General features: G+C 68.0%; 53 protein-coding genes and 1 riboswitch (2 of these 54 only partly in view). Of the genes, 18 read left to right on the forward strand and 35 right to left on the reverse strand.

Annotated elements, in window-relative coordinates:
• Window positions 1–1552 carry the 3' portion of a DUF4132 domain-containing protein gene (locus AC0IYU_RS03680; protein WP_472113161.1) on the forward strand. It extends 1367 nt beyond the left edge of the window, so the window shows 1552 of its 2919 coding nt (coding positions 1368–2919); its start codon lies beyond the left edge, outside the window; its stop codon occupies window positions 1550–1552.
• A 52-nt stretch (window positions 1553–1604) separates the two neighbouring features.
• On the opposite strand, the gene AC0IYU_RS03685 is transcribed toward AC0IYU_RS03680, so the two are convergent.
• Window positions 1605–2459 carry an alpha/beta hydrolase gene (locus AC0IYU_RS03685; RefSeq protein WP_472113164.1) on the reverse strand — a complete coding sequence of 285 codons (855 nt, stop codon included), beginning with the start codon at window positions 2457–2459 and terminating at the stop codon, window positions 1605–1607.
• Window positions 2456–3967 (reverse strand): M20 family metallopeptidase, encoded by a 1512-nt coding sequence (locus tag AC0IYU_RS03690; protein WP_472113167.1) that lies wholly within the window; start codon window positions 3965–3967, stop codon window positions 2456–2458. Before AC0IYU_RS03690 ends, AC0IYU_RS03685 begins: the two co-directional genes overlap by 4 nt.
• Before the next feature lie 90 nt (window positions 3968–4057).
• Here AC0IYU_RS03690 and AC0IYU_RS03695 point away from each other — a divergent pair, with 90 nt between their 5' ends.
• Complete coding sequence (locus tag AC0IYU_RS03695) at window positions 4058–4828, forward strand: DUF72 domain-containing protein (RefSeq protein WP_472113170.1); 771 nt, start codon at window positions 4058–4060, stop codon at window positions 4826–4828.
• A gap of 24 nt (window positions 4829–4852) precedes the next feature.
• Here AC0IYU_RS03695 and AC0IYU_RS03700 read toward each other — a convergent pair whose 3' ends face one another.
• Window positions 4853–5362, reverse strand: a complete 510-nt coding sequence (locus AC0IYU_RS03700; protein ID WP_435439790.1) for a bactofilin family protein — start codon at window positions 5360–5362, stop codon at window positions 4853–4855.
• 138 nt (window positions 5363–5500) lie between these two features.
• Between AC0IYU_RS03700 and AC0IYU_RS03705 the strand changes: the two genes are divergently transcribed.
• Entirely contained in the window at window positions 5501–6439 is a 939-nt protein-coding gene (locus AC0IYU_RS03705; protein WP_472113173.1) for an ion transporter, read from the forward strand.
• Here AC0IYU_RS03705 and AC0IYU_RS03710 read toward each other — a convergent pair.
• From AC0IYU_RS03710 to AC0IYU_RS03725, 4 genes are all read right to left on the reverse strand, one after another.
• Window positions 6384–6971: an IMPACT family protein gene (locus AC0IYU_RS03710; protein WP_472113176.1), complete on the reverse strand. Its 588-nt coding sequence runs from the start codon at window positions 6969–6971 to the stop codon at window positions 6384–6386. The two genes, AC0IYU_RS03705 and AC0IYU_RS03710, sit on opposite strands and share 56 nt — an antisense overlap.
• A 19-nt stretch (window positions 6972–6990) precedes the next feature.
• Window positions 6991–7581 carry a methionine biosynthesis protein MetW gene (gene metW / locus AC0IYU_RS03715; RefSeq protein WP_472113179.1) on the reverse strand — a complete coding sequence of 197 codons (591 nt, stop codon included), beginning with the start codon at window positions 7579–7581 and terminating at the stop codon, window positions 6991–6993.
• Complete coding sequence (gene metX, locus AC0IYU_RS03720) at window positions 7578–8750, reverse strand: homoserine O-succinyltransferase MetX (RefSeq protein WP_472113182.1); 1173 nt, start codon at window positions 8748–8750, stop codon at window positions 7578–7580. The genes metW and metX overlap by 4 nt, the downstream gene beginning before the upstream one ends.
• Before the next feature lie 220 nt (window positions 8751–8970).
• Window positions 8971–9534 (reverse strand): TMEM165/GDT1 family protein, encoded by a 564-nt coding sequence (locus AC0IYU_RS03725; RefSeq protein ID WP_435439795.1) that lies wholly within the window; start codon window positions 9532–9534, stop codon window positions 8971–8973.
• 11 nt (window positions 9535–9545) lie between these two features.
• Window positions 9546–9734, reverse strand: a riboswitch (yybP-ykoY riboswitch).
• 263 nt (window positions 9735–9997) lie between these two features.
• Between AC0IYU_RS03725 and AC0IYU_RS03730 the strand changes: the two genes are divergently transcribed.
• Window positions 9998–10567, forward strand: coding sequence for an RNA recognition motif domain-containing protein (locus tag AC0IYU_RS03730; RefSeq protein WP_472113184.1), 570 nt, complete (start codon window positions 9998–10000; stop codon window positions 10565–10567).
• Window positions 10568–10661: 94 nt separating this feature from the next.
• Here AC0IYU_RS03730 and AC0IYU_RS03735 read toward each other — a convergent pair whose 3' ends face one another.
• Genes AC0IYU_RS03735 through AC0IYU_RS03750 form a run of 4 tightly spaced genes read right to left on the reverse strand, consistent with a single transcriptional unit; the run spans window position 10662 to window position 13683 of the window.
• Window positions 10662–11444 carry an SDR family oxidoreductase gene (locus tag AC0IYU_RS03735; protein WP_472113187.1) on the reverse strand — a complete coding sequence of 261 codons (783 nt, stop codon included), beginning with the start codon at window positions 11442–11444 and terminating at the stop codon, window positions 10662–10664.
• Window positions 11445–11462: 18 nt separating this feature from the next.
• On the reverse strand, window positions 11463–12125 hold the full coding sequence (lptC, locus tag AC0IYU_RS03740; RefSeq protein ID WP_472113190.1) for an LPS export ABC transporter periplasmic protein LptC: 663 nt from the start codon (window positions 12123–12125) through the stop codon (window positions 11463–11465).
• Entirely contained in the window at window positions 12122–12682 is a 561-nt protein-coding gene (locus AC0IYU_RS03745; RefSeq protein WP_472113193.1) for a KdsC family phosphatase, read from the reverse strand. Before AC0IYU_RS03745 ends, lptC begins: the two co-directional genes overlap by 4 nt.
• A complete protein-coding gene (locus AC0IYU_RS03750; RefSeq protein ID WP_472113196.1) occupies window positions 12682–13683 on the reverse strand; it encodes a KpsF/GutQ family sugar-phosphate isomerase in 1002 nt (333 codons plus the stop codon). Before AC0IYU_RS03750 ends, AC0IYU_RS03745 begins: the two co-directional genes overlap by 1 nt.
• A 96-nt stretch (window positions 13684–13779) precedes the next feature.
• Here AC0IYU_RS03750 and AC0IYU_RS03755 point away from each other — a divergent pair, with 96 nt between their 5' ends.
• The gene (locus tag AC0IYU_RS03755; protein WP_472113199.1) at window positions 13780–15765 is read left to right on the forward strand and encodes a monovalent cation:proton antiporter family protein; all 1986 of its coding nucleotides are present in this window, start codon (window positions 13780–13782) and stop codon (window positions 15763–15765) included.
• A 47-nt stretch (window positions 15766–15812) separates the two neighbouring features.
• Here AC0IYU_RS03755 and AC0IYU_RS03760 read toward each other — a convergent pair whose 3' ends face one another.
• The 7 genes from AC0IYU_RS03760 to rpmH all read right to left on the reverse strand — a co-directional run bounded on the left by AC0IYU_RS03760 (window position 15813) and on the right by rpmH (window position 21574).
• A complete protein-coding gene (locus AC0IYU_RS03760; RefSeq protein WP_472113202.1) occupies window positions 15813–16721 on the reverse strand; it encodes a zinc ribbon domain-containing protein in 909 nt (302 codons plus the stop codon).
• 166 nt (window positions 16722–16887) lie between these two features.
• On the reverse strand, window positions 16888–17349 hold the full coding sequence (locus AC0IYU_RS03765) for a Crp/Fnr family transcriptional regulator (protein ID WP_435439803.1): 462 nt from the start codon (window positions 17347–17349) through the stop codon (window positions 16888–16890).
• A gap of 90 nt (window positions 17350–17439) precedes the next feature.
• A complete protein-coding gene (gene mnmE / locus AC0IYU_RS03770) occupies window positions 17440–18846 on the reverse strand; it encodes a tRNA uridine-5-carboxymethylaminomethyl(34) synthesis GTPase MnmE (RefSeq protein WP_472113205.1) in 1407 nt (468 codons plus the stop codon).
• A gap of 73 nt (window positions 18847–18919) precedes the next feature.
• Window positions 18920–20614, reverse strand: coding sequence for a membrane protein insertase YidC (yidC, locus tag AC0IYU_RS03775; RefSeq protein WP_472113208.1), 1695 nt, complete (start codon window positions 20612–20614; stop codon window positions 18920–18922).
• Complete coding sequence (gene yidD, locus AC0IYU_RS03780) at window positions 20611–20898, reverse strand: membrane protein insertion efficiency factor YidD (protein WP_472113211.1); 288 nt, start codon at window positions 20896–20898, stop codon at window positions 20611–20613. Before yidD ends, yidC begins: the two co-directional genes overlap by 4 nt.
• Window positions 20895–21338, reverse strand: coding sequence for a ribonuclease P protein component (locus AC0IYU_RS03785; protein WP_472113213.1), 444 nt, complete (start codon window positions 21336–21338; stop codon window positions 20895–20897). Before AC0IYU_RS03785 ends, yidD begins: the two co-directional genes overlap by 4 nt.
• A 101-nt stretch (window positions 21339–21439) precedes the next feature.
• A complete protein-coding gene (gene rpmH, locus AC0IYU_RS03790) occupies window positions 21440–21574 on the reverse strand; it encodes a 50S ribosomal protein L34 (protein WP_007834827.1) in 135 nt (44 codons plus the stop codon).
• Window positions 21575–21893: 319 nt separating this feature from the next.
• On the opposite strand from rpmH, the gene dnaA reads away from it, so the two are divergent.
• From dnaA to gyrB, 3 genes are all read left to right on the forward strand, one after another.
• Window positions 21894–23273, forward strand: coding sequence for a chromosomal replication initiator protein DnaA (dnaA, locus tag AC0IYU_RS03795; RefSeq protein ID WP_435439808.1), 1380 nt, complete (start codon window positions 21894–21896; stop codon window positions 23271–23273).
• Window positions 23274–23363: 90 nt separating this feature from the next.
• On the forward strand, window positions 23364–24470 hold the full coding sequence (gene dnaN / locus AC0IYU_RS03800) for a DNA polymerase III subunit beta (RefSeq protein WP_093054972.1): 1107 nt from the start codon (window positions 23364–23366) through the stop codon (window positions 24468–24470).
• Between the two features lie 135 nt (window positions 24471–24605).
• Complete coding sequence (gyrB, locus tag AC0IYU_RS03805) at window positions 24606–27227, forward strand: DNA topoisomerase (ATP-hydrolyzing) subunit B (RefSeq protein ID WP_472113217.1); 2622 nt, start codon at window positions 24606–24608, stop codon at window positions 27225–27227.
• Window positions 27228–27297: 70 nt separating this feature from the next.
• On the opposite strand, the gene AC0IYU_RS03810 is transcribed toward gyrB, so the two are convergent.
• On the reverse strand, window positions 27298–27744 hold the full coding sequence (locus AC0IYU_RS03810) for a hypothetical protein (protein ID WP_472113220.1): 447 nt from the start codon (window positions 27742–27744) through the stop codon (window positions 27298–27300).
• Window positions 27729–27986, reverse strand: a complete 258-nt coding sequence (locus AC0IYU_RS03815) for a hypothetical protein (protein ID WP_435439811.1) — start codon at window positions 27984–27986, stop codon at window positions 27729–27731. The genes AC0IYU_RS03810 and AC0IYU_RS03815 overlap by 16 nt, the downstream gene beginning before the upstream one ends.
• Before the next feature lie 321 nt (window positions 27987–28307).
• Here AC0IYU_RS03815 and AC0IYU_RS03820 point away from each other — a divergent pair, with 321 nt between their 5' ends.
• The 3 genes from AC0IYU_RS03820 to AC0IYU_RS03830 all read left to right on the forward strand — a co-directional run bounded on the left by AC0IYU_RS03820 (window position 28308) and on the right by AC0IYU_RS03830 (window position 30872).
• The gene (locus AC0IYU_RS03820) at window positions 28308–28838 is read left to right on the forward strand and encodes a hypothetical protein (RefSeq protein ID WP_472113223.1); all 531 of its coding nucleotides are present in this window, start codon (window positions 28308–28310) and stop codon (window positions 28836–28838) included.
• Between the two features lie 157 nt (window positions 28839–28995).
• Window positions 28996–29481, forward strand: coding sequence for a hypothetical protein (locus AC0IYU_RS03825; protein ID WP_472113225.1), 486 nt, complete (start codon window positions 28996–28998; stop codon window positions 29479–29481).
• Window positions 29482–29624: 143 nt separating this feature from the next.
• Window positions 29625–30872: a metallophosphoesterase gene (locus AC0IYU_RS03830; RefSeq protein WP_472113227.1), complete on the forward strand. Its 1248-nt coding sequence runs from the start codon at window positions 29625–29627 to the stop codon at window positions 30870–30872.
• A 9-nt stretch (window positions 30873–30881) separates the two neighbouring features.
• Here AC0IYU_RS03830 and AC0IYU_RS03835 read toward each other — a convergent pair whose 3' ends face one another.
• Window positions 30882–31379, reverse strand: a complete 498-nt coding sequence (locus tag AC0IYU_RS03835; protein ID WP_472113231.1) for a polyhydroxyalkanoate granule-associated phasin — start codon at window positions 31377–31379, stop codon at window positions 30882–30884.
• A 203-nt stretch (window positions 31380–31582) separates the two neighbouring features.
• On the opposite strand from AC0IYU_RS03835, the gene AC0IYU_RS03840 reads away from it, so the two are divergent.
• Window positions 31583–32158, forward strand: a complete 576-nt coding sequence (locus AC0IYU_RS03840; RefSeq protein WP_472113234.1) for an acyloxyacyl hydrolase — start codon at window positions 31583–31585, stop codon at window positions 32156–32158.
• On the opposite strand, the gene AC0IYU_RS03845 is transcribed toward AC0IYU_RS03840, so the two are convergent.
• Genes AC0IYU_RS03845 through AC0IYU_RS03855 form a run of 3 tightly spaced genes read right to left on the reverse strand, consistent with a single transcriptional unit; the run spans window position 32149 to window position 35224 of the window.
• Window positions 32149–33120, reverse strand: coding sequence for a lysylphosphatidylglycerol synthase domain-containing protein (locus AC0IYU_RS03845; RefSeq protein WP_472113237.1), 972 nt, complete (start codon window positions 33118–33120; stop codon window positions 32149–32151). The two genes, AC0IYU_RS03840 and AC0IYU_RS03845, sit on opposite strands and share 10 nt — an antisense overlap.
• Window positions 33121–33142: 22 nt before the next feature.
• Entirely contained in the window at window positions 33143–34408 is a 1266-nt protein-coding gene (clsB, locus tag AC0IYU_RS03850) for a cardiolipin synthase ClsB (protein WP_472113240.1), read from the reverse strand.
• A gap of 27 nt (window positions 34409–34435) precedes the next feature.
• A complete protein-coding gene (locus AC0IYU_RS03855; protein ID WP_435439818.1) occupies window positions 34436–35224 on the reverse strand; it encodes an endonuclease/exonuclease/phosphatase family protein in 789 nt (262 codons plus the stop codon).
• Window positions 35225–35448: 224 nt separating this feature from the next.
• On the opposite strand from AC0IYU_RS03855, the gene AC0IYU_RS03860 reads away from it, so the two are divergent.
• The gene (locus AC0IYU_RS03860; RefSeq protein WP_472113242.1) at window positions 35449–35877 is read left to right on the forward strand and encodes a serine/threonine protein kinase; all 429 of its coding nucleotides are present in this window, start codon (window positions 35449–35451) and stop codon (window positions 35875–35877) included.
• 68 nt (window positions 35878–35945) lie between these two features.
• Here the strand turns inward: AC0IYU_RS03860 and AC0IYU_RS03865 are convergent, their stop codons facing one another.
• The 8 genes from AC0IYU_RS03865 to AC0IYU_RS03900 form a co-directional block, all read right to left on the reverse strand.
• The gene (locus AC0IYU_RS03865; RefSeq protein ID WP_472113244.1) at window positions 35946–36524 is read right to left on the reverse strand and encodes a Spy/CpxP family protein refolding chaperone; all 579 of its coding nucleotides are present in this window, start codon (window positions 36522–36524) and stop codon (window positions 35946–35948) included.
• 147 nt (window positions 36525–36671) lie between these two features.
• Window positions 36672–37751, reverse strand: a complete 1080-nt coding sequence (locus AC0IYU_RS03870) for a flavodoxin family protein (RefSeq protein WP_472113247.1) — start codon at window positions 37749–37751, stop codon at window positions 36672–36674.
• A gap of 74 nt (window positions 37752–37825) precedes the next feature.
• Window positions 37826–38722, reverse strand: coding sequence for a pirin family protein (locus tag AC0IYU_RS03875; RefSeq protein WP_472113249.1), 897 nt, complete (start codon window positions 38720–38722; stop codon window positions 37826–37828).
• 59 nt (window positions 38723–38781) lie between these two features.
• A complete protein-coding gene (locus tag AC0IYU_RS03880) occupies window positions 38782–39540 on the reverse strand; it encodes a GNAT family N-acetyltransferase (RefSeq protein WP_472113251.1) in 759 nt (252 codons plus the stop codon).
• Window positions 39537–40730 (reverse strand): biosynthetic peptidoglycan transglycosylase, encoded by a 1194-nt coding sequence (locus AC0IYU_RS03885; protein WP_472113253.1) that lies wholly within the window; start codon window positions 40728–40730, stop codon window positions 39537–39539. Before AC0IYU_RS03885 ends, AC0IYU_RS03880 begins: the two co-directional genes overlap by 4 nt.
• Before the next feature lie 95 nt (window positions 40731–40825).
• On the reverse strand, window positions 40826–41395 hold the full coding sequence (locus AC0IYU_RS03890) for a hypothetical protein (RefSeq protein WP_472113254.1): 570 nt from the start codon (window positions 41393–41395) through the stop codon (window positions 40826–40828).
• Window positions 41376–42314 (reverse strand): exosortase Q, encoded by a 939-nt coding sequence (gene xrtQ / locus AC0IYU_RS03895; protein WP_472113256.1) that lies wholly within the window; start codon window positions 42312–42314, stop codon window positions 41376–41378. Before xrtQ ends, AC0IYU_RS03890 begins: the two co-directional genes overlap by 20 nt.
• Before the next feature lie 26 nt (window positions 42315–42340).
• Complete coding sequence (locus AC0IYU_RS03900) at window positions 42341–44410, reverse strand: VIT and vWA domain-containing protein (RefSeq protein WP_472113258.1); 2070 nt, start codon at window positions 44408–44410, stop codon at window positions 42341–42343.
• A 204-nt stretch (window positions 44411–44614) separates the two neighbouring features.
• Between AC0IYU_RS03900 and creD the strand changes: the two genes are divergently transcribed.
• From creD to AC0IYU_RS03920, 4 genes are all read left to right on the forward strand, one after another.
• On the forward strand, window positions 44615–46087 hold the full coding sequence (gene creD / locus AC0IYU_RS03905; protein WP_472113259.1) for a cell envelope integrity protein CreD: 1473 nt from the start codon (window positions 44615–44617) through the stop codon (window positions 46085–46087).
• A complete protein-coding gene (locus AC0IYU_RS03910) occupies window positions 46084–47388 on the forward strand; it encodes a glycoside hydrolase family 3 N-terminal domain-containing protein (protein WP_472113261.1) in 1305 nt (434 codons plus the stop codon). The genes creD and AC0IYU_RS03910 overlap by 4 nt, the downstream gene beginning before the upstream one ends.
• 13 nt (window positions 47389–47401) lie before the next feature.
• The gene (locus AC0IYU_RS03915; protein WP_472113264.1) at window positions 47402–49810 is read left to right on the forward strand and encodes a penicillin-binding protein 1A; all 2409 of its coding nucleotides are present in this window, start codon (window positions 47402–47404) and stop codon (window positions 49808–49810) included.
• 97 nt (window positions 49811–49907) lie between these two features.
• A complete protein-coding gene (locus AC0IYU_RS03920; protein WP_472113266.1) occupies window positions 49908–50513 on the forward strand; it encodes a hypothetical protein in 606 nt (201 codons plus the stop codon).
• Window positions 50514–50518: 5 nt separating this feature from the next.
• On the opposite strand, the gene creC is transcribed toward AC0IYU_RS03920, so the two are convergent.
• Both creC and creB read right to left on the reverse strand, forming a co-directional pair.
• Window positions 50519–51970 carry a two-component system sensor histidine kinase CreC gene (creC, locus tag AC0IYU_RS03925; protein ID WP_472113267.1) on the reverse strand — a complete coding sequence of 484 codons (1452 nt, stop codon included), beginning with the start codon at window positions 51968–51970 and terminating at the stop codon, window positions 50519–50521.
• Complete coding sequence (gene creB, locus AC0IYU_RS03930) at window positions 51967–52761, reverse strand: two-component system response regulator CreB (RefSeq protein WP_472113269.1); 795 nt, start codon at window positions 52759–52761, stop codon at window positions 51967–51969. Before creB ends, creC begins: the two co-directional genes overlap by 4 nt.
• Window positions 52762–53327: 566 nt before the next feature.
• Between creB and AC0IYU_RS03935 the strand changes: the two genes are divergently transcribed.
• Window positions 53328–54287 carry a YcjF family protein gene (locus tag AC0IYU_RS03935; RefSeq protein WP_472113271.1) on the forward strand — a complete coding sequence of 320 codons (960 nt, stop codon included), beginning with the start codon at window positions 53328–53330 and terminating at the stop codon, window positions 54285–54287.
• A 105-nt stretch (window positions 54288–54392) separates the two neighbouring features.
• Here the strand turns inward: AC0IYU_RS03935 and cueR are convergent, their stop codons facing one another.
• A protein-coding gene (gene cueR, locus AC0IYU_RS03940; protein ID WP_472113273.1) for a Cu(I)-responsive transcriptional regulator crosses the window boundary here: on the reverse strand, window positions 54393–54619 show its 3' portion. Its footprint extends 172 nt past the window's final position; only the last 227 of its 399 coding nucleotides appear in the window; the start codon falls outside the window, past its right edge; it ends in the stop codon at window positions 54393–54395.

Raw genomic sequence — 54619 nt, forward strand, 5'->3', positions numbered from 1 at the left:
CGCGGCCGGCCATGCCGACGCCGTGCGCCGCCAGGCCGCTGCCTACGGCGCCGAGGCCGCCGACGCGGTGGCGACGCTGCTGGCCATCGCACCCGAAGACCTGCTGCCCGACGAGTTGCCCGTGCTGCCCAAGACCCTGCCGCTCGCGGCGCTGCCCCGGCTGATCCTGAAGGGCAGCGGCCACGCGCTGCCGCAGGCCTGCGTGCCGGACGTGCTGATGGCCATGATGCTCGGCCGCCCCGACGCCCCCTACCCGGGGCTGCCAGCGCTGCTGGACACGCTGGCGCCCGACGCCCTTGCACGCTTCGGCCGTGCGCTGCTGGCCTGGTGGATCGGCAACGGCCGCCCCAGCAAGGAGCGCTGGATGTTCGCGCTGCAGGGCCGCCTGGGCGACGATGAAACGGCCCGCCAGCTCTACGGCCTGCTGCGCCAGTGGCGCGCCGCGCTCGACCGCGTGCGCGCCTACGACGCCATGGCCATGCTCGGCGACATCGGCAGCGACGCCGCCCTGATGCACCTGGCCGAGCTCGCGCGCCAGACCCGCTACGACGACCTGCGCACCCGTGCCGACCGCATGCTGGGCGAGGTCGCCGAGCAGCGCGGCCTGAGCCTCGACCAGCTGGCCGACCGCACCGTGCCCGACCTGGGCCTGGACGCGCGCGCGCGGCTCACGCTCGACTTCGGCCCGCGCACGTTCGAAGTGCGCATGGACGACCACTTCCAGCCCGTGGTGCACGACGCCCGAGGCAAGGTGCTCAAGACGCTGCCCAAGCCCGGCGCGAACGACGAGCCCGGCAAGGCCGCCACCGCGAGCACGCAGCTGAAAGACCTGCGCAAGCTGGCCAAGACCGTCGCCACCACGCAGGTCAAGCGGCTCGAAGCCGCCATGTGCGCGCAGCGCCGTTGGGGCGCCGACGAGTTTTTGCCCTTCTTCGCGAACCACCCGGTGTTGCGCGTGTTCTGCCGGCCGCTGGTGTGGGGCCTGTTCGATGCGTCGAACCGGCTCGAAGGCAGCTTCCGCGTGAGCGCCGAAGGCGAGCTGACCGACCTGCAGGACGACCCGGTTGCGCTGCCGGACACCGCACGCATCGGCCTGCCGCACCCGCTGGAGATGGCCGCGCTCGACACGGCGCTGGCCCCCGCCTGGGCCGCGGTGCTGGCCGACTACGAAATCATGCAGCCCTTCGAGCAGCTGACGCGCCAGACCTTCGTGCGCGACGACGCGCTGCGCACGCGCCGCGATCTCCCGCACTGGGCCGGCCGGCAGGTGTCGAACGCCGGCCTGATGGGGCTGGAGGCGCGCGGATGGCTGCGCGAGGTGGGCGAGGGCGGCATGGTCGACAGCTTCAACAAGGCACTGCCCGGCGGGCGGCGCCTCTGCGTGCAGCTGGAAGAAGGCTGGTTCGTGCAGGACACCCCCGACGGCAAGGCGCTGCAGACGGTGCGCGCGGTGGCGCTGGACGGCACGCAAGGCTCGCTGGGCGACCTGTCGCCGATCGCCTTCAGCGAGATCGAGCGCGACCTGCAGCGCGTGATGCGGGACGCCCCATGAACCGCGACCCCCGGCTGCCCGGCGTCGGCCCGGGGGTTGCTGAAGGGCGCGTTCAGGCGGGCGGAAGGCGCGCGTCGAGCCAGTGCTGCAGGGCCGCGAAGACCGGCTCGGCGTCGAGCTCGTTGAAGATCTCGTGGTACAGCGCATCGAAGCCGTGCGCCTCGACCATGCCGCTGGGCGCGGCCGCAGCCGCAAAGGCGCGGCTTGCGCCGGGCCGCACGAGGTGGTCGTCGCCCGCGTAGAGCAGCAGCGTCGGCACGGGCCAGGTCGCAGCGCGCTGCTGCACCGCCCGGCCTTCGGTCGCAAGGAAGCGCGCCAGGCGGCTGCCGATGCGGTCGTGCGTGAGCGGATCGTCGCGGTAGGCCTGCACCACGGCCGCATCGTGCGAGAGGTAGTTGTCGTCCAGGCCGTTGCCCACGCGCAGGTTCGGCGCAATGCGCGGCAGCACCGCCAGCAGCGCCTTCTGCATGCCGCTCAGGCCCGGGTCGAGCCCCGGCGAAGACAGCACCAGGCCGTCGACCGGCCGCACGTCGCGTGCCACGAGGCTCGCCGCGACCAGCCCGCCCAGGCTGTGCCCCAGCAACACCAGCGGCACGCCGGGGTTCAGGCGGCGCGCGTCGTCGACCACCAGCGCCAGGTCGTCGACCAGGCGCAGTTCGCTCGGCAGGCCGCCGCGCGCACCGGTCGATTCGCCGTGCCCGTGGTGGTCGTGCGCCCATACGGCAAAGCCCCATTCGTGCAGGCATTCCGCCACCGCGTGGTAGCGGCCCGCGTGCTCGCCAAGCCCATGGACCACCACGATGACGGCACGCGCCGGGCCGGGTGCCGGCAACCGGCGCAGCGCCAGCGTGTCGCCGTCCGGGGCGGACAGCGACACGCGTTGCGGCAAGGGCAGCGGCTCGCTCAAGCGGCGACGGGCTCCGACGCGGCGGCGCGGTGCGCCACCGGCAGGGCCGCGATCACCTCGGCCACGGCGGCCGTCAGCTTCTTGGCATAGGGCACGTGCAGGAACTCGTTCGGGCCGTGCGCATTGCTCTTGGGACCGAGCACGCCGCAGACCATCATCTGCGCCTTCGGGAACCCGGCGCTGAGCATGTTCATGAGCGGGATCGTGCCGCCCTGGCCGATGTAGCCGCAAGAGGCGCCGAAGTGCGCCTGCGAGGCCTTGTTGAGCGCCTGCTCGAACCACGGCGTGATGGTCGGGGCATTCCAGCCGGTGGCGCCGCCGCCGCTTTCGAAGGTGACGCGGGCCTGGTAGGGCGCGTTGTCTTCCAGCAGCGCCTTGAGCTTTTGCACCGTCTCGGCCGCGTCGACCAGCGGGGGCAGGCGCAGCGACAGCTTGAAGGCGGTGTACGGGCGCAGCACGTTGCCCGCGTCCTTCAGCGCCGGAAAGCCTTCGGCGCCGGTCACCGACAGCGTGGGCTTCCAGGTGCGGTTGAGCAGCGCCTCCACCGGGTCGGTGGTGGTGGGCAGCGCGAACATGGTCGAGCCGCCGCAGTCGTAGTGCGCCCACGGAAAGCGCTTGTAGACCTCTTCGCCGAGGATGGCCGCGGTGGCCTTGGCCTGCGCCAGGCGGTCCGCGGGCACCTCGCAGTGGAAGCTCGCGGGCAGCAGGCGGCCGGTGGCGCTGTCTTCGAGGCGGTCGAGCACCTGTCGCATGATGCGAAAGCTCGAGGGCACCAGGCCCGAGGCGTCGCCCGAGTGAATGCCTTCGGTCAGCACCTCCACCTTCAGCGTGCCGCTGGCCATGCCGCGCAGCGAGGTGGTGAGCCACAGCTGGTCGTAGTTGCCGGCGCCCGAGTCGAGGCAGATCACCAGCTCGACGTTGCCCAGGCGCGCGCGCAGCGCATCCACGTAAGGCAGCAGGTCGTAGGAGCCGCTTTCCTCGCAGGTCTCGATGATGCCGACGATGCGCGGATGCGCCGCGCCCTGTGCCTTCAGTGCCTGCAGCGCGGCCACGCTGGCGTACACCGCATAGCCGTCGTCGGCGCCGCCGCGGCCGTAGAGCAGGCCGTTTTCGTACTTGGGCGTCCAGGGGCCGAGGTCGTTGCGCCAGCCGGTGAACTCGGGTTGCTTGTCGAGGTGGCCGTACATCAGCACGGTCTCGCCCATGTCGGTGCCGGTGGCCGGCACTTCGAAGAACAGCACCGGGGTGCGGCCGTCGAGGCGCACGATTTCCAGCTTCAGGCCTTCGACCTTCTGCGCCTCGACCCAGGCCGCGGCGTTGCGCAGCACGGTCTCCAGGTAGCCGTTGGCCGACCAGTCCTTGTCGAAGCCGGGCGACTTGGCCGGAATGGCGATGTAGTCGGTGAGTTGCTTGACGATGTCGCCGTCCCATTGGGCGGTGACGTCAGACAGGGCGCGCGCGGCGTCGAGCGTGCCGGCGGGCATTTCGCGGTGCAGGGGAGCGTTCATCGGGGTTCTCCGCGGGAGGGGAAAAATTTGCATTTTGCGCCTTGAAGCGACCGCGCGTAGAGTGCGGGCGATCTCAACGCTGGAGGCGACGTGAGCAAGCCAAACATCAAGGTGGGCATCGGCGGCTGGACCTACGAGCCGTGGCGCGACAACTTCTACCCCAAGGGGCTCGCGCAATCGAAGGAACTGAACTACGCGAGCCGCCAGCTCAGCGCCATCGAGGTCAACGGCACCTACTACAGCACCTTCAAGCCCGAGACTTTCCGCAAGTGGCACGACGACACGCCGGCCGACTTCATGTTCTCGCTCAAGGCCTCGCGTTTCGCGACCAACCGCAAGCTGCTGTCGGGTGCGGGGGAGTCGATCAAGCGCTTCATCGACAGCGGCGTGACCGAGCTGGGCGACAAGCTGGGGCCGATCGTGTGGCAGTTCATGCCGACCAAGCCCTTCGAGGCGGAAGACTTCGAGGCGTTTCTGTCCATGCTGCCGAAGAAGGAAGGCAGCCGCACGCTGCGCCACGTGATGGACGTGCGGCACGAGAGCTTCATCGTGCCCGCCTACAAGGCGCTCGCGAAGAAGCACAAGGTGTCGACGGTGTTCACCGACGCCGACAAGTTTCCGTCCTTCGAGGAGCCCGAAGGCGACGTGGCCTATGCACGGCTCATGATGGCCGACGCCAAGCTCAAGACGGGCTACGGGCCGAAGGCGCTCGACACCTGGGCCGAGCGTGCACAGGGCTGGGCCGCATCGCCAAAAAAGCGCGACGTGTTCGTCTACTTCATCAACGGCGCCAAAGAAAAAGCACCGGCCGCGGCCGGTGCCTTGCTGGAGCGCCTGGGGTGGACGCCGCCGGGAGCCTGATGAGGCCCCCGCGGCGCACGGACACTACGCCTTGGTGCCGAAGCTGATTTCGCCGGACAGCTGGCCGCCTTCTTCGATGACGATCTTGCCGTAGCGGATCTTGCCGGTGACCTTGCCGGTCGAATGGATCACGAGCTTTTCGCGCACGGTGAGGTTGCCGTCGAACACACCGCGGATCTCGGCGATGTCGATTTCGGCGGAGCCCTTGAATTCGCCCTGTTCGGCGATCTGCATCAGGCGCGAGTCCATCGTGGCTTCGACCAGGCCTTCGACCACGAGCGTGTCGCAATCGGTGATCTCCACGCCCTTGAGCTTGATGTTCGGGCCGACGGTGAGCTTGCTGCCGCCTTCCTTGGCGACGGGTGCAGCAGCTGCCGATGCTGCGTTCAGGCCGCCTTGCTGTGCGGTGAGCGACGAGGGATTGACGGGGGTACCCGAGAGATTGGTGCCTGCGCCGACCAGCGGTGCGGGGCGGGAAGTCAACGAGTCGGTGTCTCGGTCACGCTTGCCGAAGAAGGGGGACTGTGTAGCCAATGGGGAGCTCCTCTAGGAAAAGGACTATCGTAAGAACGCACTTGCGGCCTGCCGTACTTCATTGCGCAAGAGGCGTAACCGAGTAAGACGGTACACCCCGCCGACAATGGCTTTCCAGTAGACCCTAAACCACGGCAGATGACGACCCTTTCGAGCAGCACCGCCACCACCACCTCTTCGGATTCGGCCGCAGGCGACGAGCGTTTCGGCAAGCCCGAGCAGGGTTGGCGCCGCACGTTGTTCTCGGTGATCTTCGAGTCGGAGTCGCGGCTGGGCCGGCTGTTCGACCTGATCCTGATCGCGGTGATCGTGACCAGCGTGGGCGTGGTGATTCTCGACAGCGTGCAGGCCATCCATTTGCGCTTCGGCCACGTGTTCGGCGTGCTCGAATGGGTGTTCACCGCGCTCTTCACGCTCGAATACCTCGGGCGGCTGGCCTGCGTGAATCGGCCCGCGCGCTATGCGGGAAGCTTCTACGGCGTGATCGACCTGCTCGCGTTGCTGCCGACCTTCCTGGCCGTGCTCACGCCGGGCCTGGCCTACCTGATCGACGTGCGCATCCTGCGGCTGCTGCGCGTGTTCCGCATCTTCAAGCTGTCGCGCTACTCCGAGGAGTACCGCGCGCTGGTGTCGGCGGTGCATGCGAGCCGGCGAAAGATCACGGTGTTCGTCGGCTTCGTGATGCTGGTGGTGCTGGTGATGGGCACGCTGATGTACGTGGTCGAAGGACCGGTGCACGGCTTCACCAGCATTCCGGTGGCGATCTACTGGGCCATCTCGACGATGGCCACGGTGGGCTTCGGCGACCTCGTGCCCAAGACCGACCTGGGCCGCGCGATCGCCTCGGTGATGATGCTGCTGGGCTGGGGCGTGCTGGCCGTGCCCACCGGCATCGTGACCGCAGAGATGGCGCGGCGCGGACCCGGCGACGAGGCGGTGCCGCTGGCGCCGCGCGGCATTCTGGCGATGACGGCGCCGGTGTCCACGGCACCCGCGGCATCTGCGGTGCCGGCGAAGCGCGTCACGCCTTCGGCCAGACGGCGCGCCCTTGCGCAGCATCGCCGAGGCGGGCGATGAACGCATCGGCGTCGGGCTCGGGCAGCGAGAAGGCGAAGGCCACGTCGTCGCCGTGCGCCACACCGTCGAGCACCGCTCCGGCCGCGGCGAGCTCGCGACGCACCAAGCCTTCGAGCGCGTAGGGCACCGTGCAGCGCAGGCTGCGCTGGCGCACCAGCGGCACGAGCGCGGCGCCGAGCAGGGCCTGCGCGACCGCATCGGTGTAGGCCCGCACGAGGCCGCCCGCGCCCAGCTTCACACCGCCGAAATAGCGCACCACGGTGGCGAGCGCTCCTTCGATCTGCTGGTGGCGCAGCACCTCGAGCATCGGCCGGCCGGCGGTGCCGCCGGGCTCGCCGTCGTCGTTCGCGGCCGACTGTCCGCCGGCCATCAGGGCCCAGCACACATGCGCGGCAGCGGGGTGTTCTGCGCGCAGCGAAGCCACCACCGCCAACGCAGCCGCGCGGTCGGCGACCGGCTGCACGCAGCCGATGAAGCGGCTCTTCCTGATCAGCAACTCGCTGTGGACCGGCTCGGCAAGCGTGAAGCTCATCGTGCGCTGCGGGCGGGCTTCAGCTGCCGCCGCGCTCGAACTTGAAGACCGCCGTGCCGGCGCGCGCATTGGGCAGCCAGCGCACGTCGCGGCCGTCCTGCAGGCCGAAGGCATCGAGCACGCGCAGGTTGTTCTTGCCGGCCAGCACCTCGAAGTCCTTGAAGGTGCCCACGCGGATGTTGGGCGTGTCGTACCACTGGTAGGGCAGGCGGCGCGTCACGGGCATGCGGCCGCGCGCGATGCTCAGGCGGTTGGGCCAGTGCGCGAAGTTGGGAAAGGCGACGATGCCGGTGCGCCCCACGCGCGCGGTCTCGCGCAGCATCACCTCGGCGTTGCGCAGGTGCTGCAGCGTGTCGATCTGCAGCACCACGTCGAACGAGGCGTCGTCGAACATCGCCAGGCCTTCGTCGAGGTTGAGCTGGATCACGTCGACCCCGCGGCGAATGCACTGCAGCACGTTGCCGTCGGCAATCTCCACGCCGTAGCCGGTGCAGCCGCGCTCGCGCTGCAGCAGGTCGAGCAGGGCGCCGTCGCCGCAGCCGAGGTCGAGCACGCGCGATCCCTGCGGCACGAGCTGCGCAATCAGGCGTTGATGGTCGAGGTCGCTCATTGGATCTCCTTGGCAACGCGCTCGAAGTAGGAGCGCACCACACCCATGTAGCGCACGTCGTCGAGCAGGAAGGCGTCGTGGCCGTGCGGCGCGTCGATCTCGGCGTAGCTCACGTTGCGGCGGTTCTCCAGCAGCGCCTTCACCAGCTCGCGGCTGCGCGCGGGCGAGAAGCGCCAGTCGGTCTTGAAGCTCACGAGCAGGAACTTGGCCGTGGCAGTGGCGAACGCGGTGCTGAGCTTGCCGCCGTGGCTGCGCGCGGGGTCGAAGTAGTCGAGCGCGCGGGTGATCAGCAGGTAGGTGTTGGCGTCGAAGTACTCGCTGAACTTGTCGCCCTGGTAGCGCAGGTAGCTTTCGATCTGGAACTCGACGTCCTGCGTGGAATATCGGTAGTCGAGCGCCGCAGGCCCGGCGTTGCCCTCACCTTCCACGGCACTGCGCAGGATGCGGCCGAACTTCGCGTTCATCACGTCGTCGCTGAGGTACGTGATGTGGCCGATCATTCGCGCGATGCGCAGGCCGCGTTTCGGAACGACGCCGTGTTCGTAGAAATGGCCGCCGTGGAAGTCGGGGTCGGTCACGATGGCGCGTCGCGCCACCTCGTTGAAGGCGATGTTCTCGGCCGTGAGGTTGGGCGCGCTGGCCACCACCACGGCGTGGCGCACGCGCGCGGGGTACTGCAGCGTCCAGGACAGCGCCTGCATGCCGCCGAGGCTGCCGCCCATCACTGCCGCGAGCGTGTCGATGCCGAGCGCGTCGAGCAGCGCGGCCTGGGCGTCGACCCAGTCCTCGACCGTGACCACCGGGAAGTCGGCGCCGTAGACGCGGCCGGTGGCGGGGTTGACGTGCATCGGGCCGGTCGAGCCGAAGCAGGAGCCGAGGTTGTTCACGCCGATCACGAAGAAGCGGTCGGTGTCGACCGGCTTGCCGGGGCCCACCATGTTGTCCCACCAGCCCTCGGAGCGGGCCTGGCCCTGGTAGACGCCGGCGACGTGATGCGAGGCGTTCAGGGCATGGCACACCAGCACCGCATTGCTGCGCTCGGCGTTCAGGGTGCCGTAGGTTTCGTAGGCGAGCGTGTAGTCGCTGATCGACGCGCCGCTGCGCAAGGCCAGCGGCCCTGCGAACTGCATCGATTGCGAGGTGACGACCAAAGGAGGTGACGACGACATGAATGAAAAAACCCGGCCTCGCCAAAAACGAGCCGGGTCTGCCGCGCCTGTCTTTAGCTGAATTTATAAAGCGCCCGCAAGCTGTAGCAAATCGGCGCAGGGCAAGTATATCCCCCAGGCTTCGCGCACTGCGTGTCGCTTCTCCACCCCCTCTACGGGGGCAACACCGGCGGCCCGGCGAAGCCGGTTCCGCGGTGTTCCCGGAAGCAACCCGCCCTTCTTACCAGCCGACGATCATGACGATGCCGAGCACCAGGAAGATCGCGGCGGAGATGCCGTGCACGAGCTTGATCGGCACACGCCGCACGATCTTGTCGCCCAGCCACACCACCGGCGCGTTGGCCAGCATCATGCCCAGCGTGGTGCCGGCGACCACCCAGAAGTAGTCGTGCGTGAAGCGCGCGGCGAGCATGACGGTGGCGATCTGGGTCTTGTCGCCCATCTCGGCCAGGAAGAAGGCGATGACGGTGGTGCCGAACACGCCGAACTTCGACACGCCTGGGGCGTCGTCGTCGTCGAGCTTGTCGGGAATCAGCATCCAGACCGCCATGGCGATGAACGAGCCGCCAAGGATCCAGCGCAACACCTCGGGCCCGAGCCAGCGCGTGATGTAGTTGCCGACGGCGCCCGCCAGCGCGTGATTGACGATGGTGGCGACGAAGATGCCGAGCACGATCGGCCAGGGTTTCCTGAAACGGGCCGCAAGCAAAAGGGCCAGGAGTTGGGTCTTGTCGCCCATTTCCGCGAGCGCAACGACGCCGGTTGCAACGAGAAAAGCTTCCATGATGAACGTGGGGTTCCTTGGGCCGAAGGACGCAATTGACCATGCAACACCTTCGGCCATATTTCCCGAAGTTGCATGGTCAAAGGTCTCGCCAGGTGTGGGCTCACTGCACGCGCCATGTCCCGTGTGGGGCAGGACAAGTCTGTTGACGCGGGCCCTTCTCGCAAATCGGAAGGCGGCTACTCCCCAATGACGGGGCGAATTCTAACCACCGCTCGCGCCGGAATAGCCCGCCAACAGTAAGCGTGCACTGGCTTTCCGATGGTTTTGACAGGGGCTACCTCAAGACGCAAATTCCCGCTTGCTTTTTAAATATTTCCCCCATAATGCACGAGCCTCCCTCTTCATTTTGGCCGGGAGACAGCTCGGTGATCGGTCAGTTTCGCGCGACTCGACGGCTCTCGTTTGAGTGATGCTTTCGGGACTCCATCGCTTTTCTTGATGTGTTTATAGGAGTCCCTCGATGGGCAACAAACTGTACGTCGGCAACCTGCCTTACTCGGTGCGCGACCAGGATCTCGAACAGGCTTTCGGCCAGTTCGGTGCAGTGACCAGCGCCAAGGTCATGATGGAACGCGACACCGGCCGCTCGAAGGGCTTCGGCTTCGTCGAGATGGGCAGTGACGCGGAAGCTCAAGCAGCCATCACCGGCATGAACGGCCAGCCCCTGGGCGGCCGCAGCGTCGTCGTCAACGAAGCACGTCCGATGGAAGCACGTCCCCCGCGCAGCGGTGGTGGCGGCGGCTACGGCGGCGGCGGTGGTGGTTATGGCGGCGGTGGTGGCGGTGGCTACGGCGGCGGCGGTGGTGGCTACGGTGGCGGTGGCGGCGATCGCAGCGGTGGCGGCGGTGGTCGCTCCGGCGGTGGCGGCTACGGCGGCGGTGGCGGTGGCCGCAGCGGCGGCGGCGGTGGCGGTGGAGACGGCGGTTTCCGCAGCCCCTACGGCGCCGGCCCGCGTGGCGGCGGCGGTGGTGGCCGCAGCGGCGGTGGTGGTGGCGGCGGCTACGGCGGTGGTGGCGGCAACAGCTACTGAGCCCTGCACCTCGGCACACAGAAAGACGAAAGGCTCCCTCCGGAGCCTTTTTTCGTGGTCGGCCGCGCAAGACCGCGCGCTGGCGTGATCGCGCTCAGGTTTCCCCGCTGCGCTTCTTGCGCCCCCGCCCCTGCACGGCCCGGTCAAGCAGGGAATTGGGCAGCATGCGCATGACCTTCGCAATCACGCCCATCTGCCACGGAATCACGCGGTAGCTGGTGCCCGACTCGATGGCGCGCAGCGCCTGGGCGGCGAAGTCCTCCGCCTTCATGAGAAACGGCATGCCATAGCGGTTGCCCTGCGTGAGCGGCGTGTCGATGTAGCCCGGGCAAAGGGTGACCACCTTGACGCCGCTGTTGTGCAGCTCGCCGCGAAGGCTTTCGCAGTACGCCACCACGCCGGCCTTGCTGGCGCAGTAGGCACCGTGCCCCGGCAGCCCCCGAATGGATGCCACGCTGCCGATGCCCACCAGCCGCCCGCTGCCGCGCCGCACCATGGCCCGCACGAACGGATGGAAGGTGGCGGCCAGGCCGACGTTGTTGGTGGCGAAGGTCTGCGCCAGCACGTCGAGGTCGGTGCGCTCCGCCGTGTCGATGCCCACGCTGATGCCGGCATTGGCGATCACCACGTCGGGCAACCCCTGGCGCGCGATGCAGGCGTTGCCCGCAGCCACGATGCTGTCGGTCTGCGCCACGTCCGCACTATAAATTTGATAGCGTTCCGTGCTTAATTGGCGGGCGTTTGCCCACGATTCGATCTCTGCCGTGCGGCGCGCGACGAGCGCCAGCCGGTAGCCCGCGTCGCAGAAGCTCGCAGCCAGGGCCTGGCCGATGCCGCTCGATGCACCGGTGATGAAGACTAGCGGGGACGTGGTCATGCGGAGGTTTGTTCTTCTTCAGCGCTTCTTGGCGGGAGCAGGGGCGGCAGCCGCCGCCGACGGAATCAGCACCCCGCGCACCCGGCCGTTCAGGTTGGCCACGCCGCTCAGGTTGTCGTAGTCGAGCGTGTCGCCCACGAACTTGTCGGTGCCGCGGATGAGCGTGACCGGCTTGTTCGAGGTGACGCGCTCGGTGTCGACGTAGGCATGCAGGAAGTCGCCGCGAAACTCGAGCTGCGGCGTGGCCTTGCCGCCCGGGCCCACCGTCGGCTCGCGGATGACGATCGCATTGCCGAACAGCTGAATCTCGCTGCCGTCGGAATTCGACAGGCCCCGGTCGGCCGTTGCGCGGGTTACCAGCCCTTCGGGCGACACGGAGCGCATGCGCACCTTGTCTACTTCCATGGTGTCGGTGTCGGGGAAGTGCCGGCCCTCGGTGCCGTGCAGCTCGCTGCGCAGGTCGCCGTTGGGCAGGAAGTTCTTGATGACGAAATCGCGCATGAAGTAGTCGGGCTCGTGCGTGGGCGCCACCTTGGCCACGGGCTCCAGCAGCTTGGGCGCGTTGCGCACCAGCCAGTAGGTGCCCAGCGCGACGCACGCCGTCAGGATGATCGGCAGGTAGATCGTGGCGCGGTCGAGGACGTCGCGCGCCAGGCCCCACACGCGTTTCACATTGCTCATGGCTTCGGTTCCCGGTTCGGGCCCAGCGCCGCGTCGAGCAGCGCGCGGTATTGGCCGCAAGCGGTGAGCAGCAGGTCGCAGAACTCGCGCGCCGCGCCTTCGCCGCCGCGCGCCAGGGTCACATAGTTTGCGACGCCGCGCACCTCGGCATGCGCATTGGCCGGCGCCGCCGCGAAGCCCACGCGCGTGAGCACGGGCAGGTCGGGCCAGTCGTCGCCGATGGCCGCGGCCTGCGCCCAGCCGAAGCCCAGTTGGTCGAGCATGGCCTGCGCGGCGGGCAGCTTGTCTTCGGTGCCGTAGCGCACGTGCTCGATGCCGAGCGCCTCGAGCCGCACGCGCAGCGGCTTGGAGTCGCGCCCGGTGATCACGGCCGGCACGATGCCGGCCTTGCGCAAGAGCTTCAGACCGTAGCCGTCGAGGATGCTGAAGCGCTTGAGCGTCTCGCCGTGCTCGGTGAAGTACACGCCGCCGTCGGTCAGCACGCCGTCGATGTCGAAGAAGACGATGCGCACGTCCTGCGCGGCGAGCAAGGTCTCGGCCTGGAACTCGAGCGGCATCAGATGACCTTCGCCCGCATCAGGTCGTTGGTGTTGATCGCGCCCACGATCACCCCCTCGCCGTCGATCACGAACAGGCGGGTGATGCCGCATTGCTCCATCAGCTCGGCGGCCTCCACCGCCAGCGCGTCCACGCGGATGGTGCGCGGATTGCGGTGCATCACCTCGGCCGCCTTGGGGCTGCGCAGGTCGGCGCCGGCTTCGATCAGGCGGCGCAGGTCGCCGTCGGTGAAGATGCCCGCAGCGCGGCCATCGGGCTCGACCACCGCAGCGGCGCCGAAGCCCTTGATGCTCATCGCGCGCATCAGCTCGCTGATGGTGGCCGACGGCGGCACGCGCGGCACCTCGTCGCCCGAGCGCATGACGTCGCTCACGTGCGTGAGCAGCTTGCGCCCGAGCGCGCCGCCCGGGTGCGAGCGCGCGAAGTCTTCCGAGCCGAAGCCGCGCGCGTCGAGCAGCGCCACGGCCAGCGCGTCGCCCATCGCCATCTGCGCGGTGGTGCTCGCGGTGGGCGCGAGGTTGAGCGGGCAGGCTTCCTTGGCCACGCCCGCGTCGATCACGATGTCGGCGTGGCGCGCCAGCGTCGATTCGGGGCGCCCGGTCATGGCGATCAGGGGCACGCCCTGGCGCTTGACGACGGGCAGGATGACGGTGAGCTCGTCGACCTCGCCGCTGTTGGAGATGGCCAGCACCAGGTCGACCGTCTTGATCATGCCGAGGTCGCCGTGACTGGCCTCGGCAGGGTGCACGAACATCGCGGGCGTGCCGGTGGAGGCGAGGGTGGCGGCGATCTTGCGCCCGACATGGCCGCTCTTGCCCATGCCCATCACGACCACGCGGCCGCGCACGTCGAGGATCTTGCGCACGGCCTCCACGAAACTCGGGCCGACGCGGCCCTTCAGGCCGAGAACGGCTTCGGCTTCGATGTCGAAAGTCAGGCGTGCCCGGGCGAGGATCGCTTCGGGGTCGACCACGTGGGCCGGGGCGGGGCGGGAACTCATCGCCGGATTTTACGGGCGGGCGGCCTTGCCCCCACGCTCGGCACGGCGTGCACTCCCGCACGCCTGCGCACGAGTCTTGCTCTAGCATCGGCGCCTATGTCTTCGTTCGATCTCACGCTGTTGTATCTGTTGGCCGCGGTGATCGGCGTCGTTGCATGCCGGTCGCTGAAGCTGCCGCCGATGCTCGGCTACCTGTCGGCCGGCGTGCTGATCGGACCGCACGCCTTCGCGCTGGCGCAGAACACCGAAGGCATCCAGCACCTGGGCGAGTTCGGCGTGGTGTTCCTCATGTTCGTGATCGGGCTGGAGTTCAGCCTGCCCAAGCTGCGCGCCATGCGCAAGCACGTGTTCGGGCTCGGCCTGCTGCAGGTGCTGCTGACGATGACCATCGCCACCGTCGGCGCGCTGGTGATCGCCACGCAGCTGCCGCCCGCCTGGCGGCTGGGCTGGCAGACCGCGCTGGCGCTGTCGGGCGCGCTCACCATGAGCAGCACGGCCATCGTGGTCAAGCTGATGGCCGAACGCCTCGAGCTCGAGAGCGAACACGGCAAGCGCGTAATGGGCGTGCTGCTGTTCCAGGACCTGGCCGTGGTGCCGCTGCTGGTGCTGATTCCAGCGCTGGGCGCGCCGCCCGAGGCGCTGGCCAAGGCGCTGGGCTTCGCGCTGCTGAAGGCGAGCTTTCTCATCGGCGTGCTGCTCTACGGCGGGCCGCGCGTGATGCGCTGGTGGCTCACGCTGGTGGCGCGGCGGCGCAGCGAGGAGCTCTTCATCCTGAACGTGCTGCTGGTCACGCTGGGCCTGGCCTGGCTCACCGAACTGGCCGGCCTGAGCCTGGCGCTGGGCGCGTTCATCGCAGGCATGCTGGTGTCGGAGACCGAATACAAGCACCAGGTCGAGACCGACATCCGCCCGTTCCACGACGTGCTGCTGGGGCTGTTCTTCATCACCGTGGGCATGTCGCTCGACTGGCACATCGTGGTCGAGCGCTGGTTGCTGGTGGGCGTGCTGCTGCTGGTGCCGCTGGCGTTCAAGCTGGGGCTGGTGACGGTGCTGGCCAAGGTGCTGGGCGCCACCTCGGGCGTGTCGCTGCGCACCGGCCTCTACCTGGCTCAGGCCGGCGAGTTCGGCTTCGTGCTCCTGACGCTGGCGCAGGAGCGCAGCCTGCTGCCGCCGTGGCTGGCCAACCCGGTGCTGGCGTCGATGGTGCTGTCGATGCTGGCCACGCCCTTCATCATCATGTACAGCAATGCCATCGTGCGAAAGCTCGTGGCGAGCGACTGGATGCAGCAGTCGCTGCAGATGACGAGCATCGCGCGCAAGACCATCAACACCGCCAAGCACGTGATCATCTGCGGCTACGGGCGTTGCGGGCAGAACCTGGCGCGCATCCTGGAGCGCGAAGGCATTCCCTACATGGCGCTCGACCTCGACCCCGACCGCGTGCGCCAGGCCGCCGCCGCCGGCGACTCGGTGGTGTTCGGCGACGCGGCGCGGCTGCAGGCGCTGATGGCCGCGGGCCTGGCGCGTGCGAGCGCCGTGGTCGTCACCTACCTCGACGTGCCGGGCGCCATGAAGGTGCTGGCCAACACGCGCGCCCATGCCGCCCACGTGCCGGTGATCGTGCGCACGCAGGACGACCACGACCTCGAGAAGCTGCAGGCGGCCGGCGCCACCGAGGTGGTGCCCGAGGCCATCGAAGGTTCGCTGATGCTTGCCAGCCATGCGCTGGCGCTGGTCGGCGTGCCGATGCGCCGCGTGATCCGCGTGGTGCAGGACCAGCGCGACGCCCGCTACAACCTGCTGCGCGGCTACTTCCACGGCGCCGACGACGACAACGCCGACGAGATCAACCACGAGCGGCTCAACAGTTTCACCCTGAGCACCGGCGCGCGCGCCATCGGGCAGACGCTGGAGCGCATGGCGCTGCCCACGCTGGACGTGCGCGTGGTCAGCCTGCGCCGGCAGGACGGCCAGACGCGTGCGCTGGCCGAAGACACGGTGCTGTCGGACGGCGACACGCTGGTGCTGTCGGGCAAGCCGGCCGCGCTGGCCGTTGCCATCGAGCGGCTGCAAAAGGGCTGACACAGGCCGCAACGGCCGGCGCTGGCGCCGATCAGTTGATCAGTTGATCAGTTGATCAGGGTCGGATTGCGCTTTTCTTCTTCGAGACGCTGCTGGCGGCGCACCGCTTCGCACTGCGCGTGTGCCTTGAACTCGGCCTTCAGGCACTGGGCGGCCATGCACTGCGCCCTGGCGATGAAGTTGCGGTCGCCGCACAGGGCCTGGGGCTCTGGCGGCGCAGCGGGCGCGGCCGGCGGCGGGGCCGGTGCAACGGCGGGTGCCGCGGGCTCCGGTGTGCCCGGTGCCGCCGCGGCGACAGCCGCCTGCTTGCGCGGCTTGGCGACGGGCTTGGACGTCGCGGCGCCTGCCGCCGGGGCCGGGGCCGTTCCAGTGACAGGTGGCGGCTCGGCTGGCACGGCGGCCTGCGGTGCCGGCGGCACCGCGGCAGGCGGCGGCTCGGCCGCTGGCGAAGGGGCCGCAGGCGCCGGTGCCGCAACGGCCGGCACGGGCGCGTCGGCCACGGCGGGCGCCTTGCGCGTCCCGTAGCCGTACCAGCCGGCGACGACCATCGCCACCGCCACGACCAGCAGGCCGAGCCACAGCAGGACCATGCGCTTGCGCGGCGCCGATTCGGCCCGTGCCGGACGGCGGACCGAAATGCGCGCCTTCTTGCGTCCGTCTTTCGCGGCTTGCTGCGACTCGAAGGTCGCCGACACGGCATGCGGCGCAGCGGCGTATGGCGGTTCTTCGTCGCCGTCGTGCACCATAAACACCGTCTGCTCGTCGTCCCGCGGCGCGGCGCCCAGCCTCCCGAAGAACGACGACCGCGCAGGTCGGGGCGCCGGCGCGGGCACCGGCGCGCCCGGATCGAACAGCGGCGCCGGAATGGTGGGCGCGCGCAACTGGGCCGGCGCGGTGGTGGCCCATTCGCGCTCGGGGCTGGGCGGCGGGGGAATCCGGTCGGGCGCGGTGGACAACGCGAGGCCGCAGCTTCGGCAGAAATGGGCGCCGTCACGGTTTTCCGTGCTGCAGACCGAACAGATCAAGGCCATGGCTTGCGACTGACTACTCTGGAATCAAAAAACGAGAACGGGGGCGTCGAGCCCCCTGCGGAAGACGGCCTGGCAGCGGACAGCGCAGGCCTCAGGTCACGGCGACGCGCTTGGAGCGGTGCCCCATGCGCTTGGCGAGCACGGCGCCCAATGCCATGGCAATTTCCAGCGCCATGTTGGGCTGGCGGTTCGACATTTCCCCAAAGCGGATCGCGTTGAGCCGCCACACGCGGCCCGCGCCGGTGACCACCACATTGGCCGAGTGCGGCTGGCGCGAGAAGAACGAACCTTCCCCGACCACCGAGCCGGGCGTGAGCACGGCGAGCTTCATCTGTTCCTTGCTGCTGACACGGTGCACGCTGATGGCGCCGCTCTCGAGGAAGAACACCGAGCGGTCCGGCGTGCCCTGTTCGATCAGCACGTCGCCGACCCCGGTCTCGATGGGCTGCAGATAGCCCGCCAGCGTGTCCCACTGCTGGACGGTGAACGTCAACGCGAAGGCGTCGCTGTTCATGTTCTCCGCGATGGCGCGGCTCAGGTTCTGGATGGACATGTTTTTCTTCAACCCCGCTTGTGAGCCGAAGTATCCGCGAACGCGGCAAGATTCGGCTACAAGTGTTTACGCTTTTCCCTGCGCCTGTCGCTATTTGCCGATGCAGAAGCTGGAAAAGATGACCCCGAGCAGGTCGTCCGCGCCGAACTCGCCGGTGATCTCGTTCAGCGCGTTCTGCGCCAGGCGCAGTTCCTCGGCCAGCAGGTCGAGCAGTTGCGCCTGCGCCGCCAGGTGGCCGGCGGCCAGCGCCAGGTGCGTTTCGACCTGCGCCAGCGCCTGCACATGGCGTGCCCGCGCGAGGTACACCCCCTCGGGCACGGCCTGCCAGCCGGCCATGGCCAGCAGTTGCTCGCGCAGCGCCTCGATGCCCAGGCCGGTCTTGGCCGACAGGGCGATGCCCTGGGCGTGGGAAGCCGAAGGCGCCGCGTCCTGCTTGTTCCACACGTCGAGCACCGGCACGCTCGCGGGCAGCTTGCTGCGCAGGCTGGCCAGGATGCCGGCATCGGCGGCGGCGTAGTCGCCCAGGTGGGCGCGCGTCAGGTCGTGCAGGAACAGCACGGCATCGGCGCTTTCGATCTGCCCCCAGGCGCGCGCCACGCCGATCTGCTCGACCTCGTCGCTGCTCTCGCGCAGCCCGGCGGTGTCGGCCACGTGCAGCGGCACGCCGTGGATCTGGATGGTCTGCGAGACCACGTCGCGCGTGGTTCCGGCCACCGCGCTCACGATGGCCAGCTCGGCGCCGGCCAGCGCGTTGAGCAGCGAGCTCTTGCCCGCGTTGGGCTGCCCCGCGATCACCACCTTGATGCCTTCGCGCAGCAACGCGCCCTGGCGCGCGCGCTGCTGCACGGCCGCCAGCTGCGCCTGCAGCCGGTCCAGCTGCCCGGCGGCATCGGCCTTCTGCAGGAAGTCGATTTCTTCCTCCGGAAAGTCCAGCGTGGCCTCCACCAGCATGCGCAGGTGGATCAGCGCGTCGCGCAGCGTGTGGATCTCGCGCGAGAAGGCGCCCGACAGCGAGCGCCCGGCGCTGCGCGCGGCCGCCTCGGTGCTGGCGTCGATCAGGTCGGCGATGGCCTCGGCCTGGGCCAGGTCGATCTTGCCGTTGAGGAAGGCACGCTGGCTGAACTCGCCGGGCTCGGCCACGCGCAGGCCGGGAAGGCGAGGGCGCCCGCTGGCGGGGTCGGGCTCGGCGGCGGCCTCCAGGCAGCGCGCCAGCAGCAGCTGCAGCACGACCGCGCCGCCGTGGGCCTGCAGTTCGAGCACGTCTTCGCCGGTGAAGGAGTTCGGGGAGGGAAAGTGAATGGCCAGGCCGTGGTCGACCGGCTCGCCGTCCTTGTCCCTGAACGGCAGGTAGGTCGCTTCGCGCGGCTTGAGCGCGCGGGCGCAGAGCGCGCCGATCAGCGGCGCCAGCCTGGCCCCCGACACCCGCACGATGCCCACGGCCCCGCGACCGGAGGCTGTGGCGATGGCGACGATCGGGTCGGTGGTGCGTGCGAGCATGGTGGAAGCCGGATTCTTTCAGCAAAAAGGGCCGCTGATGCGGCCCTTCGGGATTGACGCAGCTGGCGTCCGGCTACTTCTTGCCGAGCACGCCGAGTCGCTTGTTGATGAACCACTGCTGCGCGATCGACAGCGTGTTGTTGGTGATCCAGTACAGCACCAGGCCGGCCGGGAAGAAGATGAACATCACGCTGAACGCGAGCGGCATGATCCACATCAGCTTGGCCTGCATCGGATCGGGTGGCGTCGGGTTGAGCCAGGTCTGGAACAGCGAGGTGGCCGTCATCACGACCGGCAGGATGTACCAGGGGTCCGGTGCCGACAGGTCGCTGATCCAGAGAATCCACGGCGCGTGGCGCATCTCGACCGACGACAGCAGCACCCAGTACAGCGCGATGAACACCGGGATCTGGATCACGATGGGGAAGCAGCCGCCCATCGGATTGACCTTCTCGGTCTTGTAGATCCGCATCATTTCCTGCTGCATCTCTTGCGGCTTGTCCTTCAGCCGCTCGCGCATTTCCATGATCTTGGGGTTGATGGCCTTCATCTTGGCCATGCTGGCGTAGGCCTTGGCGTTGAGCCAGTAGAAGGCCGCCTTCAGCAGCACCACCAGCGCCACGATCGACCAGCCCCAGTTGCCCAGGATGCCGTGCAGCTGGGTGAGCAGCCAGTACAGCGGCTTGGAGATGATCGCGAAGATGCCGTAGTCCTTCACCAGGTCCAGGCCCGGGGCGATGGCTTCGAGCTTCTTTTCTTCTTCGGGACCGGCGAACAGCGCACTGTTCACGACCTGCGTGGCACCCGGGGCGATCTTCGGCAGCGTGGCCACCATGGCCACGGTGAAGAGGTTGTCGCCCAGGTCCTTCACGCGGAACTCGCGGCGCAGCTGTTCGCTGGCCGGGTCGCCCTTGAGCAGCCACGCCGACGCGAAGTAATGCTGCACCATCGCGATCCAGCCGTCGTTGGCCGGCGGCGGCGGTTCGATCTTGCCCTTGGCGATGTCCTTGAAGTCGAGCTTGTGGAACTTCTTCTCGTTGGTGTACGCGGCGGGACCGGTGAAGGTATTGGTGCCGAACATGGTGCCGGCGGCCACGGTGCCGTGGCGCAGCAGCTGCAGGTACAGCTGCGCGTCGCGCGGCTGGTCGCTCACGTTGACCACCTCGTGGCGCACGCCGATGACGTAGTCGCCGCGGTGGAACACGTAGGTCTTGATGTACTTCAGGCCACCGACGGGCGCGCTCTCGAAGCCCACTTCCAGCGTGTTCTGGCCATCGGCCATTTCGCGCGGGCCGGCCTTCGGCGTCATCGGCGTCAGGTGGTTGGGGAAGCGCTCACCGGTGTCGACCGTGTTCAGCAGGCCGGTCTGCGCGACGTAGCGCGTGGCTGGCGAGCCGTTTTCGAACAGCACGACGCGCTTGGTGCGGTCGGCTTCGTCGTACTTCTGCAGCTCGAGGTGGTTGACCGTGGCGCCTTCGCTGTCGATCGTGGCCTTGAACAGGTCGGTGGTCACGATGACCTGCTCGCGGGGAGCGACCGCCGCAGCCTGCGTGGGCACGGCGCCTGCGTTGCCGCTGGTGCCGGATGCCGTCGGCACGCCGTTGCTGGCAGCGGGCGTGGTGCCGGCCGGGGCGGTGGCCACGGCGGCCGGCTTGCTCGACGGCAGGAAGGTCGGCTTGTTGCCGTTGAAGACCTGCCATTGGTCCCACAGCAGCACCAGCGAGAACCCAAAAATCACCCACAGGATCGTGCGGCGGATATCGTTCATGACGAAGACTTCTTGTCGGAGGAGAGAAGAGACGAAAACAGCGATCCTGACTTGTCAGTGCGACGCTTTGATTTCGGTGGAACCGGATCGTGGCCGCCCTGGCACCAGGGCTGGCAGCGCACGACGCGGTGCGCAGTGAGGTAGCTGCCCTTGAGCGCGCCATGCACCTCCAGCGCCTCGATCGAATACACCGAGCAGGTCGGCGTGAAGCGGCACGACTGGCCGAGCCAGGGGCTCAGCAGCAGGCGGTACCCCTTCACGAGGCCGATCAGCAGGCGTTTCATGGCGAGGGGGCGGAAGGCGCGGGCGTGGGAGCGCGCTCGGAACGCGCGCGCGGCGGCGCCGCCGGGCGGGCAGCCCGCTCCAGCAGCTGCTGGAGCTCGGCGCGCACGGCGGCCTTGAGCTTGTCCGACGTGGCGCTCACGAACTCCTTGCGGTCGAAGGTCGAGCGCAGCCGCACCACGTGCGCCGCACGTGGCAAGACCACGCCGGGAGCAGCGCTCACGGCGTAGATCTGGCGCTTGATGGCGTTGCGCGTGACCGCACGGCGCGCCCAGCGCTTGGGCACCATGGCGCCCAGCCAGACGTCGTCGGACACGAACAACGGCTGTGCGCTCGATGCGAGATCGAGCGCACAGCGGTGCAATGCGAAATGAGCAGTGCGCGCCACGGTGGCACCTGCGAGAGCGGCCTGGAATTGCGCGCGGGTCTTGAGCCGCTGCATGGAAGCCGGGCCGGGCACGTCGTGACCGGGACTACCGGATGCGCCGGCTGCGGGAGCTGGCGCTGACGTGTCGGCTGCTGGCAACGGCAGGTGAGCTGCCGTCAGACGGCCAGGCGCTTGCGGCCCTTGGCGCGGCGTGCGTTGATGACGGCACGGCCGCCACGGGTCTTCATGCGGACCAGGAAGCCGTGGGTACGGGCGCGGCGGACTTTGGATGCTTGGTAGGTGCGTTTCATGGTGATTTCCTAATTCCCTGTTCGCGCGGGCTCTTCGTACGGAAGGCATGAAGAAACCTGCGGGGCGCCGGGGGAGCGTATTGGGATGGCCCCTGAGCTCCTAGTGACGAACGCAAGAAGGTTTTCAGGGAAACCCGCAATTATCGCAAACATTGGCCGCGGGGACAATCTTCGAGCAGATTTGCGGGCCTTTCGCCGGCCCTGCCAGCATGTGGATAAGGTTTTGACAAGTTAGAATGCCGGGTGCCTTCCAGCAGAGAATATCCACAATACCTATACCAAAAAATGCACGAGGGTTTCACCACTTTTTCAAGCGCCCATGTCCACTGACGGCATCGGCGAAAGCCTCTGGCAGGCCTGCGTCGACCAGCTCGCGCAGGAACTGTCCGAGCAGCAGTTCAACACCTGGATCAAGCCCCTGACCGCACAGGTTGCCGACGACCTGTCGCGCATGACCGTGTTCGTCGCCAACCGCTTCAAGCTCGACTGGATCCGGGCCCAGTACGCCGGCAAGATTGCCGCCATGGCCGAGAAGATGTACGGCCAGCCAGTGGCTGTCGAGTTAGCGCTTGCTCCTCGCGAAACGCCCGTGCGGTCTGCGCCAGTTGCCGTGATGGCCGAGACCGATGTGCCCCGCGACGTCGCCGGGCCGGGCGAGGAGCCCGCCGCCGCCGGCTTCAAGAACCGGCTCAATTCCGGCCTCACCTTCGACACCCTGGTCGAAGGCACCGCCAACCGCATGGCGCGCGCCGCGGCCATGCACGTGTCGGGCATGCCGGGCCATCTGTACAACCCGCTTTTCATCTACGGCGGCGTCGGCCTGGGCAAGACCCACCTGATGCACGCGGTGGGCAACCGGCTGCTCGCCGACCGGCCCGATTCCAAAGTTCTCTACATCCACGCCGAGCAATTCGTGTCGGATGTGGTCAAGGCGTATCAGCGCAAGACTTTCGACGAGTTCAAGGAGCGCTACCACTCGCTCGATCTGTTGCTCATCGACGATGTGCAGTTCTTCGCCAACAAGGACCGCACTCAGGAAGAGTTCTTCAACGCGTTCGAGGCCCTGCTCGCCAAGAAGTCGCACATCGTGATGACCAGCGACACCTATCCCAAGGGCCTGGCCGACATCCACGAGCGCCTGGTGTCGCGCTTCGATTCAGGCCTCACGGTGGCCATCGAGCCGCCCGAGCTCGAGATGCGCGTGGCCATCCTGATCAACAAGGCGCGTGCCGAATCGGCGGAAATGCCTGAAGAGGTGGCTTTCTTCGTCGCCAAGAACGTGCGCTCCAACGTGCGCGAGCTCGAAGGCGCGCTGCGCAAGATCCTGGCCTACTCGCGCTTCAACCAGAAGGAGATCTCGATCGCCCTGGCGCGCGAGGCGCTGCGCGACCTGCTGTCGATCCAGAATCGCCAGATCTCGGTCGAGAATATCCAGAAGACGGTGGCCGACTACTACAAGATCAAGGTCGCCGACATGTACAGCAAGAAGCGCCCGGCCAGCATCGCGCGGCCGCGGCAGATCGCGATGTACCTGGCCAAGGAGCTCACGCAGAAAAGCCTGCCCGAAATCGGCGAGCTGTTCGGCGGGCGCGACCACACGACGGTGCTGCACGCGGTGCGCAAGATCTCGGGCGAGCGCCAGCAGCTCACCGAGCTCAACCAGCAGCTCCACGTGCTCGAACAGACGCTCAAGGGCTGACAAACCGGATGTCATCGGGAGCGTCCCCGCGACAGCGGAGAATGGCGCCCTTACAAGCTGATTCAAAGAGATAGAGAAGAGGAAGAAGACATGATCGTTTTGAAGGCAAACCAAGACAAAGTCCTCGCCGCGCTGCAGTCGGTGGCGGGCATCGTGGAGCGGCGTCACACCTTGCCTATCCTGGCGAACGTGCTGATTCGCAAGACCGGTGGCCAGCTGCAGCTGACCACCAGCGACCTCGAGATCCAGATCCGCACCACCGCCGAGCTCGGCGGCGACGAAGGCAACTTCACCACCACCATCGGCGCGCGCAAGCTGATCGACATCCTGCGCACCATGCCGGCCGACCAGACCGTGAGCCTCGAATCGAGCGCCAGCAAGCTGGTGCTCAAGGGCGGCAAGAGCCGCTTCACGCTGCAGTCGCTGCCCGCGGAAGACTTTCCGCTGGTGCAGGAAGCGGCCAATTTCGGCCCCGTGTTCAGCGTGCCGCAGAAGACGCTGAAGGACCTGCTCTCGCAAGTGTCCTTCGCCATGGCCGTGCACGACATCCGCTACTACCTCAACGGCATCCTGTTCGTCGCCGAAGGCAAGCAGCTGAGCCTGGTGGCCACCGACGGCCACCGCCTGGCGTTCTCCTCGGCCACGCTCGACGTCGAAGTGCCGCGTCAGGAAGTGATCCTGCCGCGCAAGACCGTGCTCGAAATGCAGCGCCTGCTGTCCGACGCCGAAGGCGCCATCGAGATGCAGTTCGCCAACAACCAGGCCAAGTTCAGCTTCGGCGGCATGGAGTTCGTCACCAAGCTGGTCGAGGGCAAGTTCCCCGACTACAACCGCGTCATCCCGAAGAACCACAAGAACACCGTCACGCTCGGCCGTGCACCTTTGCTGGCCAGCCTGCAGCGCACCGCCATCCTGACCAGCGAGAAGTTCAAGGGCGTGCGCCTGAACATCGAGCCGGGCACCCTGCGCATCGCGTCCAACAACGCCGAGCAGGAAGAAGCGCAGGACGAGCTCGACATCGACTACGGCGGCGACGCCATCGAGATCGGCTTCAACGTCACCTACCTGATCGACGCGCTGTCGAACATGGACCAGGACATGGTCAAGCTGGACCTGGCGGACTCCAACAGTTCCGCGCTGCTGACCATCCCCGAGAACGCATCCTTCAAGTACGTCGTGATGCCGATGCGTATCTAGCAGACAGACCCTACAGCGCCTTGCGCACACGACCCGCGGCCCCCCGCGGGTTTGCGCTTTCAAGAGGCGGCGAATTGAGTTCTTGCGAGCCCGAAAAATCACGTCAATGCCGTGAGAGAGATAGAGGAATACCGAATGAGTGCAGAAGAAAACAAGCCCGAAGTGCCGCACACCGAGCCGGTCTACACGCCTGAAGTCCAGGTGGTGCCGCCCGAGGCCATCGCGGCCGACACCAGCTACGGCGAAGGCTCGATCACGATCCTCGAAGGGCTTGAGGCCGTGCGCAAGCGCCCCGGCATGTACATCGGCGACACCTCCGACGGCACGGGCCTGCACCACCTGGTGTTCGAAGTGGTGGACAACTCCATCGACGAGGCGCTGGCAGGCCATTGCGACGACATCGTCGTGACCATCCACAGCGACAACTCGATCTCCGTCACCGACAACGGCCGCGGCATTCCCACCGGCGTGAAGATGGACGACAAGCACGAGCCCAAGCGCTCGGCGGCTGAAATTGCGCTCACCGAACTGCACGCCGGCGGCAAGTTCAACCAGAACAGCTACAAGGTCTCGGGCGGCCTGCACGGCGTGGGCGTGAGCTGCGTGAACGCGCTGAGCATCAAGCTGCGCCTGATCGTGCGTCGCGAAGGCAAGATCCACGAACTGGAGTTCAGCCGCGGCTTCGTGCAGAACCGCCTGCTCGACCAGGTGAACGGTGTCGAGGTCTCGCCCATGAAGATCATCGGCGACACCGACAAGCGCGGCACCGAGGTGCACTTTCTGCCGGACACCGAGATCTTCAAGGAGAACTCGGACTTCCACTACGAAATTCTCAGCAAGCGCCTGCGCGAACTGAGCTTCCTGAACAACGGCGTGCGCATACGCCTGAAAGACGAGCGCACCGGCAAGGAAGACGACTTCTCGGGCGCCGGCGGCGTGCGCGGCTTCGTGGAGTTCATCAACAAGGGCAAGACCGTCCTGCATCCGAACTCGTTCTACGCGGAAGGCGAAAAGCCGGCCGACACCTACGGCGGCATCCCCGGCACGCACATCGGCGTCGAGGTGGCAATGCAGTGGAACAGCGGCTACAACGAGCAGGTGCTGTGCTTCACCAACAACATCCCGCAGCGTGACGGCGGCACCCACCTCACGGGCCTGCGCGCCGCGATGACCCGGGTCATCAACAAGTACATCGAAGAAAACGAGTTCGCGAAGAAGGCGAAGGTCGAAGTCACCGGCGACGACATGCGCGAAGGCCTGTGCTGCGTGCTGAGCGTGAAGGTGCCCGAGCCCAAGTTCTCGAGCCAGACCAAGGACAAGCTGGTGTCCAGCGAAGTGCGCGCGCCGGTGGAAGACATCGTCGGCCGCCTGCTCAGCGACTACCTGCAGGAACGCCCGGCCGACGCCAAGATCATCTGCGGCAAGATCATCGAGGCCGCCCGCGCCCGCGAAGCGGCCCGCAAGGCCCGTGAAATGACGCGCCGCAAGGGCGTGCTCGACGGCATGGGCCTGCCCGGCAAGCTGGCCGATTGCCAGGAGAAGGATCCCGCGCTCTGCGAGGTCTACCTGGTGGAGGGCGACTCCGCCGGCGGCTCCGCCAAGCAGGGCCGCGACCGGAAGTTCCAGGCCATCCTGCCGCTGCGCGGCAAGATCCTGAACGTGGAAAAGGCGCGCTACGAGAAGCTGCTCACCAGCAACGAAATTCTCGTGATGATCACCGCCCTGGGCACCGGCATCGGCCGCGCCGGCGCCACCAGCGCGGGCAGCGGCGCGGACGACTTCAACGTCGCCAAGCTGCGCTACCACCGCATCATCATCATGACCGACGCCGACGTCGACGGCGCCCACATCCGCACGCTGCTGCTCACCTTCTTCTACCGGCAGATGCCGGAGCTGGTGGAGCGCGGCCACATCTACATCGCGCAGCCGCCGCTCTACAAGGTCAAGGTCGGCAAGGAAGAGCAGTACCTGAAGGACGAAGCCGCCCTCAACGCCTTCCTGATGAAGGTGGCACTGAAGGACGCGCGCATCGAGACCGGCGGCGCCGGTTCCACCACCCTGACCGGCGACACCCTGGCCGAACTGGCGCGCAAGCACCAGCTGGCCGAGGCCGTGATCGCGCGCCTGCGCAACTTCATGGACGCCGAGGCGCTGCGCGCCATCGCCGACGGCGTGGCGCTCGACCTCGACACTACGCCCGCGGCCGAAGCCTCGGCCGCGGCGCTGCAGGTCAAGCTGCGCGAGCTCAACACCACCGGCATCCCGGCCGAGGTGAGCAACGAGTTCGACGCCCGCACCGACAAGCCGCTCCTGCGCATCAGCCGCCGCCACCACGGCAACATCAAGAGCAGCGTGATCACGCAGGACTTCGTGCACGGCGCCGACTACGCGGCGCTGGCCGAAGCGGCCAACACCTTCCGCGGCCTGCTGAGCGAAGAAGGTGCCGTGGTCCGGCGCGGCGAGGGCGAGCGCGCCAAGGAAGAAAAGGTCGGCGACTTCCGTCAGGCCATGAAGTGGCTGATCGGCGAAGCCGAGCGCGCCACCTCGCGCCAGCGCTACAAGGGGCTGGGCGAAATGAATCCCGCGCAGCTGTGGGAAACCACCATGGACCCGACCGTGCGCCGCCTGCTGCGCGTGCAGGTCGACGACGCGATCGAAGCCGACCGCGTGTTCACGATGCTGATGGGCGACGAGGTGGAGCCGCGCCGCGAGTTCATCGAGCAGAACGCGCTGCGCGCGGCGAACATCGACGTTTAGGAAAGAAGCGTCGTCGGTTCTCTGCCCCACCGACGACACGCAACGAACGCCCGGCCCCGCCGGGCGTTTGTCATTGGAGCTTCAAGGTCGAGGCCTGCGCACCGTCGGCGCACGGACCATCGGAATACTCCGCCGTGCCGGAAGACGACACGCACTTGGTCACCGCCATGCGAACCGGCGTGGCCACCACGGGCGACAGTTCGGCGGCGATGGAGGGCGAGGGCACGGCCCGCGCAACGTAGGCCCGAACGGGCGGCGCGGGCGCATACACCGGCATCGCATCGTCGGCGCCGACACTCGCCAGCGGCGGCTGAACGACGGCGGGGGCCACGCTCACCGGCACAGGGACGTGCGCGGCGCGCTCCTTCAGCAAGTCGGTCAGCGCCATGTAGAAGAGGCTCACGGCCACCAAGGCCACGGCCAGGCACGGCGCCCACCAGCGCTGCGAGCCCGCCGCTGGTTGCGGCGGCCCGTTCAGTGCAGCGGCCTGAGGCCGGCCGCTCAGCGCCGCGGCCACGCCAGCCCCCCGCCTTGCAACGCTCCCGCCAGCTTCGCGATGCCGCCGGTACCGCTCGCCGCACGCCCGATCAACGCGCCGCCTGCCGCGCCCACCACGACGCGCATCAGGAACGACCGGCTGCGGCCCGCTGCCAGCAGCAGCAACACGCCCGCGCCCAGCACGGCGAGGTGCTCGCCGGGGTAGTCCGCCCGCTGGGCGTCCACGCGCTTGAACTCGTTGATCGTCGATTCGAGGGTCATGGCCGAAGCTCCTTGTGTCTGTTGCGCCATTCATATCGCGCTGCGCCATGCACCGCTGTAGGCCTGCACCCATGCACGTTTGCGGATTCGGACGCCAGAACGCGTCAAAACGCAGCGAAACCACCCGGATCAGGGTTTCCGTGAGGCTTGTTAACAAAAGTAGCCGGAACGCGCGTCACACGGAGGTCATCAGCTATGAAAACAATAGCATTCAACTCGAATCCGCAGATCGTTCCTCGTAAACGCTATATCTAGCCCGACTCTTGCTAAGCAAAATCCTTGACGGATTTCACGTTACGCAAGATCGAGGACCCCACAGCAATGAACCCTTCGCGTCTCCGCCGGCCACTGGCCGCGCTGGTATTGAGCGGCACAGCAGCATTCCTCGGGGCCGCGGCCTTGGTCGCACCGGCCCATGCGCTCTCGAACCCGCCCATCGAAGTGGCGCAGGGCATCGAGTACATGTGCGGCGGCGCCGCGCGTGACGAAGCTGCCTTCATGGAAATGGTGTCGCCGCGCTGGGCCGCCACCATCGCGCTGGGCGTGAGCGACGGCAAGGGCGCGCAGCAGGGCGGCTTCCCCGCCAAGGCCGCGGTCCAGATCCGCCAGAAATACACCGGCCAGCTGGTGATGGACGTGCAGACCAGGTCGCCGTACATGCTCGCGCGCCTGAACCCGGGCGCCTACGACGTGAACGTGACGCTCGGCGGCCTCACGCTGACGCAGTCGCTGGTGGTGATTGCCGGCGTGCCGGCGCGCGCGTCCTTCGTCTGGCCGTCGAACTTCGACATGGCCTCGGTGGCGCCGCAGCTGCCGCAGACGCTCGCGCAAAGCTCGGCCGCCGCGCGCTGAGCGGTCGAGGCCCACAGGCCGCCGCTAGGTGGCCTGTTTATTTCTCAGCCGCCGCAAGGCGGCCTGTTTTCATTTTCCAGGTCAGCCTTTCCTAAGCCACGCCGCGCACAGTGGCACCGTGGCCGCTCGCCACGTCGACCAGGAAAGGATCCAGACCATGACCCCCCGTTTTCCATCGCGCATGCGGCCCCTGGCGGCCGCGCTGTTCTGCGGCGCCGCTCTGCTCGGCGCGCTGTCGTCGGCCCAAGCGGCGGAGAATCCGCCGATCTACATGTCGCACGGCGTCGAGTACATGAGCGGCGGCATCGGCAGCGATGAAGCCCAGCTGATGGAGACGGTGGCGCCGCGCTGGCCCGCCACCTTCGAATTCGCAGTCAAGGACAGCAAGGGCGCCGACTTCGCGGCCAACGTGCATGTCACTGTGCGCGACAGCCACGGCGTGGCGCTGATCGACAACGTGACCTCGGGCGGTCCGTTCATGGTGGCCCGGCTCGACCCGGGCAGCTACGAGGTGGAAGCGCGCCTGGGCAGCCAGGTGCTCAAGCAGCAGGTGCGCGTGCCGGAAGGCGCGTCGGCCAAGGCGAGCTTCGTCTGGCCCGCGGGCACCGACATGGCCTCGGCCGGCACACGCGCGGTGCAGTAACGCCGCGAAAGGCCGCGCAGGTGAGCGCCGGCACCGCGTGGCGATGGCGTCTTTCACCGGATCATTGCCGGCCACAGCGCCCGCTATCCGGGCCCCTTGCGCTATAGAAAAAATAGCGGCTCCCGCGTATCGCGGCGTCTTGAATGCGCGGCATGCGCCTTGCAGGTGGTGTATCCCGGGCAGTGCCCGAACCCATTGCCCCGATGCCGATCCGTCCCCTGAGCGCGCTCACCGCGCTGCTTCACGTCTACATTGCGCTGCGCCTGCTGCCCGCGCTGGCCGCGCTCACGCCTGCCTGGCCGCTGGTACTGCTTGCGCTGGCGGTGTCCGCAGCCACGATTCCCCTGCCTTTTGTGTCGCGCCGCGCCGGGCGCGAGGGCTCGGCCGGCGCCGTCCTGAAATGGGTCGGCCTGATCAGCATGGGCTGGTTCTCCTCGATGTTCGTGCTGACCCTGGTGCGCGACGCGGGCCTGGGGCTGACTTGGCTGGCCAGTGCCGCGGGCGGCGTGCAGGTGCCGTGGAACAGCCTGAAGCCCTGGAGCGCGCTGGCGGTGCTGGCGGTGGCCACGGCGACGTCGGCCGTCGGCTTTTTCAACGCGCGCCGCACGGCCAGCGTGAAGCGGGTCGACGTGCCGATCAGCGGCCTGCCGCAGGCGCTCGAAGGCTTCACGATCGCGCAGCTCAGCGACATCCACGTGGGCCCGACCATCAGGAGCGCGTACATCCAGCGCATCGTCGATGCGGTCAACCGGCTGGGCGCGGACGCCATCGCGATCACCGGCGACCTGGTCGACGGCAGCGTGCCCGAACTGCGCGAGCACATCGCGCCGCTGGCGGGCCTGCGCGCGCGCCACGGCACCTTCGTGGTCACCGGCAACCACGAGTACTACGCCGGCGCGCACGCCTGGATCGTCGAGCTGCGCCGGCTCGGCCTGAAGGTGCTGCTCAACGAGCACGTGGTGCTGCAGACGCGCAACGTGCGCGGCGCGCAGACCGACGAAGAGCTGTTCGAAAGCGCGCTGGTGCTGGCCGGCGTGACCGACTTCACCGCCGGGCATTTCGATGCCGCGCATGCCAGCGACCCGCACCTTGCGCTGCACGACGCGCCGCCGCTGGTGCACACGCGCGTGCTGCTGGCCCACCAGCCGCGCAGTGCCACGCTGGCCGCCGCGGCGGGCTACCAGCTGCAGCTGTCGGGCCACACGCATGGCGGCCAGTTCTTTCCGTGGAACCTGTTCGTGCCGATGCAGCAGCCTTTCACGGCGGGGCTGCACCGCCTGCACGACATGTGGGTCTATGTGAGCCGGGGCACCGGCTACTGGGGCCCGCCGAAGCGCTTCGGCGCGCCTTCTGAAATCACGCTGCTGACGCTGGTGCCGGCGAAAGCCTGAACGTTTTCTTCAGGCCTCGAGGTCGGCCAACCGGCGCGCGTTGGACGTGGCGGCCGCATGGATCGGCTTGAGCCCTTCGCGCGCGATGCCCGCCGCGATGCCCGGCAACTGGCTCGCGGCACTGACGGAGCCGGCGGCCGACTGCACGAAGGCATCGCCGTTCGCCGCCGCCTGGGCCGGCGTGACGCTGCCGGCCAGCAGGAAGAAGGCGGTGGTGCCCTGCGTCCATTGCTGCAGCGTGCGGCTGGCCAGCGACACCTGGCTGTGATGCCACTGCCGGGCCATCGCCATGCCCGATTCGCTCGCGGCGGCGAGCTTCTCCTGGCCCATGAGCTGGAACTCGGCCAGGTCGGCCGCGCTGGGCGTGAGCCCGGCCTTGGCCATGCGCTCGGTCCGCATGCGGATCACCGAGCCGGAAGACAGCAGCATCTCCTGGGTCTTGAGCGCCAGGTCGAACCACTGCGTGAGCGGGTTGGCCGCAGGAACGGTGAAGGTGAGCGATGACATTGGGGGCAGTGCGTGGGCGCTTGGAGGAGGTCAAGCCACTATAGGCTTCTCACGTCGAGATTGCTGCGGCGCAACAATTCCATGCATTGTTGGCGCAATAGTCCTACTTTTGGATGTGGAAATTACGTGCCGAGCGAATGCCTGACGCGCCAGAAATTGATCATGTCGCTTTCATTCCGCTTCATGCATTCACGAGCCACATCATGAGATCTCGCCGTTCCGCTCCGCTGCGCAACAGTGCGCTGGTTGCCCTGTTCGGCGTGCTGGGCACGGCAGCCAACGCGTACCAGGACAACGCACCTGGCATCTATTTCGACGCAGGCCATGCGGCCCATGGCGAACTGGGCAGCACCAATACAACAACGGCGGGCATGACCTTTCCCTGGTGGCCGGGCCGCACGGCGCAGCAAGGCCCACTGACAGGCTATTGGGACGTGTTCCTGAGCAACTGGCATGCGCCGGCACTCGGCGACGGTCCGCGCAACTATGCACAGATCGGCGCCCTCTACACCTGGCGCTATCGTTTCGGCGAAGGCAGCTCGCCCTGGTTTGCCGAAGGCGGCATCGGCGGCAGCTTGATGGACCACGTCTACCAAACGCCCGACCGCAGCTTCAGCACCGCCTTCCAATTCACCGAGGTGCTGGGCGTGGGGCGCAGCTTCGGCGAGAACGGTGCGCATGAGCTGTCACTGCGGGTGCAGCATTTCTCGAATGCCGGCATCAAGAAACCGAACCCGGGCGAGACCTTCCTGCGGCTGCGCTACACCTATCACTTCTGAAGTGAACTCCGGGGTGCCTCGCGCAGCCGCCTGGCACGTACCTCGGTGAACAAATAGCCCAGCGTGGCCACCACCAGCGGCAGCAGGTAATACAGGCCGCGGTACGCCAGCAGCGCCCCGAGCAACTGCGCCTCTGCCACGGCATGCCCCAGCAGTGCGACGAACACGGCCTCCAGCACGCCGAGCCCCGCGGGCACGTGCGTGACCACGCCGGCCACCGCGGCCACGAGAAGCACCGCGAGCACGTGCACATAACCGACCTGCCCCTGCAGCAGGAACCAGATCACGCCGCCGATCAGCGACCAGTTGGCGCACGACATCGCCAGCTGCAGCAGCGCCATCGGCAGGCCCGGCGTCTTGAACGCATGCCCGCGCACGCGCCACACGCGCCCCTTGGCCACGGCGCACAGCAACAGGTAAGCCAGCGCCACCGCCAGCAGCGCCGCGCCCAGGATGCGCAGCCCCTCGTTGCCGATCTTCCAGCCCGGCGGCAGCGCCAGCGGCCAGAAGCAGAACGCCGCGCCCGCCACCACCAGGTAGCCGAACCAGTTGGTCAGCATGCTGAAGCCCAGCACCCGCGTGATGGTGTCGTTGCCCAGCCCCAGGCGCGAATACAGCCGGTAGCGGAACGCCACGCCGCCCACCAGCGAGCCCAGGTTGAGGTTGAACGCATAGCTGATGAAGGTCACGCCCATCACCGTGCCCGTGCCCAGCCGGTGCCTGGTCACGTACCGGCCCAGCAGGTCGTAGGTGCTGTACAGCGCGAAGCTGCACACCACCAGCGCGCCGGCGGCCAGCAGCGCGCTCGCAGGCAACGCGCGGATCGCACCGAGCACCTCGCCCCAGTCGATGGTGCGCGCCTGCGTCACCAGCAGCCAGGCGATCAGCGCGAAGAAGCCCCACACGGCCACACGGCGGGCCCAGGGCCACCAGGCGGTGCGGGACAGGGCCATGGCGCTCATGTCCGCTCGCTCCTGCCCGGCCTCAGGCGGCTTCCGTCTGCGTGGCGCCGCCGGTCGGGTTGCTCAGGCCGGTGTCGCGCCGGCTGGCCAGGTCGGTGGCCTCGGCCAGCGTCAGGCGCGGCACGTGGCGCGGCAGGCGGCCCAGCAGCGCCGGATACCAGCGCAGGATGTGGAACACGAAGAAGCTGCGCACCAGCCGCCAGCCGCTCCATTCGCTGGCCAGGTCGGCCGCCTCGACCTGCTTGCAGCTGTGGCGCATCAGCTGGTCCATGCGCTCCCACAGCACGCCGTTGAAGGCGGTGTCGCGCACGATGACGTTCGACTCCAGGTTGAGCGACAGGCTCAGCGGGTCGAGGTTGCTCGAGCCCACGGTGCTCCACTTGTCGTCCATCAGCGCGACCTTGCCGTGCAGCGGCCGTTCGCAATACTCGTAGATGCGCACGCCCGCGTGCAGGAGGTGGTGGTACAGCATGCTCGCGGCCGTCTTCACGATGGGCATGTCGGGCTCGCCCTGCAGGATGAGCCGCACGTCCACGCCGCGGCGCGCCGCGCGGCGCAACTCCTTGATGAGCCGGTAGCCTGGGAAGAAGTACGCGTTGGCGATCACGATGCGCTCTTTTGCCGAACGGATGGCCGCGCGGTACTGGTGCTCGATGTCGTTGGTGTGGCGCCGGTTGTCGCGCGTGACGAACATCACGTCGGCGTCGCCGGCATGGTCTTGCCGCACCGGCGGCGCCAGCTTCAGGCGGCGGCGGAACCACCCCGCGCCCCTGCCGCCCAGCGCAATGGCGCGCAGCACGAACTGATGGATCTGCGCGACGATCGGGCCCTCGAGCTCCACCGCGTAGTCCTGCTTGGCCTTGGGGCCGAAGTCCATCAGGTGGTCGGCCGAGTAGTTGATGCCGCCCACGAAGGCGCGCTCGCCGTCGATCACCACGATCTTGCGGTGCATGCGGCGAAACACGTTGAGCCGCTGGCCCATGAAGCGCGAGCCCGGGTCGAACACGCGCACCTTGACGCCCACGGAGGTGAGCCCCTCGATGAACTCGCGCGACAGGTCGGGCGAGCCGAAGCCGTCGATCATCAGGTCGACCTTCACGCCGCGCTGCGCGGCTTCGCGCATGGCGGCGTGCAGCTGCAGGCCGACCTTGTCCTCGAACAGGATGAAGGTCTCGACGATGGCTTCGCGCTTCGCATGGCGAATGGCGTCGAACACGCGAGGGAAGAACTGCTCGCCGTTCTCGAGCAACTCGATGCGGTTGCCACCGATCCAGTGGTTGTTGTTCATGGGAATGCTCGCAAAACCTCGGGAAACTCAAAGGTCGATGTTCGCCACCAGCGGCGCGTGATCCGACAGGTGCGACCACGGCCGGCGCGGCAGCACCACGGGTGCATGCACGCCGGCGTTGCGCACGTAGATGCGGTCGAGCTGCAGCACCGGAAAGCGCGCTGGAAAGGTCTTGGCCGCGCGGCCGTTGGCCTGCACGAACACTTCGCGCAACGCGGCGCCCTTCTCCAGCACCTCGTGCGCGCGGCCGCGCCAGTCGTTGAAGTCGCCGGCCACGATCAGTGGCGCGTCGGGCGGCACCTCGTCGCGCACGATATGGCACAGCAGCTCCAGTTGCTGCTGGCGGTGCGCCTCGGCCAGGCCCAGGTGCGCGCAGATCGCGTGCACGTCGACCGTGCGGCCCGGCAGGCGCAGCACGCAATGCAGCAGGCCGCGCTTCTCCGGCCCGCTCACCGACACGTCGTGGTTGCGGAAATGCACGATCGGGAACTTGGACAGCACCGCGTTGCCATGGTGGCCCTTGGGGTACACCGCGTTGCGCCCGTAGGCGAACTGCGGCCACATGGTGTCGGCCAGGAATTCGTAGTGCGGCGCCTCGGGCCAGTTGCTCACCTTGCGCTCATGGCGCGAATGCGTGCCCAGCACCTCCTGCAGGAACACCACGTCGGCCCCCACCGTGCGCACCGCATCGCGCAACTCCGGCAGGATGAACTTGCGGTTCAGCGCGGTGAAACCCTTGTGGGTGTTCACCGTCATGACCTTCAACGAGGTGGTCACTGGCGCTGCGTCGGCGGATGGAATGGGCGAGGAAGACATCGTTGCATGGGTTGTACGTTGCTGAACGCACCCTGACTGTAGGAACGGGCCACCTTCTCGCGCCCCTTTCAGGCCTGGGGCGCGACCTCCTACAGGCAGGCTTGCCACAGCCCGACACGGCACGGATTTCGGCACTCCTACGGTGATTTCAGGGCCTGGAGAAAGCAGCCCGCGTTTTCATCCATCCAAACCGAGACAAGCCACAAGGCACAAGGAGCACAACCATGAAGTCATCCACTTTTCACGCCACGGTTCTTGCCGCACTGCTGGGCACCGCCAGCATGGCCATGGCGCAGACCACGTCGATCCCCGCCGCTCCCAACCCGTCGGTCGGCGGCGAGGCCAGCACCATGACGCCGGCCGGCGTGGCCAATCCGCCGCAGCGCCCCGACAACTCGATGCCGGCCTCGCGCGAAGCCGTGAAGGCAGAAGCCCGCGTGCAGAACCGCAACAACGCCAACAGCATGGTGCCCAAGGGTGAAGCCAGCACCACCTTGAACCACCAGCCCAATGCCATGCCGCAGCCCACCGGCGAGATGTCGCGCGCCGAAGTGAGCCAGACCGGCCGCAAGGTCAAGCCGCAATTCGGCCAGAAGGGCGAACGCCCGGACGTGGCGACGAACCCGACCGACAAGACCGGCACGCCGAAGTAACCCGGCCAGGCACGCAAGAAAAAGCCCGCAGCGCTTTCGCGCTGCGGGCTTTTTTCACCTGGCGAGGATCAGCCCTTGGCCGGTGCCGCACCGCGCTGGCCGTCAGGGCCGCCGTGCCCGTGATGACCGCGGGGGCCGCCATGACCGCCGAAGTGCGCGGTCTCGGCGTCGAAGGTCTTCTGCTGCTCCGGCGTGAGCCCGGCATAGAAGGTCTTCGTGGCCTCGGCGCGCTTGGCGAACATGGCACTGCGTTCGGCCTGGCGGGCCTGCATGCGTTCCAAGCGCTGCGGCGTGGTCAGCTTGGCGAACTCGGCGCGGTCCATGCGCGGCGGGCGGGCGCCGGCCGGCGGTTGGCTCGCGGCGGTGAAGGTGCTCCATGCGCCTTCCTGGCCGGCGTTCAGCTTGAGCTTTTCCTTCAGGGCGGCGAGACGCTTGGCGCGGTGCTCCTGCATGCGCTCCATGCGCTTGGCGGGGTCCATGCGCTTGTGCTGCGCCTTGGGCGCGGCAGCGTTGTCGGCCTGGGCCACCGCGGCGGCGGGTGCGGCTGCGGAGGGCGCGACCGGCGCTTGAGCGAAGGCGCCCGAAGAGGCGAGGGCGGCCGAACCGAGCAGGCTGGCCCAGACGATGCGTTGGCGAAGAGAGATCATGAGAAGTGCTTCCTTTCGAAGACTGCCGCCGATGGGCAGCAGGTGAGATGAAGTGTGGAAGACCTCTGTATCGCATCCGTTAGCCCGGCGTGAGCTTGCGTAAAGAACGGTGAACACCGCACCGCGGGCCGGACAGGCGTGCGTTCCCTACTTGGGCCGCGGGCGCTTCAGCCCCCGGTCGGGCGGCTGCAGCTTGCCGGCGCGCAACTCGCCCACGGCGCGGGCCACCGCGCGCGCCACGTTGCGCACTTCTTCCTGCATGTCGGTATCGGCGTCCAGCACATCGTGGCTGGTGGCGTAGGGTTCGTAGTAGCCGATGTAGCGGTCCAGCCGCGCCTGCGTGCCCGCGTCGACGAGCCCCATCCAGTCGAGCCAGTCGCAGAGGTTGCGTCGCAGGCTCTCGACGCCGGCCACGTCGCCGTGCACCACCACGCCGTAGGCGCGGCCGTCGAGGTGCTTGGGGTAGCTCCAGCCGGCGCCTTCCAGCTCGAGCGCCTTGGCTTCCTCGGGCTTCTTGCCGTGGGTGCTGCTCGGGTCGGGGTTGCCACCGTCGGCGCACACCAGCCGGTCGATCATCAGCTTCAGCGGGCTCGTGGCCTGGTACCAGTGCGTGGGCGTGAGCAGGATCACGCCGTGCGCGGACACCCAGCGTTCGTAGATCTCGTTCATCCAGTCGCCGGTCTGGCGCAGCGAATGGTTCGGGTAGCAGCTGCATGGCCAGTGGCACAGCGGCATGGCGGTGGAAACACACCCCTTGCAGGGATGGATCTGCCGGCCGTACTCGGAGGTCACCAGGCTCAGGTCGAGCAGGTCGACTTGGAGGCCGCTGCCTTCGAGCACTTCGCGCGCCAGTTCGGCCATGCGCCATGTCTTGGAGATTTCGCCGGGGCAGGTGCCGTCGTTGCGCGGCGAGCCGTTCACCAGCAGCACGCGCGAGCGCGTCTGCGGCAGCCCCCATGCGGCCTGCGCCGCATCGATGCGCGCCTTCGCCTCGAGCCAGTCGACGGACAGGTCGTAGTCGGGATCCGCATAGCCCGGCCCGGCCTTGCGCGTGACCGGTGCCTTGCGGCCTTCCGCATAGGCCTCCCACGCGACCAGCTCGATGCGCTTGAGCGCTTCGGCCTCGGCCTGGAAGGCCGGGTCCTGGAAAGGCTGCATGAAGCGTTCATGGAACTGGGCGCGCTGCAGCGTGTCAGGCGCCTGTCCTTTTCGGATCGTGGGGGGCATTGCTGCAATCTAGGCAGCCGTGCGCCGGGCCGCGTCCGTGCCCCATGCCGTCTTTCGGTAGGCGGCCGACTACATCAGCCCAGCTTGCCGTTCTGGAAGTCGTGCATCGCCTGCTTGATCTCCTGCTGCGTGTTCATCACGAAGGGGCCGTATTGCGCGATGGGCTCGTGCAGCGGCCTGCCCGCGATGAGCAGCGCGCGCGCCGGGCTGTGGTTGGTGGCGCCCGCGCGCAGCACCACGCCGTCGCTGGCCGCGTCGTTGGCGAGGATGGCCATGCGGCGCGTCGGAATCTCGCTGCCCGCGATCCACAGCGATTCGCGGAACACGTAGACCAGCACGTTGTGCTCGGGCGGCAGCGGCTGCGCGAACTCGGCGCCCGGGGGCAGCGTGACGTCGAGGTACAGCGGCTCGGTGTGCTCGCGCCGCACCGCGCCCTCGATGCCGTGGCTCGTGCCGGCGATCACGCGCACATGCACCCCGGCGGCGGTGGTGAACTCGGGAATCTCCTGGCTCTGGATGTCGCGGTACCAGGGCTCGCGCATCTTGTCCTTGGCGGGCAGGTTGAGCCACAGCTGGAAGCCTTCCATCAGGCCTTCTTCCTGCTCGGGCAGCTCGCTGTGCACGAGGCCGCGGCCCGCGGTCATCCATTGCACGCCGCCGTTCTCCAGCAAGCCCTCGTGCCCCGCGCTGTCGCGGTGGCGCATGCGGCCCGCGATCATGTAGGTGACGGTTTCGAAGCCGCGGTGCGGGTGGTTGGGAAAGCCGCCGATGTAGTCGCCCGGGTTGTCGCTGCCGAAGGCGTCGAGCATCAGGTACGGGTCGAGGCGCTTCTGCAGCGGCTGCTGCAGCACGCGGGTGAGCTTGACGCCGTCGCCGTCGCTGGTGGAAACACCGGCCACGATGTGGTCGATGCCGCGCGGCACGGCGACGGGATCGGTGGGGTGGTTGGCGTGGTGGTTGGCGTTCGTCATGCGGCCATGGTGGCACTAACCCGCGCCCGGCGCCACCCGTGCACGTCGGCGTGGTCTTCTTACTTCGTCCAGTAGCTGTACTGCCAGCGCGTCTCGAAGCCGGCACGCCGGTACAGCGCCAGCGCGGCAGGGTTCGCCGCGTCGACCTGCAGGAACACCCGCTCGAACCCCTGCGCCAGCGCCGCCTGCGCCAGCCCGGCCAGCACGCGGCCCGCCAGGCCGCGTCCGCGCTGCGCCTTGTCGGTTCGCATGCCGTGCACGCTGGCCCAGCCGTGGCCGAACGCCATGGCGCCGGCCGCCACCGTGCGGCCGCCTTCGCGCACGCTGGCGTACAGCGTGCCCTTGGCGCGCGACAACATGCGCACGCGGTGCGCGCCGTCCACCGGGTCGAAGCCCTCGCCCAGGAACAAGGCAGCCCACGCGTCGTCGGGGGCGCTGTCGACGTCGGCCGGCGCCACGCCGGGCGCGGCCACCTGCCGCATGCGCTGCGCCGAGCCGACCTGCACGCAGGTCGGGGCGTCCGCCTGGTACTGGCGGCGTTCCAGCTCGGCGCGCAGCCCTTCGAAGCAGGGCGCGTCGGCCAGCCGCAGCGCGGTCGCGGCCTGGCGGCTGGCGTAGCGGTGCTCGATGCGGTCGAGCGTGGCGGCATCGACCGCGCCGCGGTGCAGCGGCACGGCCGACCTGGCGCGCTTCACGGTGCCGTCGGCGAAGGGCAGCAGCCAGCCGTCGAGCTCCTCGGTGAGGTCGGGCGAAACGGCCGCGACGGTGGCGCGCTCGATGGCTTCGATGTCGGAGACGTTCAGGGTCATGGGATTCATGGGGTGGCCTCGGGCGCCGTGAACTTCGCCGCGGCCACGCCCTTGAGCAGCGCCTCGCGCTGGTTCCGGCTGATGCCGCGGATGCCCTCGGCCACCCACTTGATGCGCTCGGCGTCGACGTGGCCGTCGCGCCGCCATTGTTCGAGCACGGCCTGCGGCTTGTGCAGCATGGCCGCGAGCCACACGGCCTGCGCCGGCTCCAGCGTGCGTGCGCTGCGCTTGAAGTAGCGGCGCGCCGCGGCCTCGGCGCCGCAGAGGTTGCCGCCCCACGGCGCGTTGTCCAGGTACAGCTGCAGGATGCGGGCCTTGCCCAGCGTCTGCTCCATTTCCACCGCGTAGAGCAGCTCGCGCAGCTTGCGCTCGGCGGTGCGGTCGCTGCCCGTCACCAGCAGCTTGGCCAGCTGCTGCGTGAGCGTGCTGCCGCCGCGGCGGATCTGCCCGGGCTTCTGGTTGTTGTCGATCGACGCGAGGATCTCGGTCAGGTCGTAGCCGGTGTGGGTGAAGAAGCGCTGGTCTTCCGCCGCGATGACCGCGCGCGCCAGCCAGCTGTCGTTGCCGAGCTTGGCCGACGGGCCGCAGCTGGTGCGCGCGTTCAGCATGGCCTCGGTGCCCAGCCCCTCGACCGTGAACTGGCTGATGGCCGGCTGCACTGCGAAGGTGGCCTCGGGCAGCGCGAGCTGGCCACGCAGCGCCAGCGTGCCGCCGATGCGCGCACGCTGCAGCTCGGGCAGCGTGGGCACCAGCACCGCGTACCAGCGGGCGATGGGCGCGTCCTGCACGCTGGCGTTGAGATGCAGGGTCTTGGGTGCGAGCCTGCCGTCCCACTGGCCCTGCAGCGGCGTGGTGTCGGTGCTCAGCGGCATGGCTTCGAAGGTGCCGGCGAGCATGTTGCCGTCGCGCTTGACGGTGGCGACAAGGCGCTCGACCTTGATCGGCTCGGTGCCCAGCGCCGACACCTCGGCGCTGCAGGGCACGCACTGCATTTCGAGCAGCTCGCCGGCCGGCTTCCAGGCGAAGCGCACGGTGCCGAAGCGGGTGTCGAGCGAACGCCCGTTCAGGTACGGCGCGAACCAGGGCGAGGTGGCCACCCGCACCGCGGTCGGCACGCCGATCTCGAAGTTCAGCGGCCCGGCCTTCACCGTGGTGCTCCACTCGCCGGCGGCGGGCGCGAGCGCGAGCTTGACTATCAAAAAGATAGCTACACACGCAGTAATGACAAGGGCCAGCAGGCCATAAAGCACAAATCGCAGGGTCTTCTTCACAGGCTCGTTCACAGGCTCGTTTGTCAGATCGGTCTCGCCACGGTGACAGCTTGCCACGGGCCATGCGACTGGCCGCTGGCCGCCGCCCAGTACCAGGCTGAAGTGTCAGTGAAAGCCGTGCCCCGGGCATCCACGATCCGCTCGCAGACGCGGATTTTTTGCGCGCCGTGCCGTTGCGCAACAAAACAGCGCCACAGGCGTTCCTGCGCATCGCGCTCCAGCCGCGCCTGCTCGATGCGGTAGCCCAGCGCGCGGTAGCAGTCCACCGCGGGGTGCAGCATGCGCGTGGGCTGCGTCACCGCGCGCATCACCAGCGTCTGCGTGCCGTCGGTCATGCGGCCGATCGCGCCGGGAAAGTTGTCGGCAAAGCGCTGCTCGACCTCGCTCAGCGCCAGCGGGCGCAACGTCGCACCGTCCCATTCGCGGGGCCATTCGTGCGACGTGGCCGCGACCACCGGCTCGGCCGGCGCGCGCACCGCCGCGGTGAGCGACCAACCCATGCACAGCACCATCGCCAGCGCGAAGGCCGACTTGTGGCCGATGCGGTTGATGAAATGGTTGGCGAACCAGCGCTCAAAGAACGGTGTCGACACGGCGGCCTCCCTGGGTGGTGATCAGGCCCGGAATGGGTTGTCCGGGATGTTCGGAAAGTTCAGGCGCGGGACGCACCGGCACCATCAGCCGGGCGATGGCGCCGCACACCACGGCCAGCACCAGCAGGCCCAGTGCGTTGTGCGCCCAGGGCGCCAGCGGATGGCCCGCGCCTTCGAAGGCGATCAGCACGCTGTTGCGAACGATGTTCCCGCCCAGCACGAAGAGGCCGACCATCGGCAGGCGGCGCACGAAGCCGCAGTCGCTGCGGCCGGCCCACAGCGCGACCGCGCAGGCCGTGAAGTAGCCGAGCCAGACCATCTGCACGCCGGAGCAGGGCGCATCGACGATCACCAGGCGGCCGTCGATCGTCAGGGTCGCGCCTTCGCGCGCCACCTCGAAGCCCGGCGCCAGCAGCCAGCGGCTGACCTCGGCGGTGACCACGCGCAGCGGGTAGCCGGCATAGAACTGCAGCGACGACAGCAGCGGCAGCGCCAGCACCGACAGGCCGGCCACCGGCAGCGCCGCCACGCGCCGCGGCAGGAACGCGAGCAGGCCGCAGGCCAGCGCCAGCACGGCGATCAGGCCCGCCGCCAGCGGCGGCAGCGCAGGGACCAGGCCGAGCCCGGTGCGCAGCAGCGTCGCCAGCACGGTGCCCGCGCCCGCCAGCGCGAGCCAGCCCAGGCGCGGCGAAGCGCGCAGTTCGCGCCGGCGATGCCAGGCCAGCGCGGCGAGTGCGACCAGCGCCAGCAGGCCCATCGGATCGTCGGAGCCGTCGCGCATGCGCTGGACCATCCAGGCCCAGGTGGGCACCAGCGCGGCGAACTGCAGCGCGAGCCAGCCGGCGGCCGGCGTGCGGTCGATGTGGATGCCCCAGTCCACGATGCGCGGGTGGCGGTGGGCGAGCGTTGCCAAGGACATGGGTCTTCTCTCTCTCTCTTTTCTGTTCAGGACGTGAAGCGGCGCGCGTCGTTGCGGCGTGCGCGGCGGCGCAGCATGGCCAGCATCGACAGCACCACGGCAATGGCGCCCAGCGATTCGGGCTCGGGCGTGCTCGGCACTTCGGCACCGAGCGCCAACTCGCTCACGCCTTGCGGCAGGGGCAGCGGCTGGTTCACCGACGCGCTGTCCTGCGGCGCCAGGTTGCGCACCACCTTGTCGACCGCGATGAAGCTCGTGTACTGCGTGAGCAGGCTGTACTTCAGGCCCAGCTCGGTGATGCGCTCCTTGAAGGCCGCGCTGCCTTCGAGCGTTTCCTGGTCGCTCAGGCTCTGGATGCGGTGGCGCGCCCACAGCGTGCGCAGCGCCGCGGTGTCCAGGCGGGTGCGGTCGTCGATGCGCACTTCCTGGCGGTACGGGCCGCTGGCGCTCTGGCCTTCGATGATCACGCGGCCCTTGGGCTGGCCACGCCACTTGCCGAACACGATCACCGGGCGTTCGCCGAGCACGTCGGGCAGGGCCTGCGGCTCCACGTCGTACACGTCGAGGCCGCCGAAGGTCGCCTTCACATTCGTGAGCACCGGCGACTCCACCATGCGGCGAAAGCGCGCGGCCTGCTCGGGCGCCTGCACCGGGTCGGTGATGATGAAGGGCTCGCCCATGCCGGCGCGCGCAATGCCTTCCATCAGGCTGCGGTTCACCGAAGCGCCGATGCCGAAGGCGAACACATTGGCCTTCGACAGGTTGTTGCGCACCAGCTCGAAGGCTTCGCGCTCCACCGTCACGTAGCCGTCGGTCACCACGACCACGGTGCGCGACACCTTGTCTTCCTTCGGCTCCGCGTACACGCGCTTCAGCGCCGGAATCAGCTCGGTGCTGCCGCTGCCGCTGTAGTTCTGGATGGTCGACAGCGCCTGCTGGATGTTGGCGCGCGTGGCCGGCACCGACCTGGGCGACAGCATCTTGTTGCTGCCCGAGAACAGCAGCACGTTGAAGGTATCGCTGGGGCGCAGCCCGCCGATCAGGCGTTCGAGCACCGTCTTGGCTGTGTCCAGCGGAAAGCCGTGCATCGAGCCCGAGATGTCGACCACGAAGATGTAGTCGCGCGGCGAAATGGCACTGGCGGCCACGGCCTTGGGCGGCTCGACCATCGCGAGGAAGAAGTTCTCCGCGTTCTCACCTTGGCCCTTGTAGAGCATCAGGCCCGACTCGATCTTCTCGCCCGCCAGGCGGTAGTCGAGCACGAAGTCGCGGTTGTCCGCGGGGCGGCCGTCGGCCGTGAGCGCAATGTCGGCGTGCTGGTCTTCGTCGCTCTTCTTCACGTCGATGGTGTGCGTGGCGGAGCGAATTTCCTTCAGGCCCATCGGCGTGTCGATGCTGGCCTTCAACTTGAAGCTGGCGGTGGGCGTCGTGCCCGAGGCCGGTGCAGGCAGCGTCGGTTGCGCGACCCACTTCGCCTGCGCGTTCTCCGACTGCGGGCTGTTGTAGCGCGGACCGACCACGGTCGGGAACACGAACTGGTAGTTGCCCGACTGCGGCACCAGCAGCTCGGTGTAGCGCAGCTCCACCTTCACGTCGTCGCCGGGCAGGATGTTGGCGACGTTCATCTGGAACACGTTGGGCAGGTGCTGCTCGAGCAGGGCTGCGGTCTTGCCCTCCTTCTTCGCGGTGTCGTACTCGATCTGCGCCTGCTGCTTCTCGCGGATCTGCGCGGTGATGAGGCGGTCGGCCAGGCGCACGTTCAGGCCGCTCACCGCGGCCTTGGTCGAACCGGGGAACACGTACTTCGCCTCGATGGCGCGCCGGCCTTCGTTGCGGTAGGTCTGCGTGACCGTCACGTCGGCGATCACGCCCGAGATCTTCACCGAGACCTCGGTGCCTTTCAGCGGCAGGCGGTCGACCGCGGGGTCGTCGCTCTTCACGAAGAAGTAGGGGCTCTCGGTCTTCAGGCGCGCGCCGGCCGGCGCTTCCTGCGCGTGGGCCGGGCGCACGCCCATGGCGATGAAGCCCGCGGTCGCCAGGCTCACGGTGGCGAGCCAGAGCCAGCGGCCGGGGCGTGGGGTGGTGTGGGCATCCATGGCGGGGGTCCTTGTCCGTGCGAACTTGCACAGCGGCAACTGTCGCCAGCCCAGGAGAAGGCAGTAGGAAGACGCCTTGAAGTCGAAACCCTTGAATTCGCCGCTGTGTGAAGCCTGTGTGAAGCCGTGCGGCGCGGGCGCTTCACACGGCCTTCGGATCGCGCGGCGAGCATCGCGGCTTCCCTGACAACGAGGAGAGAAAAAATGCTTCAGTTCCTGAGAGCCCTGCAGAGCTCGATGCTGGTCAAGGTGGCGGGCCTGTTCTTCCTGGTGCTGCTGCTGTGCATTCCGCTGGCGGAGATCGACTCGCTCAACCGCGCGCGCGGCGACAGCCAGCGCGAAGCCGCCCAGGAACTCGCCGCCACCTACGCCGGACGCCAGACCATGGTCGGCCCGCTGCTGCTGGTGCCGTATGTCGAGCGCTGGATGGAGCCGCAGCGCAATGCGCAGGGCAAGGTGATCGGCCAGGAAGCGCGAGCCAAGGAAATGGCCCACGTGGTGTTCCCGGAGAAGCTGCACATCGAAGGCACCATGGCGCCGCAGGAGCGCTACCGCGGCATCTTCAAGATTCCGTTCTATACGCTGAACGCCACGCTCGGCGGCGGCTTCGCGGCCTTCGACCCGAAGGCCGTGCAGCGCAGCGAGACCGATTCGAAGATCGAATTCAAGACCCCCTTCATCGCCTTCAACGTGAGCGACCTGCGCGGTCTCGACGGCTCACCGGCGCTGGTGATGGGCGGCGAGACCTTGCGCTTTCGCCAGCGCGTGCCGGGCATCGCCGACGACGCCTGGTTCGCCGACGGCATCCACGCGCCGCTGACCGGCGCCGCGCTGGCGGCATGGCAGGCCAACACCCCCGTGTCTTTCGAAATGAAGCTCGGCCTCGTCGGGCAGGACACGCTGGCCATTGCGCCCATTGCCGAGGAAACCACCGCGCACCTCAGTTCGCCCTGGGCGCACCCGAGCTTCGGCGGCCGCTTTCTCGCGGCCGAGCGCAGCGTGACGCCGCAAGGCTTCGACGCGCGCTGGCGCGTGTCCTCGCTCGTGACCTCGGCGCGCGAGCAGGTGCGCGGCGGCCTGGCCGGGCGCGGCGGCGACCCCGAGAGCGACTCCGAACCGGTGGGCCGCGCGCGCCGCACCCTGGGCGCGCTGCAGACCTTCGACGTGTCGCTGGCACAGCCCATCAACGTGTATTCGATGAGCACGCGCGCGGGCAAGTACGGCATGCTGTTCATCGGGCTGGTGCTGATGGCCGCCTTCATGTTCGAACTGTTCCGCAAGCTGCGCCTGCACCCGGTCCAGTACGGCCTGGTGGGACTGTCGATCGCGCTGTTCTTCCTGCTGTTGCTGGCACTGTCGGAAAAGTTCGCCTTCTGGATGGCGTATGCGGGCGCGGCCACGGCCAGCGTCGCCTTGCTGGCGGTGTACTTCAGCGCGGTGCTCGAAGGCTGGCGGCGCGGGTTGTCGTTCGGTGCGTTCGTGGCGCTGTTGTATGGCGCGCTCTACGGGCTGCTGGCCTCGGAGAGCAATGCGCTGCTGCTCGGCGCGCTGCTGATCTTCGGCATGCTGGCCGTGCTGATGCTGGTCACGCGCAAGGTCGACTGGTATGCGCTGTCGCGGCAAAACAAGGCGAACGAAGCGACGCCGGCCGCAATCGCCGAAGCACAGGCGGCATGAAGCTGCTGCGGGCCATCGCCGGTGCGCTGGGCTGGCTGGCCCTGGCCACGCTGTGGTTCTGGGCCTGGCACCTGAAGGACCCGCACCTGCTCTTCATGCGCGCTTGGGAGCTGCCCCTGCTGCTTGCAGCGCTGGCCGCAAGCAGCGCCATTGCATGGCGGTTCGCGCGCGGCGCGTTGCGCCCGGTGGCACTGGGCCTCGCATGCACGGGGCTGCTCACGGCGGTGTGCAACGAGGCCGCTTCTCGCCAGCACCACGCCGAAGTCCTTGCAATGTCGGGCCCCACCGCGCAAACGCTGGGCGCGCACTTCATCGTTGGCTACGACGATGCGAACGACCTGCGCGAACTCGCGCGCAAGGGACTGATCGGCGGCATCTTCGTGACGGGGCGCAACGTGCGGGGCCGCACCGCCGACCAACTGCGCGACGAAATCCGGGGCCTTCAGGCGCTGCGCCGCGACGCCGGCCTGCCGCCGCTCGTCGTCGCGACCGACCAGGAAGGCGGCGGCGTCTCGCGCCTGTCGCCACTGGTGCAACGCCAGCCCGCGCTGTCCACCCTGCTCGACGCGGACGTTCCCGACGGCCAGCTCTCCGAACGCGCGCGTGCCTACGGTGCGCAACAGGGCAGGGCGCTCGCGGCTCTGGGTGTCACGCTCAACTTCAGCCCCGTGGTCGACCTGCGGCCGGGCCGTGCACCGGGCCGCTGGGATTTCCACACCCGCATCGAAGACCGCGCCATCTCCAGCGACCCCGCCGTCACCACGCAGGTGGCGCTCGCTTACGCGCAAGGCCTTGAATCCGCTGGCGTTCGCGGCACGCTGAAGCACTTTCCCGGCCTGGCCGGCGTGACCGCGGACACCCACCATTTCGCCGCTGAACTGCGCACACCGGTCGCCCGCCTGGCCGCGCAAGACTGGAAACCATTTCAAGAAGTGTCGAAACAATCTGACGCAGCCATCATGCTGGGCCATGTCATCCTTGCGGAACTCGATGCGCGGTACCCGGTCTCTTTCTCGCGCAGAATCGTGCAGCGGCTGATTCGAGGCGAGTGGGGCTACCAGGGCCTGCTCGTCACCGACGATCTCACGATGGGCGCGGCCTACAACCGCGGTCTCTGCGAAGCCACTGTCCGGGCCATCGACGCCGGGGTGGACCTCCTGCTGATCGCCTTCGACCACGACAAGTACTTCGATGCCATGCATTGCGCGCACCAGGCGGCAGGCCCCGGCGCGCAGCGCGTCGCGCTCGATCTCAAGATGCTGGAACGCCGCAACGCGCAGCGGCTCCAATCCTTTCGCTAGCTAGCTTTCTCCTATGTTCAAACGTTCAAGCTCCACCCCTCCCGACGGCCCTGAAGACGATGGCCGTTCCGGCGATCCGAACCGCCGCTGGAAACGCATCGCAGGGTGGGGCGCCATCGTGGTGGGCTCCGGCGCGCTGGTGGCCATCGTCGCGGCCATCGTGGCCGTGGTGGCCATCTACCCGAAGCTGCCCGACGTGTCGGAGCTGGCCGACTACCGCCCCAAGCTGCCGCTGCGCGTGTACTCCAGCGAAGGCCAGCTGATCGGCGAGTTCGGCGAAGAGCGCCGCAACCTCACGCCCTTCGCGAACATTCCCAAGGTGATGAAGGACGCGGTGCTGGCGGTGGAAGACGCGCGCTTCTACGACCACGGCGGCGTCGACTACAAGGGCTTCCTGCGCGCGGCCGTGGCCAGCCTGAAGGGCGGACGCAAGCAGGGCGCCTCGACCATCACGATGCAGGTGGCGCGCAACGTGTACCTGAGCTCGGAGCGCACGCTGAGCCGCAAGTCGTACGAAATCCTGCTGGCGCTGCGGCTCGAGCAGCAGCTCACCAAGGACCAGATCCTGGAGATCTACCTCAACCAGATCTACCTGGGCAACCGTGCCTACGGTTTCGCGGCTGCCGCCGAAACCTACTTCGGCAAGCCGCTGCAGAACGTGACCATCGCCGAAGCCGCCATGCTGGCCGGCCTGCCGAAGGCACCCGGCGCCAACAACCCGGTGGCCAACCCGCGGCGCGCGCGGGCGCGCCAGCTGTACGTGATCGACCGCATGCAGGAAACCGGCTTCATCACCGCCGCGCAGGCGGCCGAAGCGAAGAAGGAAGAACTGCACCTGCGCGATTCCGCCGACCCTAGCCGCCTGCACGCCGAGTACGTGGCCGAGACGGTGCGCCAGATGATGTACGCGCAGTACGGCGACAGCATCTACACCAGCGGCCTGAAGGTCTACACCTCGCTGGTCGCGGCCGACCAGGCGGCTGCCTACAAGTCGCTGCGCAAGGGCATCATGGATTACGAGCGCCGCCAGCCCTACCGCGGCCCGGAGAAGTTCGTCGACCTGCCGACCGAGCAGAAGGAAGTCGACGAAGCCGTGGACGATGCGCTGGCCGAACACCCCGACAACGGCGACGTGGTCGCGGCCGTGGTGCTGGATGTCGACGCCAAGGAAATCAACGCGGTGCGCGCCAACGGCGAAACCGTGCAGATCAGCGGCGAAGGCCTGAAGCCCGCGCAGTCCGGCCTGGCCGCGAAGGCGCCGCCGAACATCAAGATCCGCCGCGGCGCGGTGATCCGCGTGGCCCGCACGCCGAAGAACACCTGGGAGATCACGCAGCTGCCCGAGGTCGAGGGCGCCTTCATCGGCATGGACCCGCGCAGCGGCGCCATCAAGGCGCTGGTGGGCGGCTTCGATTTCGGCAAGAACAAGTTCAACCATGTGACGCAGGCCTGGCGCCAGCCGGGCTCGAGCTTCAAGCCCTTCATCTATTCGGCCGCGCTGGAGAAAGGCTTCTCGCCTTCCACCGTGGTGAACGACGCGCCGCTGCACTTCGACGCCGCCGAGAACGGCGGCCAGCCCTGGGAGCCGAAGAACTTCGAGGGCACCTACGAAGGCCCGATGCCGCTGCGCACCGCGCTCATGAAATCGAAGAACCTGGTCACGCTGCGCGTGCTGCAGTCGATCGGCGCGCCCTATGCGCAGGACTGGGTCACCAAGTTCGGCTTCGACAAGGACAAGCAACCCGCCAACCTGCCGATGGGCCTGGGCGCCGGCTCGGTCACGCCGATGCAGATGGCTGTGGGCTATTCGGTGTTCGCCAACGGCGGCTACCGCGTGAATCCCTACTTGGTCACGCGCGTCACCGACCTGCGCGACAAGGTCCTCATGGAAACCGAGGCGCCGGTGCTCGACGAGTCGCGCCGCGCCATTCCGCAACGCAACGCCTTCGTCATGGATTCGCTGCTGCAGAGCGTGGTGAAGAGCGGCACCGGCTTCAAGGCGCACCAGGCCCTGAAGCGTGACGACCTCTACGGCAAGACCGGCACCACCAACGATTCCTTCGACACCTGGTTCGCGGGCTTCCAGCCGACCATGGTCGGCATCGCGTGGATCGGCTACGACACGCCGCGCCAGCTGGGCGTGCGCGGCGAGACCGGCGGCAGCCTGAGCCTGCCGATCTGGATCGGCTACATGCAGACGGCGCTGCAGGGCGTGCCGGTGACGCAACCGCCAGAGCCACCGGGCGTGGTGAACGTCGACGGCGAGTGGTACTTCGACGACTTCACGCCGGGCCACAACGTGGCGAGCCTGGGCCTGGAGACCGAGACTGCGCCACCGCCGGTGGAGGAAATCACCGGCGCGCCACTGGGTGCGCCGCCGCAGCCCGAAGAGCGCAACAAGATCCTGGATTTCTTCAGGTAGCCCGCCCGGCCATCGAACAGGCGGGGGAAAGCAGGCGGGTCATGGTGCCTACACTCGGTGCTGCGTCCCGCCTTCTCTTTTTCTTCCCCACGATTCCATGGAAATTCTTACCCTGGTGGCATTGATTGCCGCCGGCTTCTACATTCTCAAATCCCGGGAGCAGCGCCAGCGCATCGCCGTCCTGGGCAGCCACCTCGGCCGCTACCAGATCGAGCGGCTCATGGAGAGCCTGACCTCCGGCTACCTGCGCTGCCTGGGCGAAGACGACGCCGAGCGCCGCCAGCAGATCTGGCACCTGCTGGACGCCACCGAGGAAAAGATCGCCAGCCAGCTCGAGAGCTTCTCCACCGAGATGGCGCGCGTGCCGGAACCCATCGCGCGCGTGAGCAAGCTGCCGGTGGCGCTCCCGCTGGCCACGCAGCTTCTTCCGGCCGCGAGCTTCGACCTGCGCGAAGCGCTGCGCATCCATGCACGCGGCGTGGCCGGCGTGACGCGCAACGACGCGAACCGCACGCCCAAGTCGAAGGCTTTCACCATGTCGGCCGAGCTGTTCCTGATGCAGCACACCTGCCACTGGTACTGCAAGTCGAAGACCGTGGCGTCGGCGCGCATGCTGGCGCGGCACCACACGTCCTACGACCAGTTGCTGGCCGCCGTGAGCCCTGAAACGCGCAACGCGTACCGCGCCCTCACGGGTCAGTGACCCGCTCAGTGATGTGACGACAGCAGCGGCAACGTGAGCGTCGCCACCGCGCCGCCACGCGACGCGTTGCCCAGCTCGATGCGGCCGCGGTGCAGTGCCGCGATCTCCTTCACGAACGCCAGCCCGAGCCCCGTGCTCTTCTTCTGGTTGTGCGGCCGGGCGAGCGAATAGAACTTCTGGAAGACCTTTTCCTGCGCGTACTCGGGAATGCCCGGGCCGTGGTCGCGCACGCTCACGCGTGCGAGCTTGGAGGTGGTTTCCAGCGTGAGCAGCACCTCGCTGTCGCGCGGTGAGAAATCGATGGCGTTGTCCAGCAGGTTGCTGATGGCCCGGCGCAGCAGGAACGGGTCGCCTTCCGTGCGTGCGTCGTCGCGGACGTTCACCAGCAGGCGGATGTTGCGCTTGGCCGCCGCGGGTTGCGCGCTGAGTGCGATGTCGTCGATCAGCGCGGCGAGCGCCACGGGTTCGGTGCGGTCCAGCCTGCGGCGCGTTTCCAGCGCGGTGAGCTCCATCATGCGATCGACGATTTCCTGGATGCGCTGCGTCTCGCGTTCGATGTTGGTGAGAAAGCGTTCGCGCTCGGCATGCGGCATCGACGGTTCCTGCAGCAGTTCGGCCGCGCCGCGAATGGCCGACAGCGGGCTCTTCACTTCGTGCGTGAAGGTCTGCACGTAGTCGGCCACGTAGTTGCGCCCGGTCAGCGCATCGCGCATTTCGCTGAAACCCGTGCGAACGCCGTCCACCGCGCGGCGCGCCATGCGCCCGATGCTCAGGCTGCCCAGACGGTGCTGGGCGCGCACCCAGGTCCAGTAGTCGCGGATCAGCCCGAAGGGCCGCACCAGCCACACCGAGACGATCACCGCCAGCAGCAGCAGCGCCAGCCCCGAGCCCACGCCCACCCAGATGGTGCGGGCGCGCGCGTCTTCCACGAACTGGCCGAAGCTCTGCACCGGCTTGCCCACGCTGACCATGCCGACGATCTCGTTGTTCCAGCGGATCGGCGCGCCCACGTACATGACCGAGGTGCGCGGGTCGCCGTCGACGTCGCGCGAGGTGCGCGCGCCGTACATGCCGGCGAGCGTGCGGCTCACGTCGCTCCACTGCGAATAGTCGGCGCCCAGGTGCCTGCCGAGCGAATCGAACATCACTCGCCCGCCGCGGTCGGTGACGTACACACGCAGTTCGACGCGGCTCTTGTGCAGGTTGTAGATCTGCGCCGAAAACTCGCGCGCGTACACCGTGCGGAACAGCGGTTCGAGCCGCGCGGTGTTGATGGCGCCCGCAATCACGTCCTGCTCGACCAGGCTGGCCACGAGCTGAGAGGTTTCGACCAGCGATTCCTCGGCCGACTCGCGGTAGCGCGGATCGATGTCCGACACGACGCGGTAAAGCAACAGCCCGATGCCCGCCGTGTAGATCAGCAGGATGCCGATGAAGATCCGCGTGCGTCGAGTCACGACACTTTGGCGGGCAATTCTTCGTTCAATGCATAGCCGGTGCCGCGCAGCGTGCGGATCGGCTCCACGTCCGGCGCGACGGCCTTGAGCTTGGCGCGCAGGGTCTTGATGTGCGCGTCGACCGTGCGGTCGAAGCTGTCGCTGGCGTCGTCCCAGACGAGCTGCAGCAGTTCGTCGCGCGTGAAGACGCGCCCGGGCCGCTGCACCAGCAGCCGCAGCAGGCCGTACTCGTAGCGGGAGAGTTCCAGCAGCCGGCCGTAATAACGGATCTGCATGCGCTCGTTGTCGAGCAGAAATGGCATTGCAGGCGCCTGCGGGCTCGCTGGAGAAGCCTGCGACGCGATTTGAGGGGGCACCCCATGGTTTGCCGCCGCGGCTGCTGGCGACGCTCCTGCGCCGTTCCTGGCACTGCGCCGCAGGATCGTCCGCACGCGAGCGACCAGCTCGCGCGGCGAGAACGGCTTGGCGATGTAGTCGTCCGCACCCAGTTCCAGGCCCACCACGCGGTCTATTTCGTCGCTGCGGGCGGTCAGGAACACCATCGGTACCTCCGGGCCGCCCATCGACTGGTTCAGCGCCTGGAGGCGTTTGAAGAGCTCGAAGCCGTTCAGGTCGGGCAATCCGATGTCCAGGATGGCCAGCGCCGGCGGTTCCTGCGCGAACTGGGCGATGGCTTCCTCGGCCGTGGCGCACCAGACCGGAATGAATCCGTCGCTTTTCAGGACGTATTGCAGGGTGTCGGCGATGCCCGATTCGTCTTCGGCAATCAGGATCCGGGGTTTGAAGCTCATGCCCCGGATGGTAGCGAGGGGAGAGAACCGGGAGGACAGCTTCGCGCCCAAGGCGCCGTGGACCGGCGCGGCCGTTAGCGGCCTTTTTTTGCGCGCAGCTTTCCCTGTTCCCTATCTTCTTATTCTTCTTATTCAAATTAGTAGTAGTAGATAAGGGTCGCACTCTTCTGTGGACATGCCTCTTTTTCCGTTATGTGACAACGAGTTGTCATGCCTGCGTCACTGTGCGCAGCTGCGCTTCCGAGGTGTACCCGCCAAATGAACAACATTGGGTAACCGCTTTGCCCTGTGGATAAGCCATGGCTTGTGCAAAAACTGTCCCCAGAGTTGTCCTTTGACGCCCTCCGGAAAATCTGCCAAAGACGGTTTTCGAGCAGAGAAATTCATTGCTCAAAATTAAGGCAATGTGTAGATTTCCTTTGTAAATCAACAACTTGTCACACCCCTACACGGAAGTGCCAGGGTTATCCACAGAGTTGCTCAAGGTTTGTGGGGAGAACAGGGCGCGGAACCTTCCCGCCCCTTCGGCAACCCAACAAGGTCCTTCCTATTACCAAATGTCGAAAATGACACCTTCAGAAACAAAGTCGATCGTGACCCTGAGCCTGCTGGCTGCCTTTGTCGATGGCGAGAAGCACGAGCGCGAGCGCGCCGAGATCAAGCGGATCGCCGAGGGCCTGTCGCAGGCCGACGGCGTGAACCTGCCGACGCTCTACCAGGACGTGCTGATGAAGCGCGTGTCGCTGGCGTCGGTGGCCACGGAGTTGAAGAGCAGCGAATCCAGGCAGCTGGCCTATGAAATGGCGGTGTGCGTGTGCGACGCGGACGGCGCGCAGTCGCAGGCCGAGCGCATGTTCCTGGCGGACGTGCGCACGTCGCTGGGGCTGGACGCGTCAGCGGTCGGCTTTTCGCAGCAGGCGGAAGACATTGCGGCGGCGGTGCCCGCTGCGGCGGCCGGCACGGCGGTTGCCGCGTCGCCGTCGCCGAATTTGCCCGGCGCGCCTGCACCCGACGCCGCCGAGCTCGACAAATCGATCCTCAATGCCGCGATCCTCAACGGCGCGCTCGAACTGCTGCCCGAGACGCTGTCGACCATGGCGATCATTCCGCTGCAGATGAAGCTGGTCTACCGCATCGGGCAGGCCCACGGCTACCAGCTCGACAGCGGCCACATCAAGGACTTCCTGGCCACGGTCGGCGTGGGCCTGACCTCGCAGTATTTGGAGCAGGCCGGGCGCAAGCTGCTCGGCGGTTTGCTCGGCAAGGTCGGCGGTGGCCTGCTGCGCGGGCTGGGCAACCAGGCCGTGAGTTCGGGGATGAGCTTTGCCTCGACCTATGCGCTGGGCCATGTGGCCAAGCGGTACTACGCGGGCGGCCGCACGCTTTCCACGCAGATGCTGAAGGAAGCGTTCTCGGGCGTGGTCAAGGAAGGGCAGAGCCTGCAGACCCAATATCTGCCGGCGATCCAGGAGAAGGCCCGCACGCTGGACGCGGGCAAGGTGCTGTCTTTGGTGCGTGGCGCCTGACCCTTCCGGAGACACCGTGGAACCGGCCTTGCCGGGCCACCGGGTGCAGTCCCCGGCGAGGGGGAAGGAGAAGCGACACGAAGTGCGCGCAGCCTGGCGGAGTGCCTAGTTCGCGAGGTCGTCCAGGATCGGGCAATCCGGCCTGGCGTCCCCGTGGCAGCAGTGCACCAGGTGGGACAGCGTGTTGCGCATCGCCTGCATGTCCGCAATGCGCTGCTCCAGTTCGCCCAGGTGCTTCTGGGCGATGCGCTTCACGCTGGCGCTGGCGCGGCGGCGGTTGTGCCACAGGCCGACCAGTTCCGCGATTTCTTCCATCGAGAAACCCAGGTCGC

Source organism: Variovorax sp. AC103 (assembly GCF_979254005.1).

Bases quoted from the DNA above. Each gene is read 5' to 3' on its own strand.
- AC0IYU_RS03690 (WP_472113167.1), bottom strand. From the start codon at position 3,967: ATGAACGCTCCCCTGCACCGCGAAATGCCCGCCGGCACGCTCGACGCC.
- AC0IYU_RS03705 (WP_472113173.1), top strand. From the start codon at position 5,501: ATGACGACCCTTTCGAGCAGCACCGCCACCACCACCTCTTCGGATTCG.
- AC0IYU_RS03710 (WP_472113176.1), bottom strand. From the start codon at position 6,971: ATGAGCTTCACGCTTGCCGAGCCGGTCCACAGCGAGTTGCTGATCAGG.
- metW (WP_472113179.1), bottom strand. From the start codon at position 7,581: ATGAGCGACCTCGACCATCAACGCCTGATTGCGCAGCTCGTGCCGCAG.
- metX (WP_472113182.1), bottom strand. From the start codon at position 8,750: ATGTCGTCGTCACCTCCTTTGGTCGTCACCTCGCAATCGATGCAGTTC.
- AC0IYU_RS03725 (WP_435439795.1), bottom strand. From the start codon at position 9,534: ATGGAAGCTTTTCTCGTTGCAACCGGCGTCGTTGCGCTCGCGGAAATG.
- AC0IYU_RS03730 (WP_472113184.1), top strand. From the start codon at position 9,998: ATGGGCAACAAACTGTACGTCGGCAACCTGCCTTACTCGGTGCGCGAC.
- AC0IYU_RS03735 (WP_472113187.1), bottom strand. From the start codon at position 11,444: ATGACCACGTCCCCGCTAGTCTTCATCACCGGTGCATCGAGCGGCATC.
- lptC (WP_472113190.1), bottom strand. From the start codon at position 12,125: ATGAGCAATGTGAAACGCGTGTGGGGCCTGGCGCGCGACGTCCTCGAC.
- AC0IYU_RS03745 (WP_472113193.1), bottom strand. From the start codon at position 12,682: ATGCCGCTCGAGTTCCAGGCCGAGACCTTGCTCGCCGCGCAGGACGTG.
- AC0IYU_RS03750 (WP_472113196.1), bottom strand. From the start codon at position 13,683: ATGAGTTCCCGCCCCGCCCCGGCCCACGTGGTCGACCCCGAAGCGATC.
- AC0IYU_RS03755 (WP_472113199.1), top strand. From the start codon at position 13,780: ATGTCTTCGTTCGATCTCACGCTGTTGTATCTGTTGGCCGCGGTGATC.
- AC0IYU_RS03765 (WP_435439803.1), bottom strand. From the start codon at position 17,349: ATGTCCATCCAGAACCTGAGCCGCGCCATCGCGGAGAACATGAACAGC.
- mnmE (WP_472113205.1), bottom strand. From the start codon at position 18,846: ATGCTCGCACGCACCACCGACCCGATCGTCGCCATCGCCACAGCCTCC.
- yidC (WP_472113208.1), bottom strand. From the start codon at position 20,614: ATGAACGATATCCGCCGCACGATCCTGTGGGTGATTTTTGGGTTCTCG.
- yidD (WP_472113211.1), bottom strand. From the start codon at position 20,898: ATGAAACGCCTGCTGATCGGCCTCGTGAAGGGGTACCGCCTGCTGCTG.
- AC0IYU_RS03785 (WP_472113213.1), bottom strand. From the start codon at position 21,338: ATGCAGCGGCTCAAGACCCGCGCGCAATTCCAGGCCGCTCTCGCAGGT.
- rpmH (WP_007834827.1), bottom strand. From the start codon at position 21,574: ATGAAACGCACCTACCAAGCATCCAAAGTCCGCCGCGCCCGTACCCAC.
- dnaA (WP_435439808.1), top strand. From the start codon at position 21,894: ATGTCCACTGACGGCATCGGCGAAAGCCTCTGGCAGGCCTGCGTCGAC.
- dnaN (WP_093054972.1), top strand. From the start codon at position 23,364: ATGATCGTTTTGAAGGCAAACCAAGACAAAGTCCTCGCCGCGCTGCAG.
- gyrB (WP_472113217.1), top strand. From the start codon at position 24,606: ATGAGTGCAGAAGAAAACAAGCCCGAAGTGCCGCACACCGAGCCGGTC.
- AC0IYU_RS03815 (WP_435439811.1), bottom strand. From the start codon at position 27,986: ATGACCCTCGAATCGACGATCAACGAGTTCAAGCGCGTGGACGCCCAG.
- AC0IYU_RS03820 (WP_472113223.1), top strand. From the start codon at position 28,308: ATGAACCCTTCGCGTCTCCGCCGGCCACTGGCCGCGCTGGTATTGAGC.
- AC0IYU_RS03825 (WP_472113225.1), top strand. From the start codon at position 28,996: ATGACCCCCCGTTTTCCATCGCGCATGCGGCCCCTGGCGGCCGCGCTG.
- AC0IYU_RS03830 (WP_472113227.1), top strand. From the start codon at position 29,625: ATGCGCGGCATGCGCCTTGCAGGTGGTGTATCCCGGGCAGTGCCCGAA.
- AC0IYU_RS03835 (WP_472113231.1), bottom strand. From the start codon at position 31,379: ATGTCATCGCTCACCTTCACCGTTCCTGCGGCCAACCCGCTCACGCAG.
- AC0IYU_RS03840 (WP_472113234.1), top strand. From the start codon at position 31,583: ATGAGATCTCGCCGTTCCGCTCCGCTGCGCAACAGTGCGCTGGTTGCC.
- AC0IYU_RS03845 (WP_472113237.1), bottom strand. From the start codon at position 33,120: ATGAGCGCCATGGCCCTGTCCCGCACCGCCTGGTGGCCCTGGGCCCGC.
- clsB (WP_472113240.1), bottom strand. From the start codon at position 34,408: ATGAACAACAACCACTGGATCGGTGGCAACCGCATCGAGTTGCTCGAG.
- AC0IYU_RS03855 (WP_435439818.1), bottom strand. From the start codon at position 35,224: ATGTCTTCCTCGCCCATTCCATCCGCCGACGCAGCGCCAGTGACCACC.
- AC0IYU_RS03860 (WP_472113242.1), top strand. From the start codon at position 35,449: ATGAAGTCATCCACTTTTCACGCCACGGTTCTTGCCGCACTGCTGGGC.
- AC0IYU_RS03865 (WP_472113244.1), bottom strand. From the start codon at position 36,524: ATGATCTCTCTTCGCCAACGCATCGTCTGGGCCAGCCTGCTCGGTTCG.
- AC0IYU_RS03870 (WP_472113247.1), bottom strand. From the start codon at position 37,751: ATGCCCCCCACGATCCGAAAAGGACAGGCGCCTGACACGCTGCAGCGC.
- AC0IYU_RS03875 (WP_472113249.1), bottom strand. From the start codon at position 38,722: ATGACGAACGCCAACCACCACGCCAACCACCCCACCGATCCCGTCGCC.
- AC0IYU_RS03880 (WP_472113251.1), bottom strand. From the start codon at position 39,540: ATGAATCCCATGACCCTGAACGTCTCCGACATCGAAGCCATCGAGCGC.
- xrtQ (WP_472113256.1), bottom strand. From the start codon at position 42,314: ATGTCCTTGGCAACGCTCGCCCACCGCCACCCGCGCATCGTGGACTGG.
- AC0IYU_RS03900 (WP_472113258.1), bottom strand. From the start codon at position 44,410: ATGGATGCCCACACCACCCCACGCCCCGGCCGCTGGCTCTGGCTCGCC.
- creD (WP_472113259.1), top strand. From the start codon at position 44,615: ATGCTTCAGTTCCTGAGAGCCCTGCAGAGCTCGATGCTGGTCAAGGTG.
- AC0IYU_RS03910 (WP_472113261.1), top strand. From the start codon at position 46,084: ATGAAGCTGCTGCGGGCCATCGCCGGTGCGCTGGGCTGGCTGGCCCTG.
- AC0IYU_RS03915 (WP_472113264.1), top strand. From the start codon at position 47,402: ATGTTCAAACGTTCAAGCTCCACCCCTCCCGACGGCCCTGAAGACGAT.
- AC0IYU_RS03920 (WP_472113266.1), top strand. From the start codon at position 49,908: ATGGAAATTCTTACCCTGGTGGCATTGATTGCCGCCGGCTTCTACATT.
- creB (WP_472113269.1), bottom strand. From the start codon at position 52,761: ATGAGCTTCAAACCCCGGATCCTGATTGCCGAAGACGAATCGGGCATC.
- AC0IYU_RS03935 (WP_472113271.1), top strand. From the start codon at position 53,328: ATGACACCTTCAGAAACAAAGTCGATCGTGACCCTGAGCCTGCTGGCT.